Origin of the sequence: Sphingobium sp. TKS, assembly GCF_001563265.1 — a bacterium.
Taxonomy (GTDB): Bacteria; Pseudomonadota; Alphaproteobacteria; order Sphingomonadales; family Sphingomonadaceae; genus Sphingobium.
Map to the genome: position 1 here is coordinate 65,001 of NZ_CP005083.1, position 54,943 is coordinate 119,943.

Genomic DNA, 54,943 nt, shown 5'->3' on the forward strand with positions numbered 1-54,943 from the left:
TGGTGTTTAGTTAACAGAAGCCTCTGGAAAGTGGCGCCATAGCGGGTGACAGCCCCGTATGTGAAAGCGAAACATCAGGACTTGAGTAGGGCGGAGCACGTGAAACTCTGTCTGAACATGGGGGGACCACCCTCCAAGCCTAAATACTCGTACATGACCGATAGCGAACCAGTACCGTGAGGGAAAGGTGAAAAGCACCCCGATGAGGGGAGTGAAACAGTACCTGAAACCGGATGCCTACAAGCAGTGGGAGGGTCCTTGAGACCTGACCGCGTACCTCTTGCATAATGGGTCTGTGACTTAGTGTATCATGCAAGCTTAAGCCGTTAGGTGTAGGCGCAGCGAAAGCGAGTCTGAATAGGGCGATTGAGTATGATGCATTAGACCCGAAACCCGGCGATCTAGGCATGACCAGGCTGAAGGTGCGGTAACACGCACTGGAGGGCCGAACCGTTTAATGTTGAAAAATTATCGGATGAGTTGTGTTTAGGGGTGAAAGGCCAATCAAGCCGGGAAATAGCTGGTTCTCCGCGAAATCTATTGAGGTAGAGCGTCGGATGATTGCCGTTGGGGGTAGAGCACTGGATGGATGCGGGGGTCGCGAGATCTACCAACTCTAACCAAACTCCGAATACCAACGAGTCTAGTCCGGCAGACAGACGGCGGGTGCTAAGGTCCGTCGTCAAAAGGGAAACAGCCCTAACCTACAGCTAAGGTCCCCAAGTCACGTCTAAGTGGGAAAGCATGTGGAACTTCCAAAACAACCAGGAGGTTGGCTTAGAAGCAGCCATCCTTTAAAGAAAGCGTAACAGCTCACTGGTCTAAATAAGAGGTTCTGCGGCGAAGATGTAACGGGGCTCAAGACGTGCACCGAAGCTTAGGGTGTGATCGTTTACGATCACGCGGTAGCGGAGCGTTCCGTAGGCCGTTGAAGCCATCTGGTAATGGGTGGTGGAGGTATCGGAAGTGCGAATGCAGACATGAGTAGCGATTAACAGTGTGAGATGCACTGTCGCCGAAATTCCAAGGGTTCCTGCTTAAAGCTAATCTGAGCAGGGTAAGCCGGCCCCTAAGACGAGCCCGAAGGGGGTAGTCGATGGGAACCACGTTAATATTCGTGGGCCTGGTGGTGTGTGACGGATGGCGTAACTTGTTCGGCCTTATTGGATTGGTCCGGGCAGGGAAGTTGTCCCAGGAAATAGCCCCACCGTATAGACCGTACCCTAAACCGACACAGGTGGAATGGTAGAGTATACCAAGGCGTTTGAGAGAAGTATCCTGAAGGAACTCGGCAAATTGCCTCCGTACCTTCGGAAGAAGGAGGCCCCACATATGCGCAAGCACTTGTGGGGGGCACAGGCCAGGGGGTAGCGACTGTTTAGCAAAAACACAGGGCTCTGCTAAGTCGGCTTCAAGACGACGTATAGGGCCTGACGCCTGCCCGGTGCCTGAAGGTTAAGAGGAGGTGTGCAAGCACTGAATTGAAGCCCAGGTAAACGGCGGCCGTAACTATAACGGTCCTAAGGTAGCGAAATTCCTTGTCGGGTAAGTTCCGACCTGCACGAATGGCGTAACGACTTCCCCACTGTCTCCAGGATATGCTCAGCGAAATTGAATTCTCCGTGAAGATGCGGAGTACCCGCGGTTAGACGGAAAGACCCCGTGCACCTTTACTGCAGCTTCAGAGTGGCATTAGGAAAGAACTGTGTAGCATAGGTGGGAGGCTTTGAAGCGATGACGCCAGTTGTCGTGGAGCCATAGGTGAAATACCACCCTGTTGTTTTCTGATGTCTAACCTCGCACCGTTATCCGGTGCAGGGACCCTCTGTGGCGGGTAGTTTGACTGGGGCGGTCGCCTCCTAAAGAGTAACGGAGGCGCGCGATGGTGGGCTCAGGACGGTTGGAAACCGTCTGTTAGAGTTGCAATGGCATAAGCCCGCCTGACTGCGAGACTGACAAGTCGAGCAGAGACGAAAGTCGGTCATAGTGATCCGGTGGTCCCTCGTGGAAGGGCCATCGCTCAACGGATAAAAGGTACGCCGGGGATAACAGGCTGATGATTCCCAAGAGCTCATATCGACGGAATCGTTTGGCACCTCGATGTCGGCTCATCACATCCTGGGGCTGGAGCAGGTCCCAAGGGTTTGGGCTGTTCGCCAATTAAAGTGGTACGTGAGCTGGGTTCAGAACGTCGCGAGACAGTTTGGTCCCTATCTGCCGTGGGCGTCGAAATTTGAGAGGAGTTGACCCTAGTACGAGAGGACCGGGTTGAACATACCTCTGGTGTACCTGTCGTCCTGCCAAGGGCGCAGCAGGGTAGCTATGTATGGACGGGATAACCGCTGAAAGCATCTAAGCGGGAAGCCTCCCTCAAGATAAGATTTCTTCGAGCGGTCGTAGACCACGACCTTGATAGGCCGGATGTAGAAGTGTGGTAACATATGGAGCTAACCGGTCCTAATTGCTCTGATCGCGCCTGAGAGTCCCACCATCAATGACAGTGCTGGATAATCCCAGCGTCGCTCATCGAACGTGGTGATCAACCTCAAGCCAGATATATCTACCGTAAAATGCACGGCATCGATTGAAACCCAAAGCGCAAGCTTCATTGCTTGGTGACCATAGCGTCTGTGACCCACCCGATCCCATCCCGAACTCGGCCGTGAAACCAGTCTGCGCCGATGGTACTGTGGCTCAAGCCCCGGAAGAGTAGGGCGTCGCCAGGCATTGCAGCTCGCGCTTTGAAAACATATATATACCCATTCACATACAACATGCGGCCTCCGCAGCGATCTCTAGTGTCGCGGGATGGAGCAGCCCGGTAGCTCGTCAGGCTCATAACCTGAAGGTCGTAGGTTCAAATCCTACTCCCGCAACCAGAGGCCGCAACTCGTAAATTATAGCGCATAATGTCGGTCGGCTAGAGCTGACCCGTACGCGTGACATTTTCCGTATGCATTCGGAGAAGGCCGCGGATCAGGCGGCTTCGCGTTGATCCTCTGCGGTGCGCCAGTTCCAGGGAAGCAGTTCATGGAGACGGTTCTGAGGGATGTCGGCGATGCGGCTGAGCACATCGGCAAGCCAAGCCTGCGGATCGATGTCGTTGAGCTTCGCCGTGCCAATGAGGCTCAGCATGAAGGCGGTGCGCTGGCCGCCGCGATCTGAACCAGCGAAGAGCCATGATTTTCTGCCCAGGGCTATGCCTCGAAGCGCCCGTTCCGCCGCGTTGTTCGAGAGGCAGATGCGGCCATCATCGAGGAACGCAGCGAAGGCTGGCCATGCCTTGAGCATGTAATCCATGGCCTCGGCCACATCGCTGTTCTTCGATAGCTTGGACCGGTTGTCGCGCATCCATTCTTCCAGATCGGCAACGAGCGGGGCGCTGAGTTCCTGTCGAAGGGCGTGGCGCTCCTGGGCCGGTCTGCCGTTGATGGCGCGCTCAATGTCCAAGATCGCGTCGATACGGCGGACCGCCTCCACTGCCAGCGGCGAGATAACGGCCTTTTTGCGGCGCTTCTTGAGCTGCGCGGCGATATCGGCCAGCTCGAAGAAATAGCGGCGCGCGTGGCTCCAGCATAAGGCGCGGGTCAGCGGCGCCGGCAGTCTGTCGGCATGGAACAACGCATTGTAGCCGGCATATGCGTCAGCCTGAAGGATGCCTCTCCAACTGCGCAGATGTCCCACGGGATGCTCGCCCCGCCGGTCCCGGGAATAATGGAAGATCGCTGCGGGCGGTGCCGGTCCGCCAAAAGGTCGATCATCCCGAACATAGGTCCAGATCCGGCCCGTATCGGTCTTGGTCTTGGTCAGCACTGGCACCGTCGTATCGTCGCCATGCAATCGCTCGGCGGCAAGGACGTGGGCTTCGATCAGGAGATAGAGCGGCATCAGCGCGGCGGTGCAGGTGCCGACCTGATCGGCCAGAGTGGAAAGGCTCAGGTCCACGCCTTCCCGGGCATAGCGATCACGCTGGCGGTTAAGCGGTTGATGCGCGCCGAACTTCTCGAACAACAGCATCGCCAGGAAGCTGGGGCCAAAGAGCCCGCGGGGCGTGACGTGGAACGGCGCCGGCGGTTGGGTGATCTTCTCACAATCCCGGCAGGAGAACTTCTCCCGCACGGTCTGAACCACCTTCCACTGTCGCGGCACGACCTCAAGCGTCTCGGTGATATCCTCACCCAGCTTGCACAGCCGTTCTGAGCCGCAGCAGGGGCAGGCATCGGGCGCGGCGATGACGACGCGCTCGCGCGGCAGATGCTCGGGCAAGGCCTTGCGGGCGGGCCGCTTGCGCTCGAACGGTGCGACGTTGGTCTTCGCCGCTGCCAGGGCAGCCAGGAACTCATCTTCGCTGGCAGCGGTCTCGCACTCCTCGAAGGTCAGTTCCATCTGGTCGAGCAGATGGCGCGTGCGTTCGGATCGCTGGCCAAAAAGGGTGCGGCGCATCTTCTCGTTCTGCAGTTCGAGAAGGGCGTTGCGGGCTTCCAGGTCAGCGTTGATGGCCTTGATGCGGGCGACTTCAGCGGCGACAGCCTCGGCAGCGGCAAGCCGCTCGCGAAGGCTGTCGATCTCTGCTTGCGCTTCGGTCCCCATGGTCAATGACATAGCCGAAAAGCACCGGAATCCCTAGCTTCTTAGGTCATGCCGGGGCTTTTATCCGGCCAATGTCGGACGCCAGGTGGCCTGCGGATTACGCCAGTCGATCGCCTCCAACATGCAAGCCATCTGCGAGGGGGAAATGGCAATCACCCCGTCCACGGCCGAAGGCCAGATGTACTTCCCGCGCTCGAGACGCTTGGCATAAAGCGACATGCCGACACCATCATGCCAGATGATCTTGCAGAGGTCGCCGCGGCGTCCCCTGAAAATGTAGAGATCCCCGGCGAAGGGATCACGTCCGAAACTCTGCTGCACCTGCAGAGCCAGGCTGCGCATGCCGCGCCGCATGTCCGTGTGCCCCGTTGCGATCCATATCCGAACGCCGGAAGGAACTGGGATCACGGCTTGACCGACCGCAGCACTGCCGACACCAGCCCAGGTGATGCGCCAGCGGGAATGCGCACGATCGCCCGCTCAAACTCGACGGTGATCGCCGATCCGATCACTGGCACCGGATCGGCTTGCACCTGCACCTCGGCAAAGCCCTGCGCTGCCTGCCCCATCTGCCGCCGCCATCTGTAGATCTGGTTCGGCCGCAGATCGGCACGGCGGGCAATCTCCGCCACGTTCGCACCGGGCGCCGAAACCGCCGCGACCAGTTCGCGCTTCTGCTGGTCGCTCCATACCCGCCGCCGCTCCGGCCCCGAAATTACCGTGATCTGACTCATCGCACCGTCCTTAGTATCGGTGCAAACACCGGCGCTTGCACCGGTGCCATGTCAAAATATCAGCGGATCACCGCAAGGCGGCCCTCACCGGAGCGATACCATTTTCCTAACAGCTTTCGGTAGCCATCAACAAAGACCGTGTCGCTAATCAAAGCGAACAGGAGGCCTGGCAAGGCCTTGGCGCGTTTGCATGAGAATACTCTATAGCCCTCGGTCGGTTTGTCACGCCGCGTCCTGCGATTACCCCAGCAATTGCGCGCGATGCCGCTCGTCGATACGGAAACGATCCTCCGCCTATGAACCTATCTTGATGGGGTTCAGGCGCTAGGGTATTTGCCAATAACTCCTTGAAGGCCGGTCCTGCCCAACAACAGGCTCGCGACAAGTCGTTTGCGCCTGAGTAGGCGGCAGAAATATCTTCGATGATAGCAGGCTGCCTACGATGCCGATCTTTCGGGGTATCTTCGAGCCAGCCTTAAGCAAAAGCTGCCGCTTCCGTCAGCCTGAGATATTCTCAGATTATCATGCGGGACGAACATTCCCTGCTCGATACGCCGGCGGTTCCGACAGCATGCCTCATTCCCCCAACGCAATCATCGAAATCTGCCGGCCATAATCTGGCTCGCTGCGATGGCATGACCGGCGATAGCTGTAAAAGCGATCCGGCTGGCTATAGGTATCCTCGTCCAGCAGCTCGATCCGGCTGATCCCCGCCGCTGCCAGCCGTGCCGCCACATAGGCTGCAATGTCGAACTGGCAATGCCCTGTGCGCGCCGCAGTGAAGAAACGATCATTATCCGGATCCTCCGCCATAAAGCGTGCCGCGAAATCCAGCGTCACTTCATAGGACGAACGCCCGATGCACGGACCGATCGCGCAAGCCATCTGGTCGCGCGAGGCGCCCAGTGCCTCCATAGCAGCGATCGTCCGGTCCGTAACGCCGCCTAATGCGCCCTTCCATCCGGCATGCGCCGCGCCGACGACACCGGCCGCAGCATCAGCAAACAACACCGGCACGCAATCGGCGGTGAGAATCCCCAATATCAATCCCGGTCGATTCGTGACCATGGCGTCAGCCGCTGGCCGGTCGTCGGCGGAAATCGGCGCCGCGACCGTGATCACATCGGGCGAGTGGACCTGATGCACCGTCACCAGCGTCGCACCCGGCAACAGCGCGTCCCGCACCAGATCCCGGTTGCGCAACACCGCCTCCCGCTCGTCCTCCGACCCTAATCCGACATTCAGCCCCGCGTGAATCCCGGTCGAAACGCCGCCGCGTCGCCCGGCAAAACCGTGCACGACATCGCCCAAGCCCACCGCCCGCAGCAATTCGACCATGCTTCACTCCTTCATCACGCCATGGGAACCGCTTTTGAACCATGTCCTGAATGCGCAACATACTTGCGCACGCCGGATTAGACGATAGTCTCCGCTTCATCACAAAAGGGGAGCGGCTGCAACGGCCGCCCGAGCAAAAGACATCAAGATAAAGGGCTCCACCATGATCTTCGGGCGTATAAAGCCACTGGACGCGATATTGGCCACGGCCGAGAAAAAATCGCTTGTCCGCACATTGGGGCCGGTTCAACTGACGCTATTGGGGGTCGGCGCCATCATCGGCACCGGCATTTTCGTTTTGACCGCCGCCGCCGCGCAAAAGGCGGGGCCGGGCATGATGTGGAGCTTCATGATTGCGGGGGCCGTCTGCGCCTTCGCCGCGCTCTGCTATTCCGAAATCGCCTCCATGGTGCCGGTGTCCGGTTCCGCCTACACCTATACCTATGCGGTCGTCGGGGAACTGCTCGCCTGGATGGTGGGCTGGGCGCTCATCCTGGAATATGCGGTCGCCGCCAGCGCCGTTTCGGTGGGGTGGTCCGGCTATTTCATGGGCCTTGTTAAGAGCGTAACCGGGCTTGATCTGCCACAGGCGCTTTCCGCCGGCCCGGTCTGGACGATGAACGGCCTCATTCCGCAAGCCGATTTCACCCATGGCGTGATCAACATCCCGGCGATCGTCGTGGCGCTCGCCGTGACCGCCCTGTTGGTCATCGGCACCACCGAAAGCGCCCGCGTTAATGCCGTGCTCGTCGCCATCAAGGTGGCGGCGCTGACCGCCTTCATCATCCTGACGCTGCCCGTGCTCAAGACCGGCAATTTCTCGCCCTTCGCGCCCAATGGCTGGTTCGGGCCGGAAGGCACCAGCGGCATGGGCATCGTTGGCGCCGCCGCGTCGATCTTTTTCGCCTATGTCGGCTTCGATGCGGTTTCGACCGCGGCGGAAGAAACCAAGAACCCGCAGCGCAACGTCCCCATCGGCCTGATCGGCAGCCTTGCGATCTGCACCGTTTTTTACCTGTTGGTCGCGGCGGGCGCGGTCGGCGCGATCGGTGCGCAGCCCGTGCTGGGTCCGGACGGTTCAGTGGTGGCGCCCGGATCGCAGGGTTTTGCCGCCGCCTGTGCGACTGCTGCCCATGCTCAGGATCTCGTCTGCTCCAATGAAGCGCTGGCCCATGTGTTGCGCTCGATCAATTGGACGGTCGTGGGCAATGCGCTCGGCTTGGCCGCCAATCTTGCGCTGCCGTCGGTCATCCTGATGATGATGTTCGGCCAGACCCGCATCTTCTTCGTGATGGCGCGCGACGGCCTGCTGCCGGAAAAGCTCGCCAGCATCCACCCCAGGTTCAAGACGCCCCATATCGTCACCATGGTCACCGGCGTCTTCGTCGCCATCGGCGCCGCGCTGCTGCCTGTGGGTCAGCTCGCGGACATTTCCAATTCCGGCACGCTGTTCGCCTTCTTCATGGTGTCGATCGCCGTGCTGGTGCTGCGGGTGAAGGAACCGGGGCGGGCTCGTCCGTTCCGCACGCCCATAGTGTGGGCGATCGCGCCGACGGCGGCTTTCGGTTGCGTCTTCCTCTTCTTCAATCTGCCCGTCGATGCGCAGCTCGTCCTGCCGATCTGGGGTGGCCTGGGTCTCGTGCTCTATTTCGTCTATGGCTATCGCAAGAGCCATGTCGGGCGCGGGTTGGTCGAAACCCATGAACAGGATGTCGGCATTCCACCGATGCCGGTGCCGCCGATGCCCGGCGCGCATACGCCGGGCGGCCAGGACGCCTGAGCTACAAAAAAGGGGGCGGGTAGCACCGCCCCTTTTTTTAACGCAAGACTTCGAATTCGGGATCGCGCAATCCTGCATGATGCGGGCGGGTGAACATTTTCCCCCGTTCCGCCCACGCGACGATCAGGAAAGAGATCGAGCCGAACACCATCAATCCCAATGTCAGCGGCAATGTCGTCCCGTCAAAGGCATGGCCGATCAGGCTGCCCAGCGCGCTCGACACGGCGGTGGTGAGAAAAGCCTGAAAGGAGGAGGCGACGCCCGCGCCTCTGGCAAAGGGCTCCATTGAAATCGCGCTGAAATTGGACGCGGTAAAGGCGACCGTCATCATCGTCGACGCCTGGAGGATCATGAAGCTGACGATGGTTTCATGCCCCGTCAGGATCACCGTCAAATGCACGGCATTGATCAGCACCAGGCACAGCAACGCCGTCTGGCTCAATCGCCGCGCGCCGAAGCGGGAGACGAGGCGGCTGTTGAGCAGGCTGCCGATCCCCATGCTGCCGGCGATGGCGGCGAAGGCAAAGGGGAAGATTTTCTGCGCCCCGAAAATGTCGAAGAATATTTGTTGCACCGACAGGATGAAGCCGATCAGGCCGCTCATCACCACCCCGCTGGCCAGCATATAGCCGATCGAGCTGCGGGTGCGGATGATCGCGCCGACCGTCCGGAAAATCGCGCGCGCGCTCATTCGCAAGCGATTCTCCGGCAGCAGCGTTTCCGGCAGGCGCATCGCCATCCACAGCAGGATCAGGCTCGCCAGGATCGACAGCGCCCAGAAGATCCAGCGCCAGGGGGCGATCCACAATATCGCCTGGCCGAAAGTCGGCGCCATGACCGGGATCAGCATGAACACCGCAAAGATCAGCGACATGACCCGCGCCATCGCATCGCCCCGGAAGCGGTCGCGGACGATGCCGACGGTGATGACGCGGCTCGCGCCCGCGAAGAAACCGGCACAGGCGCGCCCGGCCAGCATCATGGTGAAACTGTGCGCGCCGGCGCAGGCGATGGAAGAGAGGATGAACAGCGCCATGGCGCTCCCCAACACGCGCTTTCGCCCGAATCGGTCGGACAGCACGCCGAACAGCAGAGAACCGATCCCCAGTCCCAGAAAATAGACGCTGATGATCAATTGCCGGTCATTGGGATGCGGGATCGCCAGATCCCGGCCGATGGCGGGCAGGGCCGGCAGCATCGGATCGATCGACAGCGCATTCATCGCCATCAGGCAGGCGCAGAGCATCACGAACTCGCGGAAAGCTATGTCCTTTCTCGCCTGTCCTGCGGGGATTTCGGGATGATCGGTCATGCCGGTGGCTATGGGGACAATCGGACGCTCGCGCTACCCTTTTTGTACCGTCCGGGCACGTTAACCCTGCTCCTCCGCGCATCGTTGGCATTTTCCTGGAAATTGGTTTTGAGCGCATTAACCATTTTTTATCCGCCGCCGGTGCAGCCTGCCGCTTGTCGAAAACCAGCAAGTCGAAATCCATGAGGGGGATTCGGTTATGGCCAATGGTCTGAAGAGCGCGCAATTTCTGATGCAAAGCCGTCTTTCGGGTGCGGCAAGCGGAACTGCGGAAGCCTGTTTCGATCTGGGGGTCGCCTATAGTTGCGGCACTGGCGGTTTGCCCGTCGACCTGATCGAAGCGCATAAATGGTTCAACCTGGCCGCCCTCAAGGGCAGCGAGGAGGGGCAGACGATGCGGGCGGAAGTGGCCGAGGAAATGTCGGCACGAGAAATCGCGGAAGCCCAGCGCCAGGCCCGAGCGCTGATCGCGACGACGCAATTGCGCGCCGCTTAGGTTTTATTCGGGGGCTGAGTCTGGAAATGCTCAGTTTCGGACATCAACAATCGTCATCCCAACGAAAGCCGGGATGACGGAAAAAAGTCCGCAATCCACCAATTCCGAGACGCTTTAGCTGCGCCGTAAAGGATCGAGGGCGCTCGATTTGCGCGTTTTGGAGGCCGCTGCTGCAGGTGAGAGGGCGGAGGTGCGCGTGCCCATATCCTGCGCCATGTCCTCCAGCGCGGCGATGCGCTTTTCCGTCGCGGGGTGAGTGGAGAAGAGCTCGCTCACATGCACCGGCACGATGTAGAGCTGGGCGGCGGCGGGATTGCGCTCCGCCACCGGGTTGGGAATCATTTCGGCGCGGCCGGCGATCTTGGCGAGGGCGGAGGCAAGCGCGCGCGGGTTGCCGCTGATCTCCGCGCCCGCCGCGTCCGCGCCATATTCTCGGGTGCGGCTGATCGCCATCTGCACGATCATCGCGGCGAAAGGAGCCACGATCACCGCCAGCAGCGTCGCGATCAGGTTGCCGTGGCCATTCTCCTGATTGCCGCCGCGGAAGAACAGGCCGAAATTGGCGAGCATCGAGATCGCGCCCGCAATGGTCGCGACCATCGTCATGATCAGTGTATCGCGATTGCGCACATGGCCCAGTTCATGCGCCATGACGCCAGCCACTTCGTCCCGGCTCAGCATCGAAAGCAGCCCGGTGGTCGCGGCGACGGCGGCATGCTGCGGATCGCGGCCGGTGGCGAAGGCATTGGGATGCGGCTCGTCGATCAGATAGACGCGCGGCATGGGAAGTTTCGCGCGCTGGGCCAGTTCCGCGACGAGGCCGTAAAATTCCGGCGCGCTGGTCGCGTCGACCTCCCGCGCATGGTGCATCGACAGCACGATCCTGTCGGCGTTCCAGAAGGTGAAGAGGTTCATGCCCAATGCCACCAGCAGCGCGATCACCGCCCCGCCGCTGCCGCCCAGCGTATAGCCCAATGCCATGAACAGCGCCGTCAGGGCCGACAACAGCATCACCGTCTTCATGCCATTCACTTGCGTAAATCTCCTTGGCGGCCCAGATAGCGGCCTTACTCTGAATATGGGGCGCCCCTGAATATGGGGTGACGATGACGCCCCCGCAATCGAAAGGATGGATCGATGGGAACCTTCAACGGCAAGCGCCCGGCGCATGTGAAGCCGCCCGCGCATCTGTCGAAAAGCCCGCCGGTGCCGCAACCCGATCCGATCGACAATCCGTCGCGCCATGACGAGTTATTGAGCCCGGTTCGCTATGGCGACTGGGAACGCAAGGGAATCGCTATCGATTTTTGATCCGGCCGTTAAAGACGGTTAACGGCTCATCGCTGTTTGGGCACAGTTGGCGATGGCCTGTGCCGCTGCTGCGAGCGACCCGGCTCCACCCCCCTAGCCTTTTGCACTGCAATACGGGCAGGCTCTGTCCCGAGCGGAAAGCAAAATATACCGGGGCGCGGATGAAGTGAACGTGGTTGCTGAAATTGCGGTAAGATCAGTGTCGGATTATGCGCCAGAGGATGCGGCGCTTCTGTGTGCAGTGGGTCGTCTGGTCTGTGCCTGGACGATGCTGGAACAGAGCCTGGAGGCGAAGATCGCGATAATGCGGGAAGCCATGGGGGATGTGCGGACCGTGGGTGCCCGGACTCGTCCGGGCATGACGAAGCTGATGACCGAACTGCGAACCATGGTGGCGATGCGGGACCGGCGCAATGCCGGCGCATTGATGGAAATATCGGATATCGAGCGCGACATGCAGAGGATCGACCGGTTCCGGTCGCTCATCATCGGCGGCTTTCAGCAGCCCGCGCCCGGCGGCTTTACATGCCGCGATGCGCGGAATAACCAGACGCATGTCTCGCTTGAGCAACTCGAAGCGGAGATTGCTTCCCTCGAAAGGGTGGCACAGCGCCTGCTGGCCGTCTGAAACGGAGTAAGCCATCTTCCGTGCTTGATCTTTATGCGGCGGAGGGCGAAGCCTATCCGCGCGCCTAGCGAGAAAACAGGAGCCTCATGTCCTACAAACCGATTCGCAAAGCCGTTTTCCCTGTCGCAGGTCTCGGCACGCGCTTTCTTCCGGCGACCAAGTCGGTGCCCAAGGAACTGCTGCCGGTCGTCGACCGACCGCTGATCCAATATGCGGTGGATGAGGCGCGGGAGGCGGGGATCGAGCAGATGATCTTCGTCACCGGCCGCGGCAAGGGCGCGATCGAAGATTATTTCGACATGGCCTATGAGGCCGAAGCCACCCAGCGCGAGCGGGGCAAGGATCTGTCCTCGCTGGACGGTACGCGGCTGTTGCCGGGCAATGCGGTGTTCCTGCGCCAGCAGGAGCCGCTGGGTCTGGGCCATGCCATCTGGTGCGCCCGCGACATTGTGGGCGATGAGCCGTTCGCCATCCTGCTGCCTGACGAGTTCATGAAGGGTGCGCCGGGCCGTGGCTGCCTGAAGCAGATGGTTGAGGCTTATGACAAGGTCGGCGGCAATCTGGTCTGCGCCCTGGAAGTGCCGATGGCGGAGACGCCGAACTATGGCGTGATCGATCCGGGCAAGCGTGACGGAGCGCTCACTGAGGTGAAGGGGCTGGTCGAGAAGCCGGCACCGGGCACGGCGCCGTCGAACCTGATCCTGCCGGGGCGCTATATCCTTCAACCGGAGGTGATGAAGATCCTGGAGACGCAGGAAAAGGGCGCTGGCGGAGAGATTCAGCTTACCGACGCCATGGCTTCGATGATCGGGATGCAGCCTTTCCACGGCGTGACCTTCGATGGGCGGCGGTTCGATTGCGGGTCGAAGGCGGGTTATATCGAGGCGAACCTGGCGCTGGCGCTGGGGCGCGAGGATTTGGGCGAGCATATCCGCCGGTTCGCTCTGGCGGAACTGGGCGTCAGCGGGATTGCCGCCGCGGCCTGAGGGCGGTTTGCCTGTTTGCAGCCGGTCATTCGCGCGAAGGCGGGGATGGCCGGCTGGAGCAAGGGCAGGAATCCAGTCTCCGCGTCAGTTCCCTGTTTCGACCTTGCGAAAGGGAGTCCGATCGGTCAGCCAGAGCCGGTCCCGCTGCACACCCTGCCGCTCGGCCGCCAGGAAATCGGCGATCGCCCGGCGGAAACTGGCATTGGGGATGAAATGCGCTGAAAAGGTGGGCTCCGGCGCATAGCCGCGCGCCAGCTTGTGCCCGCCCTGGGCGCCCGCCTCCACCCGTTTCAGCCCGCGGGCGATGGCGATGTCGATCGCCTGATAATAGCATAGCTCGAAATGCAGATTGGGCACGTCCTCGGTGCAGCCCCAATAGCGCCCATAAAGCGTATCCGCGCCGATCAGGTTGAGCGCTCCCGCGATCGGTCGCCCCTGGCGCAACGCCAGCACCAGCAGCACCCGGTCGGCCATGCTCTCCCCCAGCATGGAGAAGAAGGCGCGGGTCAGATAGGGCCGCCCCCATTTGCGCGCCCCGGTATCCTGATAGAAGGTCCAGAATATATCCCAATGCGCCTCGGTCAGCGCCGCGCCGGTCAGGTGGACGATCTCCAGCCCCTCGACGGCGCGTTCGCGCTCCTTGCGGATATTCTTGCGCTTGGCGCTCGACAGGTCGGCCAGGAAGTCGTTGAAATCGCGATAGCCGCGATTGGTCCAATGGAACTGGCTGTCCTCCCGGATCAGCCAGCCCGCGGCCTCGAACAGCGCAACCTGCTCCGGCGCGATGAACGTCGCATGGGCGGAGGAGAGCTGATTCTGCTCCACCACCGCCTCGATCCCTGCGATCAGCGCCGGGGCGAGGCCTTCGTCGCGCAGCAGCAGCCTTGGCCCCGGCACCGGCGAAAAGGGCGCGGCGACCTGAATCTTGGGATAATATTGCCCGCCCGCCCGTTCCCATGCATCGGCCCAGCCATGGTCGAACACATATTCGCCCTGGCTGTGGGTCTTGCCATAAAGCGGCGCGGCGGCGGCGATCCGCCCGTCCGCTCCGTCGATCACCAAGGGCAAGGGCTGCCAGCCGCTATTGCCGCCGACGCTGCCCGAACGTTCCAGCGCGGCAAGGAAATCCCAGCTCATGAAGGGATTGGCATCTCCCGCGCAGGCATCCCACTGGTCGCGCGGCAATTCGGCCACGCCCTGGGCGAGGCGCGCCACGCATTCAGTCATGCGACCGCTCGAAGATGATCTGGTCGGCGTGCAGCGCAGCGCAGGCGCGCTCCTCCTCGCCGCGCACCGTCCATGTCAGCACGAGCATGCCCCGCCGGCGGGCATCGGTGGACAGGGACGAAGGCAGGTCGCGAATATCACAGGCAATAAAATCGGGTTTCGCGGTCCAAAGTGCAAGAGCGCGCGCGATTCTGCTGCGCTGGCCTCGCTTGCCCTGTTCGGTGACGACCAGCCCGCGCGCGACTGCGGGCCGGTGGCGCCGGAACCAGCTTATCGCCATGGGATTGAACGACATGACTGCCGCCAGGGTCTTGGGCCGCCGCGCCAGATCGTCGGCAACCGCTGCACAGATGGGGGCGACATGCCGCCCGTCCACCTTGATCTCGATAAGCAGCGGAACGTCCGTCCCGCACAGATCGAGCAAGGCTCGCAGGCGCGGAACGCTGCCGCCGTCGGGCAGCATCAGCCGGTCGATCGCCCCGGCGTCATGATCCGAAACCGTGCCCGCTTCGCCGGTCATGCGTTGCAACGCGGCGTCGTGGAAGACGATCGCAACGCCGTCGCGGCTGAGGCGCGCATCACATTCGATGCCGAAACCGCCGGCGATGGCGGCCGTGAAAGCCGCCATGCCGTTTTCGCTGACCCTGCCCCCGTGCAGCCCGCGATGGGCGAAGGGACGCGCGGTCAGGAAGGGGAAGGCGTCAGGCCGGGCGGACAAGGACGATCGCGTCGATCTCGACCACTGCACCGAGCGGCAGCACGGGCACGCCCACGGCGCTGCGAGCATGCTTTCCCGCGTCACCGAAAACCTCGACCATCAGTTCGGACGCGCCATTGGCGACCTTGGGCTGGTCGGTGAATTCGGGCGTGCTGCTGATGAAGGCGCCCAATTTCACGATTCGTTCGACCCGGTCCAGGCTGCCGAGCGCGGCCTTCATCTGCGCGATCAGGTTGAGGCCGCAGGCCCGCGCCGCTTTGACGCCGTAATCGAGGTCGCGGTCCTCGCCCAGGCGTCCCGTCATCAACTGGCCGTCGGACAGGGAAATCTGCCCGGAAATATGCAGCAGGCCGTTGGCTTCCACCGCCGCGACATAGGCAGCGACCGGCGCGGCGGCGGCGGGGAGGGTAATGCCCAGTTCGGTGAGGCGGGCTTCGATGCTCATGCGGATGCTCCTTGGATGGTTGGGAAAGAGTCGGGCGCCGGTCCTTCGGCCAGCCGGGCGGCGATCCAGGTTTCGGCGGCCGCCCAGTCGTCGATCCGGGCATGGGCCAGGGGCGCGGCGGCGACTTCGGCGGCGATCTCCGGCTCGCCCACCATATGCAGGCGCCAGACGCCGGGCGCATGATCCGCCACCGACCCATGATGTTCGGCCAGATCGTCGATGAACAGGGCGACGCTGGGTTGACGCTCCGCGACGATGGCCGCCAGCGGCCGCCCCTTGCCGCCCTGGTTCCAGTGAACCGGGAATGACAGACCGTGGGCCGCCAGTTGTTCCTCGCGCTGCCGGTGATGCCGCTGTGTGATATTGGTGAGCACCACGATGTCCGCGATTTGGCTCAGGCGGCCGATCGTCTCCACCGCGCCCGCGATCGGCGCTTGGCGATGCATTTCCGTATCGAAAAAGCCGATCAGCAATTCCCAGACCAGCGCGCGCTCCAGCGGCTTGCCGCTGTCCTTGTGACGCAGAGCCTCTGCAAAGCCGCGCTCGCGCATGTCGAAATGGACATTATGGCTTTCGTCCAGCCATTGCCGGAAGGGCACCACCATATGCAGCAGCACCTCGTCGCAATCGGTGATGATCAGTGGGCGGTTCATGCGGTGAGAGCCTCCTTCGCGGCGATCAGCGCCGTTGGCGTGCTGTCGATGCTCTCGGCACAGGCGATCAGGTCCGGCTCATGATCGGCCAGGAAAGCCAGCACCGCGCTCAATATCGCCGGATCGCCCACGCCTGCCCGTAGCGTATCGGCGTCCAGTCCAGTCAGGGCCAGCAGCCGGTCGGCACGGCGATCGTCCGCCAATGTCCAGGCCAGCGCCATCAGCGCCAGTACGGATGGCTCTCGAGCCTCGCTTGGACTATGTTGCTTGCCATGGTTAATGTCGGGACGCATGATTGATCTCAACGAAGGGCGGGCTTAGGGGGCGCGCTTCCAATATGTTTGCGGATTTCTCCAAACGCGGGTGACTGGTGGCAAAGCGCGTGCTCGTTGTCGAGGACAACGAACTTAATCTCAAACTTTTTTGCGACCTGTTGCGCGCACACGGGCATGAGGTGCTGCCGCTGCGCGACGGGCGCGACCTGCTGACGCAGGCGCGGGAGTTCCATCCCGACCTGGTGATCACCGACATCCACCTGCCGCATATCAGCGGCCTTGACCTCATCATCTCGCTGAAGCGGGACGCGCAACTATCCGCCGTGCCGATCATGGCGGTCACCGCCTATGCGGGCCATGGCGATGAGGATCGGATTCGCGGGGCAGGCGCGCAGGCCTATGTGTCCAAGCCGATTTCGGTGCTGCGCTTCGTCGAGCAGGTGAACGCGCTGCTTTAGGGCGTGTGGGCAGGGGTATAGGTCCGCAAACCGCCCATTTTCCCTCTGTCGCCACCCTGTCATATGGTTTTCATCGATCCGTCGCGCTTCCGCAGCCTTGCCGTCATCCGCCTCTGCCATGCCCCGTCCGCCAGGGCGCGGTGTCCAGCCGACAGCCCGAATTGTACATAGGGGTATCATCCATGTCTCATCTGACCGACGAGGCGCGCGCGGCCTTTCGCGATGCGCAGCCCAAGATCACTACGGGCGAAGACAGCCTGGAGTCGATCGTCGCCGCCAATCCGGCGCGCCGCACCATCCTGAAGAACGGCCTACTGGGCCTTTCCATGCTGCCGATGCTGGGCGCGCTCACGGCGTGCGGCGATGATGATGCTTCGGCCTCCCCCACGCCGACGCCGACCCCCCCCACACCGACACCGACTCCTGCGGCCAGCTATGCCATCAATTTCGCGTCGGTTGCGATCAACAGCAACGACACCGTCACCGTCCCTGCGGGTTACACCATTGACGTGCTGCTGAAGGCCGGCGATTCGGTCGAAACCGGCACCGCCTATGCGCCCGGCAGCTTCCCGAACAGCGCGACCCAGACCAACCTCTGGGCCGGCGGCAATCATGATGGCATGGAATTTTTCGAACTGTCGGGCGTCGATCCCAATGCGGGTGGTCTGCTGGCGATCAACCATGAGCTGCCGGACTATAACATCCTCTTTTCCAGCGGCACCTACACAGCCGCCACTGCCACCGCCGATCAGAAGGCGATCGCCCTGTCCGCCGTTGGCGTTTCCGTCGTGGAGATCGCCAAGGGCACGGACGGCAAGTTCGCGGTCAAAGCGGGTTCGCGCTTCAACAAGCGCTATACCGGCAACACCGATTATCGTGCCGGCGGTCCGGCCGCGGGCCTGCTCAGCTCGACCATAAGAGGCACGCTGAACAACTGCGCCTCGGGCCGTACGCCCTGGGGCACCTATTTGACCTGCGAGGAAACGACCAACAACTATATCGACACGACCCAGCCCAACAACAATTATGGCTGGGTGGTCGAGATCGACCCCTATCAGGAACTGGCCGCGCCGACGAAGCGCACCGCCATGGGCCGCTTCAGCCATGAGAATGTCGCCTATCTGAATGACGGCAACAACCGCGTCGCCTTCTACATGGGTGACGATTCGACGCCGGGCTGCATCTACAAATTCGTGCCCGACCGCGCCTATAGCACCAGCAACCGCGCATCGAACATCGATATGCTGGATTATGGCACGCTCTATGTCGCGCGCTTCAACGCCGACGGCACGGGTGAATGGCGCGCGCTGGTGCAGGGGCAGAACGGCCTTGTCGCCAATGCCTCCGATCCGGGCAATGTCAGCCAGTCGACCACGCCGCCGACCCCGACGACGGTCAGCTTCAACACCACCGCCGACGTCCTCATCAACACCCAGTCGGCCGCGCGCGTCGCGGGCGGCACGCTGATGGACCGCCCGGAATGGATCACGGTCGCGCCGAACCGCCAAGCGATCTTCGTGACCCTCACCAATAACAGCGGCCGCCGTGTCACCGACAATCCCAATCCGCGCACGACCAACCTGCATGGCCATATTCTGAAATTCCGCGAGAATGGCGATTCGCCGCTTGCCACCCGCTTCACCTGGGAAGTCTTCCTGCTGGCGGGCAATCCCAACCTTGCCGAAGCGAACCTCAAGGGGAATATCAGCGGCGATTATTTCTCCAGCCCCGATGGTCTGCGCATCGATCCGCAGGGCCGTCTGTGGGTGGAAACCGACCATAACCTCACCGGCAATGCGGGCACGCTGAACGGCGCGGCGGTCAACATGACGCAGGCCTTCGGCAATAATTCGATGTATCATGTCGACCAGACGAGCAAGGCGTCCAAGCGCTTCCTGGTCGGTCCTGCGGGCTGCGAGATCACCGGCATCGCTTACACGCCGGACCTCGAGAGCTTCTTCATCAACATCCAGCATCCGACCGGCAACTGGCCGGTCTCGGGGCAGCAGCCGCGCTCCTCGACCATTGTCGTCCGCCGCACGGATGGGCAGCCGGTCGGGAACTGAGGATTTGGCGCCGCATCGCCCCTGCTCTCCGGCGCAAGGAAGCCGTCCTTGCCTGCACCGCCCGATCGCGAGGAAGGCGATGCGCCGCCCTCGCTCTGAACCTCACAGGCAACAAGGAAAGGCCCGTTCCCTCAAGGGAACGGGCCTCTTCATTCGGGCGCCAGATTGTGGGATGTCGCATTTTCCGAGTCATCGACTGCGAACAGCCAATTTGAAAATGCTTCAGGCCGCAAACCCTGAAATCGTCAGGCGGCGTGAGCCGCCGTCAGATCACTTGATCTTGGCTTCCTTGAACTCGACATGCTTGCGCACGACGGGATCATATTTCCGGAAGCTCAGCTTCTCGGTCTTGGTGCGCGGATTCTTCTTGGTGACGTAGAAGAAGCCGGTGTCAGCCGAGCTGACGAGGCGAATCTTGACGGTTGCTGGCTTGGCCATGGCCTTAGTCCCTGGTCGTGAATATCGTGAAAAAGAAGAGCGGCCCCCAAATCTCTTGCGAGGAAGGGACCGCCCCGTTTCAGCGGTGCCCCATGAGGCAGATTCGGTTCCATGTCAAGGCGCGTGGTCTAACTCCTGCCGCCATGCTACACTTTACGCGGCCTTAACCGGCTCTGGTTCATGAAGGAGTCGGGGCTCAAGGACGAGGCCAGAGAACGGGGGGAGTCTTCTCCATGCGACATGATCCGATGTTGGCCATTCTTGTCGATCTGCTGGGGCGGGTCGACGGACTTGCGGGGGAACGGGGCCATGTGCCGGTGGCGCGGCTGCGTGACGAGATCGACCGGATTCGCCACATCGCGCGCGCCTTTCACCTCGATACGGTGGAATGCCTCGCGAGCACATTGCAATCGGCGCTGTCGTTGCAGGGGGCGGGGCCGGTGGTCATGTCCTATCTCGACCTGATGCGCGATGCGATCGCGGCGGAAATGCCGGAGGGGGATGTCATCCCGATGCCCGCGGTCGCCAAGCCCGTGTCGGCAACCGGCGCGCATCTGACCGCCTGAACCGAATCAAGACAGCCGCCGCATGGACGCATTGCTGATCGCCCTGCTCGGCTGCCTGTTGGGTGAGATTGGAGACAAGGGGCAGTTGCTCGCCCTGGCGCTGGCCATGCGTTTCCAGCGCGACGGCGCGGTGATCGCGGGGGTCGTCGCGGCCGCCATCGCCAATGCCGCCATCGGCGCGGCGGCGGGCGCCTTTCTGGCGCCGATGCTGGGGTCCGATGCCCGGCTGTTGTTCCTTTCGCTGGCGCTGATCTTCCTGGCTCTTGGCATGTTCTGGCCGACGAAGCAGCCCGATCCGCTGGCGGGCTGGCGGCTGGGGCCGTTTGTGACCACCGCGCTCGGCCTTTTCATCCTGGGCTTTGGCGACGGCGCGCAATTCCTGATCCTGGGCATAGCCGTGCGAACCGCCGATCCCTTTCTCGCCGCGACCGGGGGTGCCATCGGCATCATCGCCGCGACGATGCCCGTGATCCTATGGCGCGAGCAACTGTTCAAGATGCTCCCGCTACGCGCCATTCGCCGGGGCGGCGGGGGGCTGGTGCTACTCATCGGTCTGGCCGTGGCGGTATCGGCGCTGCATCTCGCCTGATCGAGCGTCTTCATCAGACTGACCGAAAATTCCGCCTTAAAATTCGTTGTTTGGCATGGCACCTTATCGGTGACAGTTCATTATATCTGCGAAACCAAGTCCCCTCAGCAGGAGCCAAGCATGACAGCCCCCGACCTCAAGACTCCGACGGATCTGCGCAGCAATGCGACCAAGTCGGTCGCGCAGGCGCTGAACGGCGTGCTCGCGGACAGCTATGCGCTGTATTTCAAGACCAAGAATTTCCACTGGCACGTATCCGGCCCGCATTTCCGCGATTATCATCTGATGTTCGACGAGCAGGCGACGCAGATTCTGGCCACCACCGATCTGATCGCGGAGCGGGTGCGCAAGACGGGCAACACCACGCTGCGCTCGATCGGTGACATTTCCCGCCACCAGTCGGTGGTGGATAATGATGCCGATTATGTCAGCCCCGGCGACATGCTGAACGAGCTGCGCGAGGACAATCTGAAGCTCGTCGAAGCGTTGCGCGCCGCCAAGGCAGCTGCGACTGAAGCGGGCGACAATGCGACCGAAGGCATTATCGACGACTGGACCGATCAGGCGGAAGAACGGGCCTGGTTCCTCTTCGAAGCCGGGCGCAACGCCTGACTGAATGCAAGAAGCCCTCCAGCCGAAACTGGAGGGCTTCTTCCTTGTTTGAGGGGGGCTTACTCGTCCGCGATGACCTCAATCGCCAGAATCGTGAGCGCACCCGGCTTGCCGCCAAAGTCGACGGTTTCGCCTTCCTCGGCATCCATCATCGCGCGGGCGAGCGGCGCCGAAAAAGCGATGCGCCCTTTCGTCGGTTCGGCCTCGTCGTCACCGACGATGTCGATCCGCTTCTCCTTGCCGCCCAGCCGGTAGGCCACACGGCTGCCGAAGGCGACAGCCTCCCCATCCGGCACCGGCCGCAATTCCGCCGTCGCCAGCCGTGTCCGCCAGTAACGCAGCTCGCGCTTCAGCTTCTTGGCGTCCTCCTCGGCCATGGCCTCGGTTTCGACCGCCTCCAGCGCTTCCACCTTCTCCCGCGTCAACCGCAGGCCGCGCGCCGTCACCCAATTGGGGCCGGGCGGTAACGGAATTTCGAAAGTGGGTTCCAGATGCTCCTCGTCACTCTCGCGACGAAAGGCGACACTCATTGCACTCTCCTGTCAAAACGCTCACTCGCGCTGACACGAGGTCGAAACTGCCGATCTTCTTTTCAAGGGAAGGCCCGGGGCTTCGACATCGCGGAAGCCCGAACGAGCAGGGCTTCTAATCTTCGTCGAACAGTCCGGCGAGCTGCTCCACCATGGTCCCGCCGAGCTGTTCGGCATCCATGATGGTCACCGCGCGGCGATAATAGCGCGTGACGTCATGGCCGATGCCGATGGCGACGAGCTGCACGGGCGAGCGGTTCTCGATCCACTCGATCACCTGACGCAAATGCCGCTCCAGATAGGTGCCGCTGTTGACCGACAGGGTGGAATCGTCGACCGGCGCGCCGTCCGAGATCACCATCAATATGCGGCGCTCCTCATTGCGCGCGATCAGGCGGCTGTGCGCCCAGAGCAGCGCCTCGCCGTCGATATTCTCCTTGAGCAGCCCCTCGCGCATCATCAGGCCCAGACTCTTGCGCGCCCGGCGCCAGGGTTCGTCGGCCTTCTTGTAGACGATGTGCCGCAGGTCGTTCAAACGCCCCGGCATCGGCGGACGCCCGGCGGCGAGCCAGTCCTCGCGGCTCTGCCCGCCCTTCCAGGCGCGGGTAGTGAAGCCCAGAATCTCGGTCTTCACCCCGCAACGTTCCAGGGTGCGTGCCATGATGTCGGCGCTGATCGCCGCGATGGAGATCGGCCGCCCGCGCATCGATCCGCTATTGTCGATCAGCAGCGTCACGACGGTATCGCGGAACTCGGTATCTCGCTCGATCTTGTAGCTCAATGAGCGCGTCGGATCGATCACGATCCGCGCCAGCCGCGCCGCGTCGAGCAGGCCTTCTTCCTGATCGAAGTCCCACGACCGCGACTGTTGCGCCATCAGCCGCCGCTGGAGCCGGTTGGCAAGCTTCGTCACCGCGCCCTGCAAGCTCACCAACTGCTGGTCGAGGAAGCCGCGCAACCGCAGCAATTCATCCTCGTCGCACAGATCCTCGGCGGTCACGACCTCATCATGAAGCTGCGTATAGGGCTTGTAGTCGAAGCCCGGCGGCAGGTCCGACATCGGCCGGTTCGGGCGGACCGGCATCATGCCTTCCTCGCCCATATCGTCCGCGCCTTCCTCGCTGTCGGCGTCGAACTCGTCGCTATATTCGGTCTCGCCGTCCTCGGTGTCGCCGCCCTGGTCCTCGGCCCGCGCCTCGGCAAAGGCGTCGCTGTCGCCGGCCTGATCCTCGCCGCTGTCGCCCTCTTCCTGTTGCTGCTCCTCGTCCTCGCCCTCTTCCTGGGCTTCCGAATCGTCGGTTTCAGGCGGCGTATCCGCGTCGATGAGCTGGAGATGCTCCAGCATGGCCGAGGTCAGCTTCTGAAAGGCCCGCTGATTGTCGATCGCCATGGCAAGCGCGTCGAGATCGGCCCCGGCCTTGTCCTCGATCCACTGGTCGACCATCGCCAGACCCGGCAGCACATCCTTGGGCGCGGCCTGTCCGGTCAGCCGTTCGCGCACCTTGAGCGCCAGCGCCGTCGACAAGGGCACCTCATCGGCGGAGCGCGCCCGGCGGATCGGATCGGACTTCAATTTCAGGTCGAGCGCATGGTTGAGGTTCGCCCGCACCCCCTCCATCGCCCGCGAACCGATCGCCTCGACCCGCGCCTGTTCGACCGCGTCATAGACCGCCCGCGCCGTCGCATCAGCCGGTGCGGCAGCATTGTGGATCTTCGCATTATGGTGCCGCAATTTCAGCGCATTGGCGTCCGCAAAGCCGCGCGCCAGCGCCACCTGTTCGGCGGGCAGGTTGCGTCCCGGCATCGGCACCTTGATCGCCTTGCCCGCCATATGCGGGGTGTCGGCGGTGAAGTTCACCTCCACCTCCGCGTCGCGCGCGATCGAACGCGCCGCGCCCGACAGCACGTCCTTGAAGGCATCGAGGGGCGAACGGTCGGCCATCAGTCCAGCAACATCCCGCGCATGGCGTCCCGCGCCGTGGCGTCCACGCCCAGCACGTCGTTCAGATAGCCGTCCACGCCGCCATGCTTTTCATCCAGCGTCGCGAACAACGTATCCAGATAGACGGCTTCGGCCTGCAACAAGGGTTCGAGCATATCGGTCTTCGTCAACCGCATCCGCGCCACCAGCGTGTTGCGCTGCGCCAGCAGCCAGTCCCAATCTGCATGGGCATTGGTCGCCAGATAATCCGCGACGATCGTCTGGCGCGGCACGCCCAGCGCCGCCAGGATCAGCGCTGCGCCGACCCCAGTGCGGTCCTTGCCCGCCGAACAGTTGATCAGCAGCGGCACGCGACCGTCCACGATCCGCGCGAACATGGCGCAGTAGGATTCGGCATGGTCCACCGGGATGACGCGATAAAGCGCGATCATCGTCTGCCGCATATCGTCCGCCGTCGCGCCGTCGCGCTTCAGCATCTCGCCCAGCAGGCCGCTGCTTTCCGTATAATCGCGGCAGAAATAATCGACCTCCGCCCCGTGCCAGCGCGTAGGTTCGGCCGTCCGTTCGTTGCCGCGGCGAAAATCGCAGATCGCCCTGATGCCGAGCGAACGGAGATGGTCCGCATCCCCATCCGTCAGCAGCGCCATCGTCCCCGACCGATAGAGCATGCCGCGCTTCACGCAGCGTCCGTCGGCGGTCGCATAGCCGCCGAAGTCGCGCAGGTTGAACGCGTTCTCCAAGGGCAGGCGGCCTTCCTCCGGTGTCAGGGCGAAAGTCTCGCTCATGGCCGCTCGCCCTCCCCGACATAGGGCACGGCGATGGTTTCGATCTGCGTCTCGACCTCGCTCATCAGCTTGTGCACCGGGCATTTCGCGGCCACGGCGATCAGCTTGTCGTGCTGCTCCTCACTCAACGGACCGGAGAGCGCGATGCGCGTCGTCAGCTTGTAGATGCCCTGCCGCTCCTGGCTCGCATCCCGAACCACGCCGACATGGATGCCCTCGACCGGAATGCCGTTGCGCTGCGCATACCAGAGCATGGTCATCGCCTTGCACGCGCCCAAGGCCGAATCGTAAAGATCATGCGGGTCCGGCCCGGCATCATGGCCGTCCGGCGCCGTCATATCGACGGTCAGTTCATGGCCGCGAATGCTGATCCGATGAGCCGTATCCTCGGGCGAAATCCGTTCGACGACAATCATGGCGCTCAGGCCGCCCGGTGGGCGACGCTTTCGGGCAGATCCTTGCCGAAGACGCGCTGATAATATTCGGCCACCAGCGGCCGCTCTGCCTCATCGCATTTGTTGAGGAAGCTCAGGCGGAAGGCGAAGCCGATATTCTTGAAGATCAGCGCATTCTGCGCCCAGCTTATCACGGTGCGCGGCGACATCACGGTCGAGATATCGCCGTTGATGAAGCCCTGGCGGGTCAACTCCGCCACCTTGATCATATTCTCGACTTCCTTGCGGCCGCCTTCATGGTCGTACTCGCCGGACTTGGCGAGCACCACCTGCGCCTCGGTCGCGGCGGGCAGATAGTTCAGCGCCACCACCAGGTTCCAGCGGTCCATCTGGCCCTGGTTGATCTGCTGCGTGCCGTGATAAAGGCCGGTCGTGTCGCCCAAACCCACGGTATTGGCGGTCGCGAACAGACGGAACCAGGGATTGGGCCGGATCACCCGATTCTGGTCGAGCAAAGTCATCTTGCCGTCTGTTTCCAGCACGCGCTGGATCACGAACATCACGTCCGGGCGGCCCGCATCATATTCGTCGAACACCAAAGCGACCGGCCGCTGCAACGCCCAAGGGAGCAGGCCTTCGCGGAATTCCGTCACCTGCTGCCCGTCCTTCAGGACGATGGCGTCGCGCCCGACCAGGTCGATGCGGCTGATATGCGCGTCCAGGTTGATGCGGATGCACGGCCAGCGCAGGCGCGCCGCGACCTGCTCGATATGGCTCGACTTGCCGGTGCCGTGATAGCCCTGCACCATCACGCGGCGGTTATAGGCAAAGCCCGCCAGGATCGCGAGCGTGGTGTCCGGGTCGAACACATAGGCGGGGTCAAGGTCGGGCACCCGCTCATCGGCTTCCGAAAAGGCCGGGATCTTCATGTCGACATCGATGCCGAACACGTCGCGCGCATCGACTTCGCGGTCGGGCGAGGCCAACAGCGTTTCGGCGCGGGTATCGGGCTGGACGTTCGGGATGTCGGTCATCTTCTAATCTCTTTGAACGGTCTGGTCGGCACTGCCCTAACCATCAGGGACAGGCATGTCGATAGAGTGGGGCCTTAAGCGGCAAGGATCAAGCAGCCCATTCGGCCAAATTGGCCTCCTGCCCGATCAGCGCCAGTCCATGCGCGATAGAGGTCAGTTCGTCGCCGGTCGCAATATGGTCTTTCCCGAAGCGCCTGTCGAATATCCGCCGGATCGCCGGGATCAGCGAAGTCCCGCCCGTCAGGAACACCCGGTCGATGGCATCGGGCGCTACGCCCGCCTTGGCGAGCGCCTTGTCCACCGTCGCCTCGATCCGGGCGATGTCGGGCGCGATCCAGCCTTCGAAATCGGCGCGTGTCACTTCCGCCTCGATGGCAAGCCCGCCGCCTTCGAAGCGGAAAATAGCGCTCTCAGCCTCTGACAGCCGCCGTTTCAATGACCCCACCGCATCATAGAGCGGATAGCCCAATTCCTTCTCGATCACCGTGATCATCCGTCCGATAGCGTCGGGATCATGGGCCGCCTTCTGCAAGCGCGCCAGTTCATCCATGGTCCGCCGGTTGCGCATCAGCGCCAGTCGCGACCAGTCGGCAAAATCGGCAAAATAGCTGCGCGGAATCTCCAGCTCCTTGCCGAAGCTCTGGTAGCTTCCGCCCTTGCCCAGCATCGGCAGCACCAGATGATCGACGATCCGATAGTCGAAGCGATCCCCGGCAAGGCCGATGCCCGCCGATCCGAGCGGCACGCAACGCCGCGCCGCCCCCGGCGCCTCGACCCGCACGATCGAAAAGTCGCTGGTGCCACCGCCAAAGTCCGCGACGAGGATGGTCGCCGCCTCGGTCAGCCGGCTAGCATAGCTGAACGCGGCCCCCAGCGGTTCATAGACATAATGAAGCTCGTCCCCGAACCCCGCAAACATGGCGTCATAGCGCCGCCGTGCCAGCCCTTCATCGGGCCGCGACCCGGCATATTCGACCGGCCGCCCGATGACGATCCGCTCCGGCCGCCGGTCCAGCGTCCCGCCGGCATGGCCGACCATGCGCGACAGGAACAACTGCCCCAGTTCCTCGAATCGGAAGCGCTTTTCGAACACGTTGGCGCTTTCGAAGACCGGGCTGGCCGCCACTGACTTGAAGCTTTGCAGGAAGCGGCTGTCTTCCGGAAATTCCAGATATTCCGCGATCGCCCATGGGCCTGCCTCATGCGCCATGCCGCCCTTCGCATCGCTGTCGTGCCAGAAGCAGAGCGCGGAGCGGAATACCGGCCCGGTCGCCTGGGCACCGGAAAACTCGACCAGTTCCGACCCGCTGCCATTGGCGAGTGCGGCCACGCTGTTGGTCGTGCCGAAATCAAGGCCCAGGGCGCGGGGCATCGTCATACTGGTCTCCGGGGAAGGGGCGGCGCCTATGACAGCGGCAGCGGCCGGGAGCAAGCCCGGACTCTATAATGGGAAATTAAGCGCCCGTTCGCTACCGCAGCATCATGGAAATGGCGATCCTCTCTCTTCTTATCTTGCTGCTGAATGGTTGGACGATGCTGCGCTTCTGGCAGGACAAGGCTGCCGCGGTCGTGGGCCGCCGCCGCATTCCGGAAAAAGACCTGCTCGGCCTGGCGCTGATCGGCGGCTCGCCCGGTGCCCTGCTTGCGCGCCACATCTTCCGTCACAAGACGCGAAAGCAGCCCTTTTCAACCCTGTTGCTGCTCATCGTCGCTGTGCAAATGGGCACCGGCATCGGCTGGCTCCTGCTCTGACCGATCATGCGAAAGCCTCAGCCTTGCGCAAAAGCTGATAGGCCTCGATCACCCCCTGCAGCAACGCCTCATGGCTTCGATCCCCGCCATTATGGTCGGGGTGAAAGCGCCGCAGCAATTCCGTATAGCGCTGCCGCAAGGCTCTGCGGTCCGCATCGATCGTCAGCCCCATGACGTCCAGCGCCCGGCGGTCTTCCTTCGACAGGAATTTCCCGTCTTGCCGCATCTTGTTGTTGGCCCGCGCCTTCGCCACGCGCTCCTTGAACTTGGCGCCGATGGCATCCAGCGGGTCCTGAAAATCCGACCATTTGGGCGGGGGGCTGGCGGCGTTGGTGGAAAAGGCCCGAGTCTCCCGCTCCCACCCCGCATAGGGGCGTTGAGCCGCGTTGATTTCCTCCGGGCTCATGCCGGTGAAGAAATTATAGCCCTGGTTGAATTCCCGCACATGCTCCAGGCACAGCCAGCGCCAGCGCGGGCCTTCATGATGGGCACTGGCATGGCTCGACCCGCTTCCCTCCAGCGGCGGCGCACGGAATTCGCCCGGCTCGCGACAGCCGGGAACCGCGCAGGGGCGGTCGCTTTCCACGCGGCCATGGAAACGGTTGAAACGCCGGTTCGAGAAGGGATCGCTAGCCAAGATTGTCCTGATGCAACTACGGGCAAAGAGCCTATATAGGGGCGATGACCGAGATTCTAAAAGGCCCAGTCGCCACCGAAATCGAAGCCCGCCTGCAGGCCGCCCTCAGCCCCGAACAGCTCGCCGTGATCGACGACAGCGAAAAGCATCGCGGCCATGCCGGCCATGACGGATCGGGCGAAAGCCACTTCACCGTGGAGATCGTCTCCGACCGCTTCACCGGCCAGAATCGGGTCGCCCGGCAGCGCCTGGTCAACGCCGCGCTGGCCGACCTGTTACGCGACAAGGTCCATGCCCTCGCGATCAAGGCCCGCGCTCCCGGCGAATGACACTTTGAGCCGTCTCAGGCGTTGTGCCGCCGTCCAAGGAGGCGCGGCGCACGGACTATGATTTCCGGTATTGGTCCACCATCCCCGGCCGGGGCGAATTCGTGCGGCTGATCGCCGGGCTGCGCTATGCTTTCCCGCTGCGCATGGCGACGCTGATGCCCTCCTTCCCGCGTCTTGCCGAACTGCAAGAGCGGGTTGCGGCGCTCCCCGAATTGCAGGACTATCTGGGCAGCGACCGGCACCTGCCGTTCACCAATGAAGACGTCTTCCGCCACTACCCTGAACTGGACGCAGCATGACCCTGACCGACCCGATCATCCAGACCATCACCCCCACCACCCATGATCTGGGCGACTTTCGGGTCCATCGCTCCTTGCCCGCCAAGGGGCGCACCATGGTCGGCCCGTTCATCTTCTTCGATCAGGCCGGGCCCGCCCGCATCGCGCCGGGGCAGGGGGTGGACGTGCGCCCGCACCCGCATATCAACCTCGCCACCGTCACCTATATGTATGAGGGCAGCTTCCTCCATCGCGACTCCCTGGGCACGGAGCAGTTGATCGAGCCGGGCGCGGTGAACCTGATGACGGCGGGCAAGGGCATCGTCCATAGCGAGCGCTCGCCGGACGAGGACCGCGCCAAGCTCTCCAAACTCTCCGCCATCCAGACCTGGCTCGCGTTGCCCGACCGCCATGAGGAAATGGACCCCGCCTTCGAACATGTCAGCGAAGGCGGCCTGCCCATTATCGATGGCGGCCATGCGAGGGCGCGCGTGATCATGGGCAGCCTCTGGGGCCAGACGTCGCCCGTCACCACCTATGCGAACACCATCTATGCCGACATTCAGCTTTCTCCCGGCGGCTCGGTCCCCATCGACGCGGATGCGGAGGAACGGGCGATCTATGTCTCCGGCGGCGACGCGGCGCTGGACGGCGTGATGCTCCAGCCCCAGACGCTCTACGTCCTGCGCCCCGGCATCCGCGCGACTTTGATGAGCGTCGACGGCGGCCGTGTCATGCTTTGCGGCGGCGAGGCATTCCTGACGCCGCGCCATGTCTGGTGGAATTTCGTGTCCTCGACCCAGGAACGGCTGATGCAGGCCCGCGACGATTGGGAAGCCATGCGCTTTCCCCTGATTCCCGGCGACGATCAGGAATTCATCCCGATTCCCCAGGGGCGGCCGAAAACGATCAGCTATCCCTGATTTTCAGACCGTCATCACTGCACGAAGGTCAGCGACAGATTCTCGGCATTTTTTGGAATGTCGATCCGGCTTTCATTGATCGACGCTTCCTCGCCCGGCTTCAGGTTCGTCCGGTCGGCCTTGGTCGTCCAACTGAACACCAGCCGGTTCTGCCGGTCGCGCAATTGCACCAGCACCGGGGGCACCGGCAGCGTCTGCTTCCCACTGTTCACGATCCGCGCGCCAAAGGCGAAATATTCCTCCCCGGTGGGCAATTTACGCCGCTCGGCGGGTTTTGAGAGATAGAAAAGCAGGTCAGGATCGCCCTCTTCGGGCACCAACCCCAAATTGATCGCCCAGCTCGGCGTGCCGAAATACCAGAGCGCTCCGCCAGCGGCCCCCACCGCGAGGCAGAAGAGCAACGCGGCATAGGTCCAGATTTTCAGCCGGTTGCGACGCGGTTTTACCGGCGCTGGTTCGGCTTCCCCCCAATCGTTCCGCGCATCCGCTTCGGCGCGCCCGTAAATATCGTCGAACCGATAGTCAGCCTTGGCGCTGACGGGTGTCTCGGCCGGGGCGGAAACCGGTTCCACTTCCTCCGGTTCGACCGGCGGGGCGACAGCCTCCTCAACGGGTGGAGGAGGGGGAGGAGCAGGCGGTGGTGGCGGTGGCGCGGCCACTTCGGGCGCGCCGGCCGTCATCAGCGCTTCCTCGCGGGGCGCGAGCGCAGCCCCTTCCTGGAACCAGCTATGTTTGCAGGCGGCGCAGCGAACCTGGCGGCCGTTCGGGCCGACGGCGCTGTCCGGCACGATATAGCGCGTGGCGCAGTTGGGACACACCAGGATCATGACGCTTCATAGGCATGAGTTGGATTCGAGGGCAAGCGGCTTCAAACATGGCAACCGATCCGGGCGCGACTCGCGGAGTCAGGCCGACAAGACTTTACGGCCGCCCGTCCGCTGTGCCATGGCTAAGCGCTCGGGGAAGCAGGGAGCGCGCAGGCGCTGAAATTGACGCATGTCGGCCATCGTCCAGTTCGAAAATGTCGGCCTGCGCTATGGTCTGGATAGCGAGACGCTGTCCGACGTCAGTTTTTCGCTCGCCAGTGGCGGCTTCTATTTCCTGACCGGCGCGTCGGGCGCGGGCAAGACCTCGCTGTTGAAGCTCCTCTACCTTGCCCAGCGGCCCAGTCGCGGCGTCATCCGCTTGTTCGGGGAGGATGTGGTGACGCTGCCCCGCAAGCGCCTGCCCGGATTCCGCCGCCGTATCGGCGTGGTGTTCCAGGATTTCCGGCTGGTTCCGCATCTGTCGGTTTATGACAATATCGCCCTGCCGCTGCGCGTCGCGGGCCTGGCGGAGGGCGAGATCGACGCCCCGGTCAGCGAAATGCTGAACTGGGTCGGCCTTGGCGATCGCGGTCAGGCGCGCCCCGCTACCCTGTCGGGCGGGGAACAGCAGCGTGTCGCCATCGCTCGCGCAGTGATCGGCCGCCCGGAAATATTGGTCGCGGACGAACCGACCGGCAACGTCGACGCCGATATGGCCCGTCGCCTGCTGACCTTGTTCGAGGCGCTCAATCGCCTCGGCACCACCATCGTCGTCGCCACCCACGATCTGCCATTGATCGCGCAGGTGGGGAGCGCGCAGATGATGAAGCTGGACAAGGGCCGCCTGTCGGACCCCACTGGATCGCTGCGCTACCCGCCCCGGCCGCAGGTGAACGGCTGATGGCCTCCCCCCACGGCATGGGCGACCGTCGCGCCGCCGCCGCCGCGCGCCACCGGCTGCTGCCGGAGGGCAGGGTGGCAGGACCGATGCCGTGGATCATCGCGATCATGATGTTCCTGACCGTGCTGTCGGCCGCCGCCGGGCTGGGCCTGGGCGCGGCGGTGAAGGCCATGGGCGCGGACCTTGCCGGACGCGCCACGGTGCAGATCGTCGAGGCCAATGCGCAGCAGCGCGACCGTCTGAGCGCCAGCGTGGCTGACATACTGCGCAAAGTCAGCATAGTCCGCGCCGTCCATCCGGTCGCGGCCTCAACCCTTGCCGATCAAATCCGCCCCTGGCTGGGGCAGGATGCGGCGAGCGGCGACCTGCCGATCCCGGCGCTGATCGACATCGAACTGACGCCCGGCCAGACGGACGCGAAGGTCGACCGCCTCCGCCGCCAGCTCAGCGCCGTCTCGCCAAAAATCCGCATCGAGCCCCATGCCGCCTTTCTGGCGCCTTTGGCCGGCCTGCTTTCGGCCCTCGGCTGGCTGGCGGCGGGAATCGTGCTGCTGATGACGCTGGCGACCGGGTCGGTGGTGGTGCTGGCCGCCCGCGCCGCGCATGACAGCCATCGCGGTACCATCGACGTGCTGCACCTGATGGGCGCGACCGATGTGCAGATCGCCCGGCTGTTCCAGCGCCGGATCGGCCTGGATGCGCTGTTCGGCGGCGCGCTCGGCTTTACCGTCGCGTTGCTGGTGATCGTGTTGCTGGGCGTGCGGCTGCTGGCGACCGGCTCCGAATTGTTGAGCGCCATCCATCTGCCATGGACAAGCTGGGCGCTCCTTGCCGCCATTCCGATCGGCTGCGTGCTGCTGGCGACGATCGCCGCGCGCTGGACGGTGCTGCGATCGCTGGGGCGGCTGCTATGATCGTCCGCTTCATCGCCGTCATGCTGCTGGGATGGATGCTGGGCTTCGCCTGGTTCGCGATTTTCCTGCCGCAACCGCTGGACGGGCGACAGACAGACGCCATCGTCGTGCTGACGGGCGGGGCGGGGCGCATCGATCGCGGCCTTTCCCTGCTTCAGGACGGCGCGGCCAAGCGGATGCTGATCTCCGGCGTCGACCGATCGGTTCGCCCGGTCGAGCTGGCCGCGCAATATAAGGCGCCCGAACGGCTTTTCACCTGCTGCATCACCCTGGGGCGCGAAGCCATCGACACCCGCTCCAACGCCATCGAAACCGCGCATTGGCTGGAACGGCGCGACTTCAAGACGGTGCGCCTCATCACCACCGACTGGCATATGCGCCGCTCCGCTCTCGAACTGCGTCAGGCCTTGCCGGGCCGGGTCACGCTGGTCTACGACGCCGTGCCCAGTCGCCCCAGCCTCACCATGCTGGCGCGGGAATATAATAAATATCTGCTGCGCCGGGCTGCGGCGTTGATTGGTATCTGACGGTTTTTGCGATGTTCACCGCGCTGCGATCCCTGGCCTTCATGCTGGTTTTCTATGTCGGCTCGCTGCTGTTCGTGCTGGCGGCGATGGCGAGCAATCTGGTCGCGCCCCGATCGATCCCGGCGGTCGCCACCCACTGGAGCCGCTTCCATCGACGCTGCGCGCGCTGGCTGCTCGGGCAGAAGGTGCGAGTGGAAGGAACGCTGGAAAACGGCCCCTATCTCTATATCCTCAAGCATGAATCGATGTTCGAGACGATCGACCTGCTCTGTCTGCTGGATCGTCCGGCGATCGCCGCCAAGCGCGAATTGTTCGATATCCCGCTCTGGGGCGGCATCGCCCGCCGCTACGGTCTGATCCCGATCGAACGCACCGCCGGAGCCAGCGCCCTGCGCGCCCTGCGCACCGCCGCCAGGGCCACGACGGCGCAAGGCCGCGCCGTCTGCCTCTTTCCCGAAGGCACCCGCGTCCCCCATGGCGAAAGCCCACCTTTGCGCGCTGGGTTCGCGGGCCTTTATGCGCTGCTGGGCCTGCCGGTGGTGCCGATCGCGGTCGACAGCGGCCGCGTCTCCCCTCGCGGCAAGTTCATGAAGCGCCCGGGCACCATCACCTACAAGGTCGGTGAGATCGTTCCGCCCGGCCTGGATCGCCGTGAAGCCGAAGCCCGCGTCCATGCGGCGATCAATGCGTTGAACGCCTCAGTGTGAACGCCCGAAATCGGGCTTGGGATCGTCCTGCCCCTGTTCGATGATCGACCGCCGGATCGCCCGCGTTCGGGTGAACAGGTTGAACAGCGCATCCCCGTCATTCCAGCGGATCGCCCGCTGCAACGCCGACAGATCCTCGGAAAAGCGCTGGAGCATCTCCAGCACCGCATCCTTGTTCGCCAGGAACACGTCGCGCCACATGGTGGGATCGGACGCCGCGATGCGAGTGAAGTCGCGGAAGCCACCGGCGGAATATTTGATCACCTCCGACTGGGTCACATCCTCCAGATCGCTCGCTGTGCCGACGATGGTATAGGCGATGAGGTGCGGCAAATGGCTCGTCACCGCCAGCACCAGATCATGATGCGCCGGATCCATCATCTCGACATCGGCGCCCACGCGCCGCCACAGCTCGGCCACGCGCTCGACCGCCGCCGGATCGGCGTCGGCGGGCGGCGTCACGATGCACCAGCGTCCTTGGAACAGCGAGGCGAAGCCCGCCTCCGGCCCGCTATTCTCCGTCCCCGCGACAGGATGCGCCGGAATGATGGTCTGCCCTGGCAGCGCGGCGCTCAATTGCGCCAGCACGTCGCCCTTGCACGATCCCACATCGCTGACGATCGCCTCGGCCGGCAGATCGGCGGCAATCTCCGCCGCCGCCGCGGCCATCGCCCGCACCGGCACGCACAGCACGACCAGATCGGCATCCGTCACCGAAGCGCCCGCCGTATCGGTCACATCGTCGCACAGGTCGATGGCCCGCGCGATCTCCCGCACCTGCGCGTCGGCATCATAGCCGGTCACCCGCACGGTCGGCATCGTCTCGCGGATCGCCCGCGCCAGCGAGGAACCGATCAGGCCCAACCCGATGATGGTGACGCGGGCGAAGGGCAGCATCAGGCCGTTTCCGCCATGGCGCGCAGCTTGGCCGCGACCTTACGCACCTGTTCCTCGGTGCCGATGGTGATACGCAGGCCGTTGGGCAAGCCCTGCCCCGGCAGCCAGCGGGTCGCGAAACCTTCGTCCCACAGCCCCTTCATCGCGGCTTCGGCGGTCAGCTTGCCGTCGAACAGGATGAGAAGGAAGTTCGCCTTGCTCGGCACAGCGCGCAGCCCGTGATTGGACAGCGAAGCCACCTCCGCCGCCAGCCATTCGCGCCACTCACGGTTATGCCCCCGGCTCGCCTCGACCCAGGCAGAATCCTTCACCGCCGCAATCGCCGCAGCCTGCCCTGCGGTGGTCACATTGAACGGCGCACGGATGCGATGCAGCACGTCGATCACCTCGGCACTGGCATAGCCCCAGCCGATCCGCTCCGCCGCGAGCCCGTAAATCTTGGAAAAGGTCCGCGTCACGAACACATTGGCCGCATTCTTCGCCAGCTCCAGCCCGCCATCATCCTCGTCGGCGTCCAGATATTCGGCATAGGCCTGATCCAGCACGAACAATATGTCCGGCCGCAGCCCCGCATGCAGCCGGGCGATTTCCTCCCGCGACGTCATGGTGCCGGTCGGATTATTGGGGTTGGCGAGGAAGACCAGCTTGGTCTTCTCCGTCACTGCCGCCAGCAGTGCGTCCACATCGGTCGCATAGTCGGCATCCGGCGCGATCACCGGCGTGGCACCCACCCGGCGCGCGGCGATGTCATAGACCGAAAAGCCGTAGCGGACGTAGAGAACCTCATCCCCCGGTCCGGCATAGGCGCTCGCCGCGATGTGCAGCAGCTCGTCTGACCCGGTGCCATAGATCACCCGCGCCGGGTCCAGCCCATGCGCCGCCGCGATCGCCTCGCGCAGCTTGGCCGCGCCGGGATCGGGATAGGTGGCCAGGTCCGCCGTCGCCGCCACCAGAGCGGCTCGCGCCGCCTCCCCGGTGCCCAGCGGATTTTCATTGGCGGACAGCTTCACCAGTTGGCGGCCGTCATCGGCGGCCGACTTGCCCGGCACATAGGGCGAAATGCCGAGGATCCAGTCTTTGGGGGCAGGTTTAGTCATGCGCCGCGCTTTAGCGGCTTCTTGGCCAAAGGCAAAGGCTCACACGACAGGCGTCAGCAAAGGCTCACCCGCTGCCCAGGCGTCGAGATTGGCGAGCACCAGATCGGCCATCGCCTTGCGCGTCTCGACCGTCGCGCTGCCCTGATGGGGTTGCAGCACCACATGATCCATGGCGAATAGGGCTTCGGGCACATGCGGCTCATTTGCGAACACGTCCAGGCCCGCGCCCCCGATCCGTCTTTCCGCCAGCGCCGCCACCAGCGCCTCTTCATCGATCACGCTGCCCCGGCTGATGTTGATGATGACGCCATCCGGTCCTAGCGCATCCAGCATCGCCGCATCGACCAGCCTGCGCGCTTCCGGTCCGCCCGATGTTGCCACGATGACGACATCGCTCTGGCGCGCAAAATCGAGCGGATCGGCGATGTAGCGATAGGCGCCGTCCGCTGCGGGCCGCCGGTTATGATAGAGGATCTCGCCCGCCACCGGTTCCAGCCGCCGGGCAATGGCGCGCCCGATCCGGCCCAGTCCCAATATGCCGATCCGCTTGCCCGTCACGCGGCCACTCAGCGCCGGTTTCGCCCCCCGGGCCCAGTCCCCCGCGCGCACCTGTCGGTCATTGGCCGCAATATTGCGCACCGTCGCATAGAGCAGGCCCACCGCCAGATCGGCAACGTCATCGGTCAGCACGTCCGGCGTGTTGGTGACGCGGATGCCCCTGGACCGCGCATGATCGACATCGACCTTGTCATAGCCCACGGAAAACAGCCCGATCATCTCCAGCTTCGGCAGGGCATCCATGATTGCGGCAGATGCCCCCACCGCCCCGAAGGATACCAGCGCCCTCGCCTCGCGCACTTGCGGCGGCAGCGCATCCGGATCGGTATCCGCCGCCACGGCATGAACGGCAAAGCGCTGCGCCAGCGCGTCGTCCAGATAGGGATAGAGGGGGCCATAGGCGACGATCGGGATGAGAGGATTCTCGTTCATGGCCCGGATGTAGGTCAAAGGACAGTCGATTGACAGAGTCCAGCCCCGGGCCTAGCCCGGACGGATAATGGCCAGTGCGTCCTTTTCCGATGACATCCGTTTCGGCCTGCGCCGTCAGGTGCGCCTGACCGGCCCGCTGCAACTCGACAGCGGTGCTTTTCTTGGTCCGGTCGACATCGCCTATGAAACCTATGGGCGGATGAATGCGGACCGCTCCAACGCCATCCTCATCTGCCATGCGCTGACCGGCGACCAATATGTCGCGTCGGAGCACCCCGTCACCGGCAAACCCGGCTGGTGGTGGCGACTGGTGGGCGAGGGAAAGCCCGTCGATCCCGCCCGCCATTTCATGGTCTGTGCCAATGTGATCGGCAGTTGCATGGGCTCCAGCGGTCCCGCCAGCCTCGATCCCGCGACCGGCGGACCCCATGCGATGCGCTTCCCGGTCATCACCATAGCCGACATGGTCCGCGCACAGGCGATGCTGCTCGACCATCTGGGCGTCGACCGCCTGCATGCCGTCATCGGCGGCTCCATGGGCGGGATGCAGGCGCTAACCTGGCCGACCCTCTACCCCGAGCGTGTCGAAAGCTGCATCGTCATCGCCTCCACCGCCCGCCACAGCGCCCAGAACATCGCTTTCCACGAAGTCGGACGGCAGGCGATCATGGCCGACCCGAACTGGCGCGGCGGCGACTATTATGCCGACGGCCAGATTCCCAGCGCGGGCCTGGCTGTCGCCCGCATGGCGGCGCACATCACCTATCTCTCCGAAGCGGGCCTGACCGAGAAATTCGGGCGGCGGTTACAGGGTCGCCCGGAAAATCCCAACGGGTCCAAGACCTTCGGCTTCGACGCCGATTTCCAGGTGGAAAGCTATCTGCGCCATCAGGGTTTGAGCTTCGTCGAGCGTTTCGACGCCAACAGCTATCTCTTCATCACCCGCGCCATGGACTATTATGACATTGCGGAGGATCATGGCGGCAGCCTCGCCAAGGCCTTCGCCGCCTCCAGAGCGCGCTTCTGCCTCGTCAGCTTCGACACCGACTGGCTCTATCCGACGGCGGAATCCCGCCTGATCGTCCACGCCCTCAACGCGAGCGGCGCGCAAGCGAGCTTCGTCGAACTCTCCAGCCCCTTCGGCCATGACGCCTTCCTGCTGGAATGTCCCGAACTCAACCGCGTGGTCGACGGCTTCCTCAAGGGCGGCCGCGCATGAGCCTGCGCCCCGATCTTGCCCTGATTGCGCGCACCGTCTCCCCTGGCGCCAGAGTCCTTGATGTCGGTTGTGGCGACGGCGCGCTGATGGCGGCGCTGCGCGACAGCAAGCAGGTCGATGCCCGAGGCCTCGAAATCGACCCGCACAATGTCGCCGGCGCCGTGGGTCGGGGTCTTTCCGTGGTGCAGGGCGATGCCGACACCGACCTGATTTATTACCCCGAAGCCAGCTTCGACTACGCCATCCTCAGCCAGACGCTCCAGACCACCCGCCGCCCGGACCGGGTGGTCGAGGAACTGTTGCGGATCGGCAAACAGGCCTTTGTGTCCTTCCCCAATTTCGCCCATTGGCGCGGACGGCTGTCGCTGTTCTGGGGCGGGCGCATGCCGGTGACGCGGTTGCTGCCCGACAAATGGTATGACACGCTCAACATCCACCATGTCACGGTCGACGATTTCCGCGCATTGGTGAAGGATCGCGGCTGGACCATAGACGGCCAGTGGTTCCTCAAGGGCGACAGGGAAACCACCCACGCGAACGCCAATTTGTTCGCGGAGCATGCGGTATTTCTGCTGCGGAGATGAAGGCGTCAGCGCTCCTTGGTGGCGCTGAACTTGACCTTGGGATGCCGTTCCTGCTGATAGCCGATGTCCCAGGCGCTCTTCGCCATGAAGACGAGATTGCCGTCGCGATCCTTGGCCATATTGGCGCCGTTGAACGACACCAAATCCTTGATCGCGGCATCTTCGCCTGAAATCCACCGCGCCGTGTCGAAGGGCGAAGCCTCCAGCCCCGCCGCGACCTTATATTCGGCCTCCAGCCGGGAAATCAGCACGTCGAGCTGCAACTGCCCGACCACGCCGACGATCCAGGCGCTGCCGATGTCGGGATAGAAGACCTGGATCACGCCCTCTTCGGACAGGTCGTCCAGCGCTTTGCGGAGCTGTTTGGTCTTGGTCGGGTCTTTGAGCGCCACGCGCCGCAGGATTTCCGGCGCGAAGTTCGGAAGGCCGGTAAAGCGCACCCCCGCCTTCTCGCTCAGCGTATCCCCGACCCGCAACGTCCCGTGGTTGGGAATGCCGATAATGTCGCCCGGAAAAGCCTCATCCGCAATCTCGCGGTCCTGCGCGAAGAAGAGGATCGGCGAATGCACCGCGATCGGCTTCCCGCTGCCCGAAGGCGTCAGCTTCATGCCGCGCTTGAACTTGCCCGAACACAGCCGCATGAACGCGATCCGGTCACGGTGCTGCGGATCCATATTGGCCTGCACCTTGAAGATGAAGCCGGTGACTTCGCTATCCTCCGGCTCGACCGGCGCCGGTTCGGCGGGCTGGGCACGCGGCGGCGGCGCATGGGCGGAGAGCGCATCGATCAGCTCGGTCACGCCAAACAGCTTCAAGGCCGACCCGAAATAGACCGGGGTCAGATCGCCATGCCGATAGGCCGCCAGATCGAAATCGGCATAGCCCCCGACGGCCAGTTCCGCCTCCTCACGCAGCCGAGCCAGACCTTGGCCCGACAGATGCCCGGCCAATGCGTCATCATCGATCCCGGAGAAAAAGGCTTGGCGTCCCTCAAACTCCTTGCTCGCGCCCGAAGGCTGGCGCAGGCGGTTCTTCGCGAAGTCGTAAATCCCCTCAAACTCGCCGCCCATGCCGACCGGCCAACTCATCGGGCATACGTCCAGCGCCAGCGCGTCCGCCACCTCATCCAGCAGCGCAAAGGCATCGCGGCCCTCGCGGTCCACCTTGTTGACGAAGGTGATGATCGGCACGTTCCGCAACCGGCAGACCTCGAACAGCTTGCGCGTCTGCGGCTCGATGCCCTTGGCCGCGTCGATTACCATCACCGCCGAATCCACCGCCGTCAGCGTACGATAGGTGTCTTCGGAAAAATCTTCATGCCCCGGCGTGTCGAGCAGGTTGAAGGTGATCCCGTCGCGTTCGAAGGTCATCACGGACGAGGTCACGGAAATCCCGCGCTGCTGCTCGATCTTCATCCAGTCCGACCGGGCGCGCCGGTTCGCCCCGCGCGCCTTGACCTCTCCGGCCAGGTGAATCGCGCCGCCTTCCAGCAGCAGCTTTTCGGTCAGCGTGGTCTTACCCGCGTCGGGGTGGGAAATGATGGCAAAGGTACGGCGGGAAGGAATGCTCATGGGCGGCCCATATAGCGATTCGCTTGGGAATCGCCAGCGGCGCTTGGCAAAGCCTCCGCCTCAAAGCGCTCCATGCATTCCTGCGAAGCCACTCGTCTCGTTCGAGTGCTTCGCCGGCACACGCACGACTATCGCAGCTTCGCGATGGAAAGCCCGTCCTGCTTGGCGCGGGCCTTCACCGATTCCTCGCTGCGGGTCAGAGCCTTGGCGATCGCCTTGAGCGCCATGCCCTTCTTCGCCAGCGTGTGGAGCTTTTGCAGCTCATCCGCCGTCCAGGGTTGCTTGTGGCGCTCGAAGCGTTCGCCGGCCATCGGATCAATCCGCGAAGGGATCGCGCACGAGGATGGTGTCCTCGCGCTCGGGGCTGGTGGAGACGAGCGTGACCGGGCAGCCGATCAACTCCTCGATGCGGCGGATATATTTGATCGCCTGCGCCGGAAGCTCAGCCCAACTGCGGGCGCCCGCGGTGGTTTCCTGCCAGCCTTCGATCGTCTCATAGACCGGTTCCGCCTTCGCCTGATCCTGCGCATGGGCGGGGAGATAGTCGAAGCTCTGCTCCCCGATCTTGTAGCCGACGCAGATTTTAAGTTCCTCGAAGCCGTCCAGCACGTCGAGCTTGGTAAGGGCGATGCCGGTGACGCCCGAGACCGCGACCGACTGGCGTACCAGCACGGCGTCGAACCAGCCGCAACGGCGCTTGCGCCCCGTCACGGTGCCGAATTCATGGCCTCGTTCGCCCAGCCGCTGGCCGACGTCATTTTCCTGCTCGGTCGGGAAGGGACCGGAGCCGACGCGCGTGGTGTAGGCCTTGACGATGCCCAGCACGAAACCCGCGCCCGAAGGGCCAAGGCCGGTGCCGCTCGCCGCCGTGCCCGCAACCGTGTTGGACGAGGTGACGAAGGGATAGGTGCCGTGGTCGATGTCGAGCAGCGTGCCCTGCGCGCCTTCGAAGAGGATGCGCTTGCCCTCCGCCTTCGCCTTGTTGAGCGTCAGCCAGACAGGCTTGACGAAGGGCAGGATGAAGCTGGCGATGTCGCGCAGTTCCGCCATCAGCGCGTCACGATCGATCGGCGCTTCGTTGAACCCGGCGCGCAGCGCGTCATGGTGCGCGGTCAGGCGGTCGAGCTGCGGGCCGAGATCGTCCAGGTGCGCCAGGTCGCAGACGCGGATGGCGCGGCGGCCGACCTTGTCCTCATAGGCAGGACCAATGCCGCGACGGGTGGTGCCGATCTTGCCCGCGCCCGAAGCATCCTCGCGCAGCCCGTCCAGGTCGCGGTGGAAGGGCAGGATCAACGGGCAGGTTTCCGCGATCTGGAGGTTTTCAGGGGTGATGGCGACCCCCTGGCCCTTGAGCTTGGCGACCTCATCCCGGAAGTGCCAGGGGTCCAGCACCACGCCATTGCCGATGACCGACAGCGTGCCGCGCACGATGCCCGACGGGAGCAGCGAGAGCTTGTAGACCTTCTCGCCCACGACCAGCGTGTGGCCGGCATTGTGGCCACCCTGGAAACGGGCGACGACGTCGGCGCGCTCCGACAGCCAGTCGACGATCTTGCCCTTGCCTTCGTCACCCCATTGGGCGCCGATCACGGTAACATTTGCCATGGATACAGTCCTCCGCCCGCCGCGCGGACCGGCCATGCCCTTCGACGGGACTCGGCATGCCGGTGGGATCAAATGGGCGTGTCGCCCTGTTGCGGGCCGCGCCTACCCGCGCTGCCCCGGTGAAGTCAAGTCAGTAGGCGCGCGGGCGGTCGCCTTCGAGCCAATGGGTGCAGCGCAGCGCCTCGCCATTCTCCTGCGGGGTGAGCGCCGCGATCGTCTGCCAGCCTTCCGCCCGCAATTGGGCGGCGCGAGCGGGATCATGGTGCAACGGCAGGAACAGGCGCTTGGGAGCCTCCCCGCCGAAGCCCGCGTCGATCAGCGGCTCGGGATAGAGCGAGAAGCCCATGGCCGGTTCCTCCGAGCCGTCGGCGCGGGTGATGGCATAGCTGCCGCCCCGGCCGATCTCTCCGGTGAAGCCTTCCGCGAAGATCGAGAAGCCGAACCAGTTCTGATATTCGAAGCCATGGCGCTCGGTCGGGTCGAGCGTCAGGGTGACGTCCCAGCCGATCGGCTTGGCGATGGCGCGCAGGCCCGCGATACGACTGTCGATGGCGCCGCCGAGTTGGGCGTTGAACGTTTCGAGCCGCTCCATCGCGGCGTGGAAGGGACCGGTCGCCTCGATCAGCGGGAAATAGGCGGCGGCGGCCGGGCTGATCGCCACGAGCGCGCCGGCATCCTTGGCGTCGAGTTCGGCGCGGACGGCCTCGATCTCTTCCGGCGCCAAAGGCAGCGGGCCAGCAGCGAGGGCGTCGATCAGGTCGGGCAGGGTGAAATCGATGGTGATGCCGGTGACGCTGGCCGCCTGCAGCGATTCGATGGCGACATTGACGATTTCCACGGCCGCGGCGACGCTGTCGCTGCCGATCAGTTCGGCGCCGACCTGGAGCCGTTCGCGTTCGGGGCGGAGCTGATTCGCGCGCAGGCGGATGACCGGACCGGCATAGGACAGGCGCAGCGGGCGCGGGGCACTCGCCAAACGGGTGGCGGCGATGCGGCCGACCTGCGCGGTCATGTCGGGGCGGAGCGCCAGGCTGCGCTGGGAAACGGGATCGATGGCACGGACCAGATCCTCCGCCCGCATCGATTTCAGACGGCTGACCAGCGTATCCTCAAACTCCGCGAGCGGTGGCATGACCCGTTCATAGCCATGAGCGGCGACGGTATCGAGCACGCGGCGGACAAGGCGCGCGGACGCCTCCGCCTCTGGCGGCAGGCGGTCGGAGAGCCCTTCGGGAAGGAGGCCGGGCGGGATCGTAGTCATGGGCTGGCCCTTTAGCGGATTATACGCAATAGGCCAGCCCGAACCATCTTCAAGCCCTGACCCAATTAGGCGAAGCGCAACAGCTTCACCGTCTTGACGCCCGCCAGCTTGCAGATGCCGGCAAGAACGGTTTCGGTCACGGCGCCGTCGACCGACAGCAGCAACACGGCTTCGCCGCCCTGATTGCGGCGGCCGAGGTGGAAGGTGCCGATATTGACGTTCGCCTCGCCCAGCGTAGAACCCAGGCGGCCGATGAAGCCCGGCGCGTCCTGATTGACGATGTAGAGCATGTCACCGGCGAGGTCGGCTTCGACCTTGATGCCGAACAGCTCGACCAGGCGCGGCTGCGAATGGCCGAAGAGGGTGCCTGCAACCGATTTGTCGCCGCTTTCTGTCTTCACCGTGACGCGAACGAGGGTCTGATAGTCACCCTCGCGGTCATGGCGCACTTCGCGCACGTCAAGGCCGCGCTCCTTTGCCAGGAAGGGCGCGTTGACCATGTTCACCGTGTCGGAATAGACGCGCATCAGACCGGCCAGCACCGCAGCGGTGATCGGCTTCTGGTTGAGTTCGGCTGCATGGCCCTCGACCTCGACCGCGACGCTCTGGATGCGGTCGCCCTCAAGCTGGCCGACAAGGCTGCCCAGTTCTTCCGCCAGCGCCATATAGGGCTTGAGCTTCGGGGCTTCCTCAGCGGACAGGCTCGGCACGTTCAGCGCATTGGTGATGCCGCCGTCGAGCAGATAGTCGCTCAGCTGCTCGGCCACCTGAAGCGCGACATTGACCTGCGCCTCGTCGGTCGATGCGCCCAGATGCGGGGTGCAGATGAAGCCGGGCGTGCCGAACAGCGGCGATTCCTTCGCCGGTTCCTGCACGAACACGTCGAGCGCGGCGCCCGCCACATGGCCCGCATCCATCGCTTCCTTGAGCGCGGCTTCGTCGATCAGGCCGCCACGGGCGCAGTTGACGATGCGCACGCCCTTCTTGGTCTTGGCGAGGTTTTCCTTGCTCAGGATGTTGCGGGTCTGGTCGGTCAGCGGCGTGTGCAGCGTGATGAAGTCGGCCTTCGCCAGCAGCGTGTCGAGATCGGCCTTTTCCACGCCCATTTCCACGGCGCGTTCCGGGGTCAGGAAGGGGTCGAAGGCGACGACCTTCATCTTGAGGCCGAGGGCACGGCTGGCGACGATCGAGCCGATATTGCCCGCGCCGATCAGGCCCAGCGTCTTGCCGGTGACTTCCACGCCCATGAAGCCGTTCTTCGGCCAGAGACCTTGTTGAGTCTGGGCGTTGGCCTCCGGCAGCTGGCGGGCCAGCGCGAACATCAGCGCAATGGCATGTTCGGCGGTGGTGATCGAGTTGCCGAACGGGGTGTTCATGACGATCACGCCCTTGGACGAGGCGGCTGGGATATCGACATTGTCGACGCCGATGCCGGCGCGGCCGATGACCTTCAGGTTGGTCGCGTGGTCGAGAATGTCTTTGGTGACCTTGGTCGAGCTGCGGATGGCGAGGCCGTCATAGTCGCCAATGATCGCCTTCAGCTCTTCGGGCGTCTTGCCGGTGATTTCGTCGACTTCCACGCCGCGTTCACGGAAGATCGCGGCGGCGCGGGGGTCCATTTTATCGCTGATGAGTACCTTGGGCATGGAAATGCTCCTTCGTTCCTATGAACCCGTCACCCCCGCGAAGGCGGGGGTCCATCTCCCATCAGTTGCATCAAGCGGGACGGTTGGGAGATGGATTCCCGCCTGCGCGGGAATGACGGTAGTATTTGGGGTGAAGTTGTTAAGCAGCCTTGGCCGTCGCATAGGCCCAGTCGAGCCACGGACCGAGCGCCTCGATATCGGCAGTCTCGACCGTGGCGCCGCACCAGATGCGCAGGCCCGCCGGAGCGTCGCGATAACCCGCGACGTCATAAGCGGCGCCTTCCTTCTCCAAGAGTCCTGCGAAGGTCTTGATGAAGGCCTCGTCCGCACCCTCGACGGTCAGGCAGACGCTGGTGGTCGAACGCGACGCTTCGTCGGCGGCGAGATGGCCGAGCCAATCGCGTTCCTCTACGATCTTGTTCAGCGCCGCCGCATTGGCGTTGCTGCGCGCGATCAGGCCCGCGGAACCGCCCAGCGACTTGCCCCATTCCAGCGCGAAGATCGCATCTTCGACCGCCAGCATCGAGGGGGTGTTGATCGTCTCGCCCTTGAACACGCCCTCGGCCAGCTTGCCCTTCGAGACAAGGCGGAAGACCTTCGGCAGCGGCCAGGCGGGGGTGTAGTTTTCCAGACGCTCGACCGCGCGGGGACCGAGGATAAGCACGCCATGGCCGCCCTCGCCGCCCAGCACCTTCTGCCAGGAGAAGGTGGCGACGTCGATCTTGGCCCAGTCGATGTCATAGGCGAACACCGCGCTGGTGGCGTCCGCGAAGGCCAGTCCCTCGCGGTCGGCGGGAATCCAGTCGGCGTTCGGCACGCGCACGCCCGAAGTGGTGCCGTTCCAGGTGAACAGCACGTCGTTTGAGAAATCGACCTGCGTCAGATCGGGCAACTGGCCGTAATCGGCGCGGATGATCGTCGGATCGAGCTTGAGCTGCTTGGCGGCGTCCGTCACCCAGCCCTCGCCAAAGCTTTCCCAGGCCAGCGTCGTCACCGGGCGGGCGCCCAGCATGGTCCACATCGCCATTTCAAAGGCGCCGGTGTCGGAGCCGGGGACGATGCCGATGCGATGGGTTTGGGGCAGGTTCAGCAGCTCGCGCATCAGGTCGATGCAGTAAGCGAGGCGGGTCTTGCCGATCTTGGCGCGGTGCGAGCGGCCGAGGGAGTCAGCGCTCAGCTTGTCGGCGCTCCAGCCCGGAGGCTTGGCGCAGGGACCGGAAGAGAAATAGGGGCGAGCCGGCTTGGTTGCGGGTTTGGCGGCAGGCGCAATGGTGGCGTCTGCAGCAATCATATCAGTCATGTACGCTTCTCCTTGCAGAGAGCTCGCGCGGCGTTGGGACCGCGTGGCCCGCTGGCCGCCCTAAAGTCTCCGGCCAAAGAGTCAAGTTGAATGTCTGCACGCGATGAACCGAGTCGGCCGTTAACCCTTGAGCCAGCCGGACGTGGTAAATGCTTGAGCCATGTTCGAGCGGGTTAGGGGGAAAGCGGTCCTTCGCGGCATGGGCTTTGCAGGCCTGGCGACGGTTGCGCTGACGCTGGCAAGCTGTGGCGGCGACCTGGTGCCGCGCGGGCGTGTCGAGCGCCCGTCCAAGCCGGTCAGGACCGCCCGCCCGGCCGCGCCGCCGACGATGGAGTTGCGCCAGTGCATGGCGAAGCTGAACTCGCAATCGATCCTGTTCACGCCGCTGCCCGACCAGAATTTCGGCGGCGGATGCAACGCGATGGGTAGCGTCAAGCTGATCGACATCGGCGTGCCGGCGACCAATTTGGGGGCAATGACCTGTGGCCTCGCCGCCAATTTCGCGGCCTGGGCGCGTTTCGGCGTGCAACCCGCCGCACGACTGATCCTGGGGGCGGAGGTCGAGCGGATCGAGACCTTCGGCACCTATAATTGCCGGCCGATCGCGGGCAGCGGGAAGCTTTCCGAACATGCGCACAGCAATGCGGTCGACGTGTCGGGCTTCCTGCTGAGCGATGGACGGCATATCACCATCCAGAATGACTGGAACGGCGACAAGCGCGTCCGCCAGTTTCTGGAGATCATCCATGCCAGCGCCTGCAAGCGGTTCCGCACGGTGCTGAGTCCCGATTATAACGCGGCCCATCACGATCATTTTCATTTCGACATGGGCGGCCGCGGCGGCTTTTGCCGTTGAGCGTGAACAGGAAAGCGGCGGCTTTTGCCGATAAGCACCTTGGCTTTGTCGCCTTGGCCGCTTACCTTGACGGAAATGACCAGAAAAGAAATCGAAGAACGCAAATTCCGCCCCGCCCGTCAGGAAGCCGCCGACGCCCGCAAGGGGGTGGAAACACCGCAAACCAGCAGCACCGCCTATCGCTTGGCCTTTCAGGATACCGAATTCCTGTTGCGGGAGGATTTGCGGCCGGTGCGGTTCCAGCTCGAATTGCTCAAGCCGCAATTGCTGATGGACGAGGCGAAGATCGAATCGACTTTCGTCTTCTACGGCTCGGCCCGCATTCCCGAACCCGATCAGGTGCAGGCGCGGATCGATGCCGCCATCACGCCGGAACAGAAGCGCATTGCCGAAAATCTGGGCAGGAAGGCGCGCTATTATGATGAAGCGCGCAAGCTGGCGCAGATTGCGGCGCAATATCCGGTGAATGAGGCGGGATGCCGCCATTTTGTGGTTTGCTCGGGCGGTGGCCCTTCGATCATGGAAGCGGCCAATCGCGGCGCGGCCGATGTCGGCCAGACCACCATCGGCATGAATATCGTGCTGCCGCATGAGCAGGCACCCAACCGTTTCGTGACGCCGGAACTCAGCTTCCAGTTCCACTATTTCGCGCTGCGCAAGATGCATTTCCTATTGCGCGCGCGGGCGCTGGCGGTGTTTCCGGGCGGCTTCGGCACGTTCGACGAGATGTTCGAACTGCTGACCCTGATCCAGACCGGCAAGATGAAGCCGATCCCGGTGCTGCTGTTCGGCAAGGATTTCTGGTCGCGGGTGGTGGATTTCGAGGCGCTGGCGGACGAAGGGGTGATCTCGCCGTCCGACCTCAACCTGCTGACCTGGGTGGAGACAGCAGAGGATGCCTGGGAGGCGGTGCAGACCTTCTATCAGGACAGCGAAACGCCGGGTTGCTGAAACTTATCCTCGCCGCATCGGGGAGCGGCTTCAAGCAATCCTTGCCCTCCCCGTCGCACAGGACTAGGGCGCGGCCATGCGCGCCGATCTCGCCCATGTCGACACCTGGATCTTCGATCTGGACAATACGCTCTACCCGGCGAAGGCGGACCTGTTCGCGCTGATCGACGTGAAGATGGGCGAGTTCATCCAGGGTCTGCTCGGCTGCGATCCGGTCATCGCGAAACAGACGCAGAAACGCTATTTCCTGGAGCATGGCACGACCCTTTCCGGCCTGATGCACCATCACGGCATCGAGCCGCGCGAATTTCTCGACTATGTGCATGACATTTCGATGGACCGGCTGGAGGTCGACGAGGCGCTCAACGCCCATATCGCCGCGCTGCCGGGGCGGCGGCTGATCTTCACCAATGGCGACGCCGCCTATGCCACGCGGGTGCTGGACAAGCTGGGCCTGACCGGCGCGTTCGAACTGATCCACGACATCCACGCCTGCCAATATGTGCCCAAGCCCGACCCGTCAGGCTATGCGGAGCTGTGCCGCGTGCACAAGGTCGATGCCGCCCGCGCCGCCTTTTTCGAGGATATGGCGCGCAACCTCAAGCCCGCCAAGGCGATCGGCATGACCACCATCTGGGTCAATAACGGCTCGGAAGCGGGCGACCATGGCCATCATCCCGATTTCATCGATTTCGAAACCGACCATCTGACGCCGTTTCTGGCGGATATTTTTGGGGAACAACCATGAGCAACGAACTGATCGCGACCATCGACGCCGCCTGGGAGGACCGGGCCAATGTGAACCTGTCGACGCAGGGGGCCGTGCGCCAGGCGGTCGACAAGGCGCTGGCGATGCTGGACAGCGGCGAGGCGCGGGTGGCCGAACCGACCGCGGAGGGCTGGCAGGTCAACCAGTGGCTGAAGAAGGCGGTGCTGCTCTCCTTCCGACTCAACGACAATGCGATGATCGACAATGGTCCGGGCGCCGGCCATTGGTGGGACAAGGTGCCCAGCAAGTTCGCCGGCTGGGACGAAGCGGCCTTCCGCGCCGCCGGGTTCCGCGCCGTGCCCGGCAGCTTCGCCCGCGCGGGTGCGCATATCGCGAAAAACGTCGTGCTGATGCCGAGCTTCGTCAACATCGGCGCTTTCGTGGATGAAGGCACGATGGTCGACACCTGGGTGACGGTGGGAAGCTGCGCGCAGATCGGCAAGAACGTTCATCTGTCGGGCGGCGTCGGCATCGGCGGCGTGCTGGAGCCGCTCCAGGCCGATCCGGTGATCATCGAGGATGACTGCTTCATCGGCGCCCGCTCCGAAGTCGTGGAGGGCGTGCGCATCGGCAAGGGTTCGGTGCTGTCGATGGGGGTCTATATCAGCCAGTCGACGAAGATCATCGACCGCACCACCGGCGAAGTCTTCCTGGGTGAAGTGCCGCCCTATTCGGTGGTCGTGCCCGGCTCGCTGCCCGGCAAGCCGCTGCCCGACGGTACGCCGGGGCCGAGCCTCTATTGCGCGGTGATCGTGAAGCGGGTCGATGCGCAGACGCGGTCGAAGACCGGGATCAACGAACTGCTGCGGGACTAAGTGCGATGTGCTCCTGCTTTCGCAGGAGCACATTGTTCTGTGACTGGATAGAGGCGGCAGGAAGCCCTACATAGGCTCCTATGCCGCCATCCACGCCTGACAATTCGCCTCTTCCGCCCGTCTGGGCGACGATGCGGCGCTTCTTTCCCTATCTCTGGCCCGCCGACGCTCCAGCGCTGCGGCGACGGGTCGCAATTGCCATGGCTCTTGTGCTGGTGGCGAAGATCGTCAGCCTGGCCATGCCCTTCGCCTATAAGGGCGCCATCGACCGCATGGCGCCGGGGATGGAGTCCGGCGCAAGCCTCGCCATCGCGCTGGTCGTCGCCTATGCGGGCGCGCGTTTCGGCAGCGTGCTGTTCGACAATCTGCGCAACGCCATTTTCGAACGCGTTGGGCAGGAAGCCGGGCGGCGGCTGGCCGATGACGTGTTCGTCCATCTGCACCGGCTGTCGTTGCGCTTCCATCTCGACCGGCGCACCGGCGCCGTCACCAAGATCGTCGAGCGCGGCACGAAGAGCATCGACACGATGCTCTATTTCCTGCTGTTCAACATCGCGCCGACGGTGCTGGAACTGGCGGCGGTCTGCGTCATCTTCTTCGTGAAATTCGGTCCCGGACTGGTCGCGGCGACATTGGTGATGGTGGCGCTCTATATCTGGTTCACCCGCGCGATCACCGAATGGCGCAACCAGCTCCGCCGCGACATGGTGGACATGGACACAAGCGCCGTCGCCCATGCCGTCGACAGCCTGCTCAATTTCGAGACGGTCAAATATTTCGGCGCCGAGGACCGCGAGGCGGCCCGCTACAGCAAGGCGATGCGGCGCTATGCCGATGCGGCGGTCAAGTCGGAGAACAGCCTCGCCTGGCTCAATATCGGCCAGTCGCTGATCACCAATCTGATGATGGCGGGCGCCATGGGCTATACCGTCTGGGGCTGGAGCCGGGGGCAATTCTCGACCGGCGATGTGGTGCTGGTGAACACGCTGCTCGCCCAGCTTTTCCGGCCGCTCGACCTGCTGGGCATGGTCTATCGGACGATCCGGCAGGGGTTGATCGACATGGAGGCGATGTACAAGCTGATCGATACCGAAACGGAGATCAGCGATGCGCACGGCGCGCCGATGCTGCAAACCCATGCGGGCGAAGTGTGCTTCGACCATGTGCATTTCAGCTATGATCCGGAGCGCGAGATTTTGCATGGGGTGAGCTTCACCGTACCGGCGGGCAAGACCCTCGCCATTGTCGGGCCTTCGGGCGCGGGCAAGTCGACCATCGCGCGGCTGCTGTTCCGCTTCTACGACATTCAGGGCGGGCGCATCCTGATCGACGGGCAGGATATAGCCGGGGTGACGCAGCAATCCCTGCGCGCCGCCATCGGCATCGTGCCGCAGGACATGGTGCTGTTCAACGACACGGTCGGCTATAATATCGGCTATGGGCGCGAGGGCGCGACGCAGGCGGAGATCGAGGCGGCGGCCAGGGCGGCTTCGATCCACGATTTCATCATGGGGCTGCCGCAAGGCTATGCCACGCGGGTGGGCGAGCGCGGGCTGAAACTATCCGGCGGCGAGAAGCAGCGGGTGGCGATTGCGCGGACGCTGTTGAAAGACCCGCCGGTGCTGGTGCTGGACGAGGCGACCAGCGCGCTCGACAGCCGAACAGAAACGGAAATCCAGGACGTGCTGCGCAGCATATCGCGCAAGCGGACGACCTTGATCGTCGCGCATCGGCTGTCCACCGTTGTGGATGCGGATGAAATCATCGTGCTGGAGCAGGGCCGGATCGTCGAGCGCGGGCGGCATGGCGATCTCGTGCGGGCCGATGGTCTCTACGCCGCCATGTGGGCGCGACAGGCGACCGAGCGAGACGATATGCCGGTCGAGCCGGGGATCGAGCCGAAGATCGAAGACCTGTTCGAGGTGGTCGTGCCGGGCGGCAGGGGCTGACCTCTCCAAATCCTTCCCACGCTTTGCATAGGGAGGATTTGATTTCGGGGGCTCTCTCGCTTATTCTCTCCCTCGCGGACCGGGCCCCTCTGGCGCGCTGATGTTGAAACAGCGCGTGATGTCGGACCGCATCGGACATTCCGATGCGCATGACGGCTTGGCTCTCACCACCCCCAACCATCGCAGCGGATTCTCCGATCAACCTTTGTTGTTGAACGAGAGGAGCATATCCCATGGAATTTCTCTTCATGGACTGGCTGGGGACGCCCGCCTGGTTCTGGCTGGCCTTTTTCGCCATCGTCGCGGCGCTGACGGCCTTCGACCTCGGTTTCCTGCACAAGGAGAATAAGGAAATCGGCATCAGGGAGAGCCTGAAGCTTTCCGTCTTCTACATCAGCATCGCCATGGCTTTTGGCGGCTGGGTCTGGTTCGTGCGCGGGCCGGAGCCGGGAATGCAATATTTTACCGGCTTCTTCATCGAAAAGGCGCTGTCGATCGACAATGTCTTCGTCATCAGCCTGATCTTCACCTATTTCGCCATTCCGGCCAAATATCAGTATCGGGCGCTGCTCTGGGGCATCATCGGCGTGATCGTGCTGCGCGGCCTGATGATCGCGGGCGGGGCGATGCTGCTGCATCAGGCCTATTGGGTGCTGTACCTGTTCGCCGCCTTCCTGATCTTCACCGGCATCAAGATGATGTTCAGCGGCGATGAGCCGATGGATGTCGGCAAGAATCCCGCGATCCGCTTTATTTCAAAGCATATGCGGGTGACGCCGGAGCTGCATGGCGAGCATTTCCTGGCGCGCATGGCTGATCCGAAGACGGGCAAGGTGGTGACGGCGGCGACGCCGCTGCTGCTGGCGCTGGTGGTGATCAACTTTGCCGACCTGATATTCGCGGTGGACAGCGTGCCCGCGATCTTCGCGATCACGACCGATACCTTCATCGTCTATACGTCGAACGTGATGGCGATATTGGGCCTGCGGGCGCTTTATTTCGCGCTGGCGGCGATGGTGCATCGCTTCCACTATCTGAAATATGCGCTGGCCGCGATCCTGGTGCTCATTGGCGCCAAGATATTCGTGGCGGACTTCCTGCTGGATGAAGGGAAATTCCCGCCCGCGCTGAGCCTGGGCGTGACCTTCGCGCTGATCGGCGCAGGTGTGGGCTGGTCGCTGTGGAAGACGAGGGCGGAGGAGCGGCGGCTCGCCTAGCCCTCGATAAAGCGGGCCGCGACCTCTGGCGGAACCCGGAGAATGCGGCCCGTTTCCTTGTCGATGATCGCCCAGGTGGACTTGGCCGACACCTTCACCTTGCCGTCCGGGCCGGTGAATTCCATGTGACGGTCGAAGCGCGCACCGCGCGGACCTTGCGGAATCCAGGTCCGGACAGAAACGGTTTCGCCCTGCTGCACATTGCCGCGATAGTCGATCTCATGCCGGGTCACGACCCAGACATAGGCATCGAGATGCGCCGGATCGGCATCGCGGGTCCAATGCTCGGTCGCGACCTGCTCCATCCACTGGACCCAGACGGCGTTGTTCACATGACCCAGAACGTCGATATGCTCGGGGCCTGCGGTGATCCGGGTGGTATAGGTGGAGGACATCAGTCCGCGACGCCCAGTTGCCAAAGGATGAAAGCGAATTCCTCTGCCGTTTCGTGGAGGCTTTCGAAACGGCCCGACTTGCCGCCATGGCCCGCGCCCATATTGGTCTTGAGGATCAGGATATTGTCGTCCGTCTTCGTGGCGCGCAAACGGGCGACCCATTTGGCGGGTTCCCAATAGGTCACGCGGGGGTCGTTGAGGCCGGCCGTGACCATCAGCGGCGGATAGCCTTGCGCGCTCACATTGCTGTAGGGATCGTAGGAGAGGATCGTCTCGAACGCGGCCTTGTCCTCGATCGGGTTGCCCCATTCGGGCCATTCGCCCGGCGTCAACGGCAGCGTCTCGTCCAGCATGGTGTTCAGCACGTCCACGAAAGGCACATGCGCCACCACCGCGCCCCAGAGATCGGGATTGCTGTTGACGACCGCACCCATCAGCTCGCCGCCCGCCGATCCGCCGGAAATGCCGATTTTGCCCTTAGAGGTGTAGCCCAAGTCGATCAGACTCTTCGCCACATCCACAAAATCGGTGAAAGTGTTGATCCGCTTGTCGAGCTTGCCATCCAGATACCATTGCTGGCCGAGATCATCGCCGCCGCGAATATGCGCAAGGGCGAAGGCGAAACCGCGGTCCAGCAGCGAAAGCCGGCTGGTGGAGAAGCCCGGCTCCATCGCGATGCCATAAGCGCCATAGCCGTAAAGACTGAGCGGCGCGCTGCCATCGCGGGGGAGGTCTTTGGGATAGACGATCGACACCGGGATTGGCGTGCCGTCGCGGGCCGGGATCATCAGCCGCTCGGTAGCGTAGCGGGTCGCGTCATAGCCTGATGGAATTTCCTGCACCTTCAGGACTTCGAGTTCACCCGTCGCCAAATCATAGTCATAGATCGTGTCCGGCGTGACCATCGATTCATAGCCGATGCGCAGCTTGGTCACGTCATATTCGGGATTATCGTCCAGCGAGGCCGAATAGCTGGCCTCCGGGAAGGGAATGCGCTTGGGGCTATGGGTGGCATAGTCGCGCAACTCGATCTGGTCGAGGCCGTCCTGCCGCCCTTCGGTGACGTAAAAGCCTTTGAACAGCGTGAAATCGGTCAGGTAGAAATGCGGGTCCGACGCGATCACCTCTTCCCACTGGTCGGGCGTTTCCAGCGTCGCCCTCACCAGCCGGAAATTGGGATGGGTGTCGTTGGTGCGGATGTAGAGCGTGCCCTCATGCTCATCGACCTCATATTCCCGGCCGGGCTGACGCGGGGCGACGAGCAGTGGTTTCGCGGTGGGATTGTCGGCGGGGAGCAGCCAGGCTTCGGTGGTCACATGGTCCCCGGTCGCGATCACGATCCACTTTTCCGAGGAGGTGAGGCCGACCGAGACGCGGAAGCCTTCATCATCCTCATGGAACAGCTCGATGTCGCTTTCCACGCCCTGACCCAGCCAATGGAGGCGGGCATTGTCGGTGCGCCACTGCTCATTGGCGATACCGTAGAGCAGACCCTTGCTGTCGCTCGTCCACACCAGCGAGGACAGGGTGTCAGGGATGATCTCAGGCAGAAGTTCGCCGGTAAAGAGGTCCTTGATCCGCGCCTCGAACCGCTCCGAGCCATTATTGTCGATGGCATAAGCGAGGTAACGCCCGTCCGGGCTGACCGACATGGCGCCGAGGCGGAAATATTCATGCCCCTCCGCCAGAGCGGGTTCATCGAGGATGAGCTGATCCTCCCCCCCGGCGACGGGCTTGCGATACCATTTGCGATATTGCGCGCCGATCTCGAAAGCACGCCAGTAGATATAGTCGCCGTCCTTCTGCGGGACCGAGCTGTCATCTTCCTTGATGCGGCCCTTCATCTCCTCGAACAGCGCGTCAGTCAGCGCCTTGTGCGGTTGCATCGCGGCTTCGAAAAAGGCGTTCTCTTCCTCCAGATAGGACAGCACCGCCTTGTCCTTCACCTCCGGATAGCCGGGATCGCGCAGCCAGGCATAGGGATCCTCCACCGTGATGCCGTGATGGGAGAAGCTGTGCGGGCGGCGGTCGGCGGTGGGGGCTTTGGGGGAAGCGGTCATTCACTATCCTGATCTGGCGAAACGATATTGGTCTGCTTATGTTGGCGGCCATAGGCCCTGTGCAAGAGGGGCGACAAGT

57 protein-coding genes, 1 tRNA gene and 2 rRNA genes (1 of these 60 running past the window's edge) are annotated in these 54,943 nt (G+C 63.6%); 29 read left to right on the forward strand and 31 right to left on the reverse strand.

Annotated elements, in window-relative coordinates:
* The 3 genes from K426_RS00330 to K426_RS00340 form a co-directional block, all read left to right on the forward strand.
* Positions 1 to 2,481 (forward strand): 23S ribosomal RNA (locus tag K426_RS00330) (it extends 332 nt beyond the left edge of the window).
* Positions 2,482 to 2,611: 130 nt separating this feature from the next.
* Positions 2,612 to 2,726 (forward strand): 5S ribosomal RNA (gene rrf, locus K426_RS00335).
* Positions 2,727 to 2,802: 76 nt separating this feature from the next.
* Positions 2,803 to 2,879 (forward strand) — tRNA-Met (locus K426_RS00340).
* A 97-nt stretch (positions 2,880 to 2,976) separates the two neighbouring features.
* Here K426_RS00340 and tnpC read toward each other — a convergent pair.
* From tnpC to pgeF, 4 genes are all read right to left on the reverse strand, one after another.
* Positions 2,977 to 4,590 (reverse strand): IS66 family transposase, encoded by a 1,614-nt coding sequence (tnpC, locus tag K426_RS00345; protein ID WP_082748335.1) that lies wholly within the window; start codon positions 4,588 to 4,590, stop codon positions 2,977 to 2,979.
* Positions 4,591 to 4,650: 60 nt separating this feature from the next.
* Positions 4,651 to 4,998, reverse strand: a complete 348-nt coding sequence (gene tnpB / locus K426_RS00350; RefSeq protein WP_030541462.1) for an IS66 family insertion sequence element accessory protein TnpB — start codon at positions 4,996 to 4,998, stop codon at positions 4,651 to 4,653.
* Positions 4,995 to 5,324, reverse strand: a complete 330-nt coding sequence (locus K426_RS00355; protein ID WP_066552878.1) for a transposase — start codon at positions 5,322 to 5,324, stop codon at positions 4,995 to 4,997. Before K426_RS00355 ends, tnpB begins: the two co-directional genes overlap by 4 nt.
* A 576-nt stretch (positions 5,325 to 5,900) precedes the next feature.
* Entirely contained in the window at positions 5,901 to 6,662 is a 762-nt protein-coding gene (gene pgeF, locus K426_RS00360; RefSeq protein ID WP_066552881.1) for a peptidoglycan editing factor PgeF, read from the reverse strand.
* A 163-nt stretch (positions 6,663 to 6,825) separates the two neighbouring features.
* Here pgeF and K426_RS00365 point away from each other — a divergent pair, with 163 nt between their 5' ends.
* Entirely contained in the window at positions 6,826 to 8,442 is a 1,617-nt protein-coding gene (locus K426_RS00365; protein ID WP_066552883.1) for an amino acid permease, read from the forward strand.
* Between the two features lie 37 nt (positions 8,443 to 8,479).
* Here K426_RS00365 and K426_RS00370 read toward each other — a convergent pair whose 3' ends face one another.
* A complete protein-coding gene (locus tag K426_RS00370; RefSeq protein WP_066552885.1) occupies positions 8,480 to 9,754 on the reverse strand; it encodes a multidrug effflux MFS transporter in 1,275 nt (424 codons plus the stop codon).
* Between the two features lie 199 nt (positions 9,755 to 9,953).
* Between K426_RS00370 and K426_RS00375 the strand changes: the two genes are divergently transcribed.
* On the forward strand, positions 9,954 to 10,250 hold the full coding sequence (locus tag K426_RS00375; RefSeq protein ID WP_066552888.1) for an SEL1-like repeat protein: 297 nt from the start codon (positions 9,954 to 9,956) through the stop codon (positions 10,248 to 10,250).
* A 114-nt stretch (positions 10,251 to 10,364) separates the two neighbouring features.
* On the opposite strand, the gene htpX is transcribed toward K426_RS00375, so the two are convergent.
* Positions 10,365 to 11,282, reverse strand: coding sequence for a zinc metalloprotease HtpX (gene htpX / locus K426_RS00380; protein ID WP_197672739.1), 918 nt, complete (start codon positions 11,280 to 11,282; stop codon positions 10,365 to 10,367).
* A 105-nt stretch (positions 11,283 to 11,387) separates the two neighbouring features.
* Here htpX and K426_RS29995 point away from each other — a divergent pair, with 105 nt between their 5' ends.
* The 3 genes from K426_RS29995 (at position 11,388) to K426_RS00390 (ending at position 13,175) form a co-directional block, all read left to right on the forward strand.
* Positions 11,388 to 11,561 carry a DUF1674 domain-containing protein gene (locus tag K426_RS29995; RefSeq protein WP_082748337.1) on the forward strand — a complete coding sequence of 58 codons (174 nt, stop codon included), beginning with the start codon at positions 11,388 to 11,390 and terminating at the stop codon, positions 11,559 to 11,561.
* A 199-nt stretch (positions 11,562 to 11,760) separates the two neighbouring features.
* A complete protein-coding gene (locus K426_RS00385; RefSeq protein WP_066552892.1) occupies positions 11,761 to 12,189 on the forward strand; it encodes a hypothetical protein in 429 nt (142 codons plus the stop codon).
* Positions 12,190 to 12,275: 86 nt separating this feature from the next.
* The gene (locus tag K426_RS00390; RefSeq protein WP_066552894.1) at positions 12,276 to 13,175 is read left to right on the forward strand and encodes a UTP--glucose-1-phosphate uridylyltransferase; all 900 of its coding nucleotides are present in this window, start codon (positions 12,276 to 12,278) and stop codon (positions 13,173 to 13,175) included.
* Positions 13,176 to 13,259: 84 nt separating this feature from the next.
* Here the strand turns inward: K426_RS00390 and K426_RS00395 are convergent, their stop codons facing one another.
* The 5 genes from K426_RS00395 to K426_RS00415 are packed head-to-tail and all read right to left on the reverse strand — an operon-like array spanning position 13,260 to position 16,511.
* On the reverse strand, positions 13,260 to 14,402 hold the full coding sequence (locus K426_RS00395) for a GNAT family N-acetyltransferase (protein WP_066552898.1): 1,143 nt from the start codon (positions 14,400 to 14,402) through the stop codon (positions 13,260 to 13,262).
* The gene (locus K426_RS00400) at positions 14,395 to 15,120 is read right to left on the reverse strand and encodes a glycerophosphodiester phosphodiesterase family protein (RefSeq protein ID WP_066552901.1); all 726 of its coding nucleotides are present in this window, start codon (positions 15,118 to 15,120) and stop codon (positions 14,395 to 14,397) included. The genes K426_RS00395 and K426_RS00400 overlap by 8 nt, the downstream gene beginning before the upstream one ends.
* On the reverse strand, positions 15,104 to 15,565 hold the full coding sequence (locus K426_RS00405; RefSeq protein ID WP_066552904.1) for a RidA family protein: 462 nt from the start codon (positions 15,563 to 15,565) through the stop codon (positions 15,104 to 15,106). The genes K426_RS00400 and K426_RS00405 overlap by 17 nt, the downstream gene beginning before the upstream one ends.
* Positions 15,562 to 16,218: a hypothetical protein gene (locus tag K426_RS00410; protein ID WP_066552906.1), complete on the reverse strand. Its 657-nt coding sequence runs from the start codon at positions 16,216 to 16,218 to the stop codon at positions 15,562 to 15,564. The genes K426_RS00405 and K426_RS00410 overlap by 4 nt, the downstream gene beginning before the upstream one ends.
* A complete protein-coding gene (locus tag K426_RS00415; protein WP_066552908.1) occupies positions 16,215 to 16,511 on the reverse strand; it encodes a DUF3572 domain-containing protein in 297 nt (98 codons plus the stop codon). Before K426_RS00415 ends, K426_RS00410 begins: the two co-directional genes overlap by 4 nt.
* A 77-nt stretch (positions 16,512 to 16,588) precedes the next feature.
* Here K426_RS00415 and K426_RS00420 point away from each other — a divergent pair, with 77 nt between their 5' ends.
* Positions 16,589 to 16,951, forward strand: a complete 363-nt coding sequence (locus tag K426_RS00420; protein ID WP_176392264.1) for a response regulator — start codon at positions 16,589 to 16,591, stop codon at positions 16,949 to 16,951.
* Between the two features lie 182 nt (positions 16,952 to 17,133).
* Positions 17,134 to 19,017, forward strand: coding sequence for a PhoX family protein (locus tag K426_RS00425; RefSeq protein ID WP_066552910.1), 1,884 nt, complete (start codon positions 17,134 to 17,136; stop codon positions 19,015 to 19,017).
* 270 nt (positions 19,018 to 19,287) lie between these two features.
* Here the strand turns inward: K426_RS00425 and rpmG are convergent, their stop codons facing one another.
* The gene (rpmG, locus tag K426_RS00430; protein WP_007687342.1) at positions 19,288 to 19,455 is read right to left on the reverse strand and encodes a 50S ribosomal protein L33; all 168 of its coding nucleotides are present in this window, start codon (positions 19,453 to 19,455) and stop codon (positions 19,288 to 19,290) included.
* A gap of 233 nt (positions 19,456 to 19,688) precedes the next feature.
* On the opposite strand from rpmG, the gene K426_RS00435 reads away from it, so the two are divergent.
* The 3 genes from K426_RS00435 (at position 19,689) to K426_RS00445 (ending at position 21,222) form a co-directional block, all read left to right on the forward strand.
* Positions 19,689 to 20,021: a hypothetical protein gene (locus tag K426_RS00435; RefSeq protein ID WP_066552913.1), complete on the forward strand. Its 333-nt coding sequence runs from the start codon at positions 19,689 to 19,691 to the stop codon at positions 20,019 to 20,021.
* 22 nt (positions 20,022 to 20,043) lie between these two features.
* Positions 20,044 to 20,610 carry a TMEM165/GDT1 family protein gene (locus K426_RS00440; RefSeq protein WP_066552915.1) on the forward strand — a complete coding sequence of 189 codons (567 nt, stop codon included), beginning with the start codon at positions 20,044 to 20,046 and terminating at the stop codon, positions 20,608 to 20,610.
* 120 nt (positions 20,611 to 20,730) lie between these two features.
* Positions 20,731 to 21,222, forward strand: coding sequence for a Dps family protein (locus K426_RS00445; protein ID WP_066552916.1), 492 nt, complete (start codon positions 20,731 to 20,733; stop codon positions 21,220 to 21,222).
* A 59-nt stretch (positions 21,223 to 21,281) separates the two neighbouring features.
* Here K426_RS00445 and K426_RS00450 read toward each other — a convergent pair whose 3' ends face one another.
* The 6 genes from K426_RS00450 to K426_RS00475 all read right to left on the reverse strand — a co-directional run bounded on the left by K426_RS00450 (position 21,282) and on the right by K426_RS00475 (position 27,286).
* Positions 21,282 to 21,752 carry a GreA/GreB family elongation factor gene (locus K426_RS00450; protein ID WP_066552919.1) on the reverse strand — a complete coding sequence of 157 codons (471 nt, stop codon included), beginning with the start codon at positions 21,750 to 21,752 and terminating at the stop codon, positions 21,282 to 21,284.
* Positions 21,753 to 21,867: 115 nt separating this feature from the next.
* On the reverse strand, positions 21,868 to 23,694 hold the full coding sequence (cobT, locus tag K426_RS00455; protein ID WP_066552921.1) for a cobaltochelatase subunit CobT: 1,827 nt from the start codon (positions 23,692 to 23,694) through the stop codon (positions 21,868 to 21,870).
* Positions 23,694 to 24,479 (reverse strand): tyrosine-protein phosphatase, encoded by a 786-nt coding sequence (locus K426_RS00460; RefSeq protein WP_066552925.1) that lies wholly within the window; start codon positions 24,477 to 24,479, stop codon positions 23,694 to 23,696. The genes cobT and K426_RS00460 overlap by 1 nt, the downstream gene beginning before the upstream one ends.
* Positions 24,476 to 24,895: an OsmC family protein gene (locus tag K426_RS00465; protein WP_066552928.1), complete on the reverse strand. Its 420-nt coding sequence runs from the start codon at positions 24,893 to 24,895 to the stop codon at positions 24,476 to 24,478. Before K426_RS00465 ends, K426_RS00460 begins: the two co-directional genes overlap by 4 nt.
* Before the next feature lie 5 nt (positions 24,896 to 24,900).
* Complete coding sequence (gene cobS / locus K426_RS00470; RefSeq protein ID WP_066552930.1) at positions 24,901 to 25,908, reverse strand: cobaltochelatase subunit CobS; 1,008 nt, start codon at positions 25,906 to 25,908, stop codon at positions 24,901 to 24,903.
* Between the two features lie 88 nt (positions 25,909 to 25,996).
* Entirely contained in the window at positions 25,997 to 27,286 is a 1,290-nt protein-coding gene (locus tag K426_RS00475; RefSeq protein ID WP_066552937.1) for an Hsp70 family protein, read from the reverse strand.
* 104 nt (positions 27,287 to 27,390) lie between these two features.
* On the opposite strand from K426_RS00475, the gene K426_RS00480 reads away from it, so the two are divergent.
* The gene (locus K426_RS00480) at positions 27,391 to 27,660 is read left to right on the forward strand and encodes a DUF1294 domain-containing protein (protein ID WP_066552940.1); all 270 of its coding nucleotides are present in this window, start codon (positions 27,391 to 27,393) and stop codon (positions 27,658 to 27,660) included.
* Between the two features lie 4 nt (positions 27,661 to 27,664).
* Here the strand turns inward: K426_RS00480 and K426_RS00485 are convergent, their stop codons facing one another.
* On the reverse strand, positions 27,665 to 28,297 hold the full coding sequence (locus K426_RS00485; protein WP_066552943.1) for a J domain-containing protein: 633 nt from the start codon (positions 28,295 to 28,297) through the stop codon (positions 27,665 to 27,667).
* Positions 28,298 to 28,341: 44 nt separating this feature from the next.
* On the opposite strand from K426_RS00485, the gene K426_RS00490 reads away from it, so the two are divergent.
* From K426_RS00490 to K426_RS00500, 3 genes are read left to right on the forward strand one after another with little or no spacing between them, the layout of a single operon-like run.
* Entirely contained in the window at positions 28,342 to 28,626 is a 285-nt protein-coding gene (locus K426_RS00490) for a BolA family protein (protein ID WP_066552946.1), read from the forward strand.
* Between the two features lie 23 nt (positions 28,627 to 28,649).
* A complete protein-coding gene (locus tag K426_RS00495; RefSeq protein ID WP_066552948.1) occupies positions 28,650 to 28,925 on the forward strand; it encodes a glutathione S-transferase family protein in 276 nt (91 codons plus the stop codon).
* Positions 28,922 to 29,827 carry a pirin family protein gene (locus K426_RS00500; protein WP_066552950.1) on the forward strand — a complete coding sequence of 302 codons (906 nt, stop codon included), beginning with the start codon at positions 28,922 to 28,924 and terminating at the stop codon, positions 29,825 to 29,827. Before K426_RS00495 ends, K426_RS00500 begins: the two co-directional genes overlap by 4 nt.
* Before the next feature lie 14 nt (positions 29,828 to 29,841).
* On the opposite strand, the gene K426_RS00505 is transcribed toward K426_RS00500, so the two are convergent.
* Positions 29,842 to 30,654 (reverse strand): MJ0042-type zinc finger domain-containing protein, encoded by an 813-nt coding sequence (locus K426_RS00505; RefSeq protein WP_066552952.1) that lies wholly within the window; start codon positions 30,652 to 30,654, stop codon positions 29,842 to 29,844.
* 169 nt (positions 30,655 to 30,823) lie between these two features.
* On the opposite strand from K426_RS00505, the gene ftsE reads away from it, so the two are divergent.
* From ftsE to K426_RS00525, 4 genes are read left to right on the forward strand one after another with little or no spacing between them, the layout of a single operon-like run.
* Positions 30,824 to 31,534 (forward strand): cell division ATP-binding protein FtsE, encoded by a 711-nt coding sequence (gene ftsE, locus K426_RS00510; protein ID WP_066552953.1) that lies wholly within the window; start codon positions 30,824 to 30,826, stop codon positions 31,532 to 31,534.
* Positions 31,534 to 32,448: a cell division protein FtsX gene (locus K426_RS00515; RefSeq protein WP_066552956.1), complete on the forward strand. Its 915-nt coding sequence runs from the start codon at positions 31,534 to 31,536 to the stop codon at positions 32,446 to 32,448. Before ftsE ends, K426_RS00515 begins: the two co-directional genes overlap by 1 nt.
* Positions 32,445 to 32,975, forward strand: a complete 531-nt coding sequence (locus K426_RS00520) for a YdcF family protein (RefSeq protein WP_066552959.1) — start codon at positions 32,445 to 32,447, stop codon at positions 32,973 to 32,975. The genes K426_RS00515 and K426_RS00520 overlap by 4 nt, the downstream gene beginning before the upstream one ends.
* 11 nt (positions 32,976 to 32,986) lie before the next feature.
* A complete protein-coding gene (locus K426_RS00525) occupies positions 32,987 to 33,682 on the forward strand; it encodes a lysophospholipid acyltransferase family protein (RefSeq protein ID WP_066552962.1) in 696 nt (231 codons plus the stop codon).
* Here K426_RS00525 and K426_RS00530 read toward each other — a convergent pair.
* Genes K426_RS00530 through K426_RS00540 form a run of 3 tightly spaced genes read right to left on the reverse strand, consistent with a single transcriptional unit; the run spans position 33,674 to position 36,666 of the window.
* Positions 33,674 to 34,579: a prephenate/arogenate dehydrogenase family protein gene (locus K426_RS00530; protein ID WP_066552964.1), complete on the reverse strand. Its 906-nt coding sequence runs from the start codon at positions 34,577 to 34,579 to the stop codon at positions 33,674 to 33,676. The genes K426_RS00525 and K426_RS00530 overlap by 9 nt on opposite strands.
* Complete coding sequence (gene hisC, locus K426_RS00535) at positions 34,579 to 35,676, reverse strand: histidinol-phosphate transaminase (protein WP_066552966.1); 1,098 nt, start codon at positions 35,674 to 35,676, stop codon at positions 34,579 to 34,581. Before hisC ends, K426_RS00530 begins: the two co-directional genes overlap by 1 nt.
* Positions 35,677 to 35,715: 39 nt before the next feature.
* Complete coding sequence (locus tag K426_RS00540; protein ID WP_066552968.1) at positions 35,716 to 36,666, reverse strand: 2-hydroxyacid dehydrogenase; 951 nt, start codon at positions 36,664 to 36,666, stop codon at positions 35,716 to 35,718.
* 67 nt (positions 36,667 to 36,733) lie between these two features.
* On the opposite strand from K426_RS00540, the gene metX reads away from it, so the two are divergent.
* Positions 36,734 to 37,885, forward strand: coding sequence for a homoserine O-acetyltransferase MetX (gene metX, locus K426_RS00545; RefSeq protein WP_066552970.1), 1,152 nt, complete (start codon positions 36,734 to 36,736; stop codon positions 37,883 to 37,885).
* Complete coding sequence (metW, locus tag K426_RS00550) at positions 37,882 to 38,469, forward strand: methionine biosynthesis protein MetW (RefSeq protein WP_066552971.1); 588 nt, start codon at positions 37,882 to 37,884, stop codon at positions 38,467 to 38,469. The genes metX and metW overlap by 4 nt, the downstream gene beginning before the upstream one ends.
* Positions 38,470 to 38,474: 5 nt before the next feature.
* Here metW and K426_RS00555 read toward each other — a convergent pair whose 3' ends face one another.
* The 6 genes from K426_RS00555 to K426_RS00580 all read right to left on the reverse strand — a co-directional run bounded on the left by K426_RS00555 (position 38,475) and on the right by K426_RS00580 (position 45,852).
* On the reverse strand, positions 38,475 to 40,040 hold the full coding sequence (locus K426_RS00555) for a peptide chain release factor 3 (RefSeq protein WP_066552973.1): 1,566 nt from the start codon (positions 40,038 to 40,040) through the stop codon (positions 38,475 to 38,477).
* A gap of 128 nt (positions 40,041 to 40,168) precedes the next feature.
* Positions 40,169 to 40,351, reverse strand: a complete 183-nt coding sequence (locus K426_RS00560) for a hypothetical protein (protein WP_066526237.1) — start codon at positions 40,349 to 40,351, stop codon at positions 40,169 to 40,171.
* 4 nt (positions 40,352 to 40,355) lie between these two features.
* A complete protein-coding gene (locus K426_RS00565; protein ID WP_066552976.1) occupies positions 40,356 to 41,645 on the reverse strand; it encodes an adenylosuccinate synthase in 1,290 nt (429 codons plus the stop codon).
* Positions 41,646 to 41,775: 130 nt separating this feature from the next.
* A complete protein-coding gene (locus K426_RS00570; protein ID WP_066552979.1) occupies positions 41,776 to 42,906 on the reverse strand; it encodes an ATP phosphoribosyltransferase regulatory subunit in 1,131 nt (376 codons plus the stop codon).
* Between the two features lie 65 nt (positions 42,907 to 42,971).
* Positions 42,972 to 44,552 carry a phosphoglycerate dehydrogenase gene (gene serA / locus K426_RS00575; protein WP_066552981.1) on the reverse strand — a complete coding sequence of 527 codons (1,581 nt, stop codon included), beginning with the start codon at positions 44,550 to 44,552 and terminating at the stop codon, positions 42,972 to 42,974.
* 139 nt (positions 44,553 to 44,691) lie between these two features.
* Positions 44,692 to 45,852 (reverse strand): phosphoserine transaminase, encoded by a 1,161-nt coding sequence (locus K426_RS00580; protein WP_066552983.1) that lies wholly within the window; start codon positions 45,850 to 45,852, stop codon positions 44,692 to 44,694.
* 160 nt (positions 45,853 to 46,012) lie between these two features.
* Between K426_RS00580 and K426_RS00585 the strand changes: the two genes are divergently transcribed.
* The 6 genes from K426_RS00585 to K426_RS00610 all read left to right on the forward strand — a co-directional run bounded on the left by K426_RS00585 (position 46,013) and on the right by K426_RS00610 (position 52,409).
* Positions 46,013 to 46,708, forward strand: a complete 696-nt coding sequence (locus K426_RS00585; protein WP_066552985.1) for an extensin family protein — start codon at positions 46,013 to 46,015, stop codon at positions 46,706 to 46,708.
* 75 nt (positions 46,709 to 46,783) lie between these two features.
* Positions 46,784 to 47,659 (forward strand): LOG family protein, encoded by an 876-nt coding sequence (locus K426_RS00590; protein ID WP_066552987.1) that lies wholly within the window; start codon positions 46,784 to 46,786, stop codon positions 47,657 to 47,659.
* A 76-nt stretch (positions 47,660 to 47,735) separates the two neighbouring features.
* Entirely contained in the window at positions 47,736 to 48,407 is a 672-nt protein-coding gene (locus tag K426_RS00595) for a pyrimidine 5'-nucleotidase (RefSeq protein ID WP_066552989.1), read from the forward strand.
* Positions 48,404 to 49,243 (forward strand): 2,3,4,5-tetrahydropyridine-2,6-dicarboxylate N-succinyltransferase, encoded by an 840-nt coding sequence (dapD, locus tag K426_RS00600; protein ID WP_066552991.1) that lies wholly within the window; start codon positions 48,404 to 48,406, stop codon positions 49,241 to 49,243. Before K426_RS00595 ends, dapD begins: the two co-directional genes overlap by 4 nt.
* Before the next feature lie 80 nt (positions 49,244 to 49,323).
* Positions 49,324 to 51,192, forward strand: coding sequence for an ABCB family ABC transporter ATP-binding protein/permease (locus tag K426_RS00605; RefSeq protein ID WP_066552995.1), 1,869 nt, complete (start codon positions 49,324 to 49,326; stop codon positions 51,190 to 51,192).
* Between the two features lie 233 nt (positions 51,193 to 51,425).
* Entirely contained in the window at positions 51,426 to 52,409 is a 984-nt protein-coding gene (locus K426_RS00610) for a TerC family protein (RefSeq protein ID WP_066552998.1), read from the forward strand.
* On the opposite strand, the gene K426_RS00615 is transcribed toward K426_RS00610, so the two are convergent.
* Entirely contained in the window at positions 52,406 to 52,804 is a 399-nt protein-coding gene (locus K426_RS00615; RefSeq protein ID WP_066553001.1) for an acyl-CoA thioesterase, read from the reverse strand. The genes K426_RS00610 and K426_RS00615 overlap by 4 nt on opposite strands.
* Positions 52,804 to 54,864, reverse strand: a complete 2,061-nt coding sequence (locus tag K426_RS00620) for a S9 family peptidase (RefSeq protein ID WP_066553003.1) — start codon at positions 54,862 to 54,864, stop codon at positions 52,804 to 52,806. The genes K426_RS00615 and K426_RS00620 overlap by 1 nt, the downstream gene beginning before the upstream one ends.
* Between the last annotated feature and the right edge of the window lie 79 nt (positions 54,865 to 54,943).

Excerpts from the sequence above, each read along its gene's own strand:
- tnpC (WP_082748335.1), bottom strand. The coding sequence starts at position 4,590 with ATGGGGACCGAAGCGCAAGCAGAGATCGACAGCCTTCGCGAGCGGCTT.
- K426_RS00355 (WP_066552878.1), bottom strand. The coding sequence starts at position 5,324 with ATGAGTCAGATCACGGTAATTTCGGGGCCGGAGCGGCGGCGGGTATGG.
- pgeF (WP_066552881.1), bottom strand. The coding sequence starts at position 6,662 with ATGGTCGAATTGCTGCGGGCGGTGGGCTTGGGCGATGTCGTGCACGGT.
- K426_RS00365 (WP_066552883.1), top strand. The coding sequence starts at position 6,826 with ATGATCTTCGGGCGTATAAAGCCACTGGACGCGATATTGGCCACGGCC.
- K426_RS00370 (WP_066552885.1), bottom strand. The coding sequence starts at position 9,754 with ATGACCGATCATCCCGAAATCCCCGCAGGACAGGCGAGAAAGGACATA.
- K426_RS00375 (WP_066552888.1), top strand. The coding sequence starts at position 9,954 with ATGGCCAATGGTCTGAAGAGCGCGCAATTTCTGATGCAAAGCCGTCTT.
- K426_RS29995 (WP_082748337.1), top strand. The coding sequence starts at position 11,388 with ATGGGAACCTTCAACGGCAAGCGCCCGGCGCATGTGAAGCCGCCCGCG.
- K426_RS00390 (WP_066552894.1), top strand. The coding sequence starts at position 12,276 with ATGTCCTACAAACCGATTCGCAAAGCCGTTTTCCCTGTCGCAGGTCTC.
- K426_RS00395 (WP_066552898.1), bottom strand. The coding sequence starts at position 14,402 with ATGACTGAATGCGTGGCGCGCCTCGCCCAGGGCGTGGCCGAATTGCCG.
- K426_RS00405 (WP_066552904.1), bottom strand. The coding sequence starts at position 15,565 with ATGAGCATCGAAGCCCGCCTCACCGAACTGGGCATTACCCTCCCCGCC.
- K426_RS00410 (WP_066552906.1), bottom strand. The coding sequence starts at position 16,218 with ATGAACCGCCCACTGATCATCACCGATTGCGACGAGGTGCTGCTGCAT.
- K426_RS00415 (WP_066552908.1), bottom strand. The coding sequence starts at position 16,511 with ATGCGTCCCGACATTAACCATGGCAAGCAACATAGTCCAAGCGAGGCT.
- K426_RS00425 (WP_066552910.1), top strand. The coding sequence starts at position 17,134 with ATGTCTCATCTGACCGACGAGGCGCGCGCGGCCTTTCGCGATGCGCAG.
- rpmG (WP_007687342.1), bottom strand. The coding sequence starts at position 19,455 with ATGGCCAAGCCAGCAACCGTCAAGATTCGCCTCGTCAGCTCGGCTGAC.
- K426_RS00435 (WP_066552913.1), top strand. The coding sequence starts at position 19,689 with ATGCGACATGATCCGATGTTGGCCATTCTTGTCGATCTGCTGGGGCGG.
- K426_RS00440 (WP_066552915.1), top strand. The coding sequence starts at position 20,044 with ATGGACGCATTGCTGATCGCCCTGCTCGGCTGCCTGTTGGGTGAGATT.
- K426_RS00445 (WP_066552916.1), top strand. The coding sequence starts at position 20,731 with ATGACAGCCCCCGACCTCAAGACTCCGACGGATCTGCGCAGCAATGCG.
- K426_RS00450 (WP_066552919.1), bottom strand. The coding sequence starts at position 21,752 with ATGAGTGTCGCCTTTCGTCGCGAGAGTGACGAGGAGCATCTGGAACCC.
- cobT (WP_066552921.1), bottom strand. The coding sequence starts at position 23,694 with ATGGCCGACCGTTCGCCCCTCGATGCCTTCAAGGACGTGCTGTCGGGC.
- K426_RS00460 (WP_066552925.1), bottom strand. The coding sequence starts at position 24,479 with ATGAGCGAGACTTTCGCCCTGACACCGGAGGAAGGCCGCCTGCCCTTG.
- K426_RS00465 (WP_066552928.1), bottom strand. The coding sequence starts at position 24,895 with ATGATTGTCGTCGAACGGATTTCGCCCGAGGATACGGCTCATCGGATC.
- cobS (WP_066552930.1), bottom strand. The coding sequence starts at position 25,908 with ATGACCGACATCCCGAACGTCCAGCCCGATACCCGCGCCGAAACGCTG.
- K426_RS00475 (WP_066552937.1), bottom strand. The coding sequence starts at position 27,286 with ATGACGATGCCCCGCGCCCTGGGCCTTGATTTCGGCACGACCAACAGC.
- K426_RS00480 (WP_066552940.1), top strand. The coding sequence starts at position 27,391 with ATGGAAATGGCGATCCTCTCTCTTCTTATCTTGCTGCTGAATGGTTGG.
- K426_RS00490 (WP_066552946.1), top strand. The coding sequence starts at position 28,342 with ATGACCGAGATTCTAAAAGGCCCAGTCGCCACCGAAATCGAAGCCCGC.
- K426_RS00500 (WP_066552950.1), top strand. The coding sequence starts at position 28,922 with ATGACCCTGACCGACCCGATCATCCAGACCATCACCCCCACCACCCAT.
- K426_RS00505 (WP_066552952.1), bottom strand. The coding sequence starts at position 30,654 with ATGATCCTGGTGTGTCCCAACTGCGCCACGCGCTATATCGTGCCGGAC.
- ftsE (WP_066552953.1), top strand. The coding sequence starts at position 30,824 with ATGTCGGCCATCGTCCAGTTCGAAAATGTCGGCCTGCGCTATGGTCTG.
- K426_RS00515 (WP_066552956.1), top strand. The coding sequence starts at position 31,534 with ATGGCCTCCCCCCACGGCATGGGCGACCGTCGCGCCGCCGCCGCCGCG.
- K426_RS00520 (WP_066552959.1), top strand. The coding sequence starts at position 32,445 with ATGATCGTCCGCTTCATCGCCGTCATGCTGCTGGGATGGATGCTGGGC.
- K426_RS00525 (WP_066552962.1), top strand. The coding sequence starts at position 32,987 with ATGTTCACCGCGCTGCGATCCCTGGCCTTCATGCTGGTTTTCTATGTC.
- K426_RS00530 (WP_066552964.1), bottom strand. The coding sequence starts at position 34,579 with ATGCTGCCCTTCGCCCGCGTCACCATCATCGGGTTGGGCCTGATCGGT.
- hisC (WP_066552966.1), bottom strand. The coding sequence starts at position 35,676 with ATGACTAAACCTGCCCCCAAAGACTGGATCCTCGGCATTTCGCCCTAT.
- K426_RS00540 (WP_066552968.1), bottom strand. The coding sequence starts at position 36,666 with ATGAACGAGAATCCTCTCATCCCGATCGTCGCCTATGGCCCCCTCTAT.
- metX (WP_066552970.1), top strand. The coding sequence starts at position 36,734 with ATGGCCAGTGCGTCCTTTTCCGATGACATCCGTTTCGGCCTGCGCCGT.
- metW (WP_066552971.1), top strand. The coding sequence starts at position 37,882 with ATGAGCCTGCGCCCCGATCTTGCCCTGATTGCGCGCACCGTCTCCCCT.
- K426_RS00555 (WP_066552973.1), bottom strand. The coding sequence starts at position 40,040 with ATGAGCATTCCTTCCCGCCGTACCTTTGCCATCATTTCCCACCCCGAC.
- K426_RS00560 (WP_066526237.1), bottom strand. The coding sequence starts at position 40,351 with ATGGCCGGCGAACGCTTCGAGCGCCACAAGCAACCCTGGACGGCGGAT.
- K426_RS00565 (WP_066552976.1), bottom strand. The coding sequence starts at position 41,645 with ATGGCAAATGTTACCGTGATCGGCGCCCAATGGGGTGACGAAGGCAAG.
- K426_RS00570 (WP_066552979.1), bottom strand. The coding sequence starts at position 42,906 with ATGACTACGATCCCGCCCGGCCTCCTTCCCGAAGGGCTCTCCGACCGC.
- serA (WP_066552981.1), bottom strand. The coding sequence starts at position 44,552 with ATGCCCAAGGTACTCATCAGCGATAAAATGGACCCCCGCGCCGCCGCG.
- K426_RS00580 (WP_066552983.1), bottom strand. The coding sequence starts at position 45,852 with ATGACTGATATGATTGCTGCAGACGCCACCATTGCGCCTGCCGCCAAA.
- K426_RS00585 (WP_066552985.1), top strand. The coding sequence starts at position 46,013 with ATGTTCGAGCGGGTTAGGGGGAAAGCGGTCCTTCGCGGCATGGGCTTT.
- K426_RS00590 (WP_066552987.1), top strand. The coding sequence starts at position 46,784 with ATGACCAGAAAAGAAATCGAAGAACGCAAATTCCGCCCCGCCCGTCAG.
- K426_RS00595 (WP_066552989.1), top strand. The coding sequence starts at position 47,736 with ATGCGCGCCGATCTCGCCCATGTCGACACCTGGATCTTCGATCTGGAC.
- dapD (WP_066552991.1), top strand. The coding sequence starts at position 48,404 with ATGAGCAACGAACTGATCGCGACCATCGACGCCGCCTGGGAGGACCGG.
- K426_RS00605 (WP_066552995.1), top strand. The coding sequence starts at position 49,324 with ATGCCGCCATCCACGCCTGACAATTCGCCTCTTCCGCCCGTCTGGGCG.
- K426_RS00610 (WP_066552998.1), top strand. The coding sequence starts at position 51,426 with ATGGAATTTCTCTTCATGGACTGGCTGGGGACGCCCGCCTGGTTCTGG.
- K426_RS00615 (WP_066553001.1), bottom strand. The coding sequence starts at position 52,804 with ATGTCCTCCACCTATACCACCCGGATCACCGCAGGCCCCGAGCATATC.
- K426_RS00620 (WP_066553003.1), bottom strand. The coding sequence starts at position 54,864 with ATGACCGCTTCCCCCAAAGCCCCCACCGCCGACCGCCGCCCGCACAGC.